At 61.2% G+C, this 57,671-nt stretch carries 55 protein-coding genes, 1 tRNA gene and 1 pseudogene (1 of these 57 running past the window's edge); 36 read left to right on the top strand and 21 right to left on the bottom strand.

Annotated features, from left to right (window positions below):
* The 5 genes from QZ408_RS12185 to QZ408_RS12165 all read left to right on the top strand — a co-directional run.
* Positions 1-122 carry the final stretch of a phosphoglycerol geranylgeranyltransferase gene (locus QZ408_RS12185; protein ID WP_292491876.1) on the top strand. It extends 571 nt beyond the left edge of the window, so the window shows 122 of its 693 coding nt (coding positions 572-693); the start codon falls outside the window, past its left edge; its stop codon occupies positions 120-122.
* A gap of 3 nt (positions 123-125) precedes the next feature.
* A complete protein-coding gene (locus tag QZ408_RS12180) occupies positions 126-824 on the top strand; it encodes an RNA methyltransferase (RefSeq protein WP_292491875.1) in 699 nt (232 codons plus the stop codon).
* Between the two features lie 22 nt (positions 825-846).
* Entirely contained in the window at positions 847-1,404 is a 558-nt protein-coding gene (gene dcd / locus QZ408_RS12175; RefSeq protein ID WP_292491874.1) for a dCTP deaminase, read from the top strand.
* A gap of 135 nt (positions 1,405-1,539) precedes the next feature.
* Complete coding sequence (locus QZ408_RS12170; protein WP_292491873.1) at positions 1,540-3,375, top strand: threonine--tRNA ligase; 1,836 nt, start codon at positions 1,540-1,542, stop codon at positions 3,373-3,375.
* Between the two features lie 189 nt (positions 3,376-3,564).
* Positions 3,565-4,020 (top strand): ferritin family protein, encoded by a 456-nt coding sequence (locus tag QZ408_RS12165; protein ID WP_292491872.1) that lies wholly within the window; start codon positions 3,565-3,567, stop codon positions 4,018-4,020.
* Between the two features lie 87 nt (positions 4,021-4,107).
* On the opposite strand, the gene QZ408_RS12160 is transcribed toward QZ408_RS12165, so the two are convergent.
* The 11 genes and pseudogenes from QZ408_RS12160 to xerA form a co-directional block, all read right to left on the bottom strand.
* The gene (locus QZ408_RS12160) at positions 4,108-5,289 is read right to left on the bottom strand and encodes a cation:proton antiporter (protein WP_292491870.1); all 1,182 of its coding nucleotides are present in this window, start codon (positions 5,287-5,289) and stop codon (positions 4,108-4,110) included.
* 236 nt (positions 5,290-5,525) lie between these two features.
* On the bottom strand, positions 5,526-7,865 hold the full coding sequence (locus tag QZ408_RS12155; RefSeq protein ID WP_292491868.1) for a transposase: 2,340 nt from the start codon (positions 7,863-7,865) through the stop codon (positions 5,526-5,528).
* Positions 7,866-8,204: 339 nt separating this feature from the next.
* Positions 8,205-8,477, bottom strand: coding sequence for a type II toxin-antitoxin system RelE/ParE family toxin (locus QZ408_RS12150; protein ID WP_292491867.1), 273 nt, complete (start codon positions 8,475-8,477; stop codon positions 8,205-8,207).
* Complete coding sequence (locus QZ408_RS12145; RefSeq protein WP_292491866.1) at positions 8,474-8,713, bottom strand: hypothetical protein; 240 nt, start codon at positions 8,711-8,713, stop codon at positions 8,474-8,476. The genes QZ408_RS12150 and QZ408_RS12145 overlap by 4 nt, the downstream gene beginning before the upstream one ends.
* Before the next feature lie 540 nt (positions 8,714-9,253).
* A complete protein-coding gene (locus QZ408_RS12140; RefSeq protein ID WP_292491865.1) occupies positions 9,254-10,342 on the bottom strand; it encodes a transposase in 1,089 nt (362 codons plus the stop codon).
* Between the two features lie 159 nt (positions 10,343-10,501).
* A tRNA-Gln gene (locus tag QZ408_RS12135) sits at positions 10,502-10,574 on the bottom strand.
* A 139-nt stretch (positions 10,575-10,713) separates the two neighbouring features.
* Positions 10,714-12,063 (bottom strand): mannose-1-phosphate guanylyltransferase/mannose-6-phosphate isomerase, encoded by a 1,350-nt coding sequence (locus QZ408_RS12130; RefSeq protein ID WP_292491864.1) that lies wholly within the window; start codon positions 12,061-12,063, stop codon positions 10,714-10,716.
* 235 nt (positions 12,064-12,298) lie between these two features.
* Positions 12,299-12,742 carry a tetratricopeptide repeat protein gene (locus tag QZ408_RS12125; protein WP_292491863.1) on the bottom strand — a complete coding sequence of 148 codons (444 nt, stop codon included), beginning with the start codon at positions 12,740-12,742 and terminating at the stop codon, positions 12,299-12,301.
* A gap of 133 nt (positions 12,743-12,875) precedes the next feature.
* Positions 12,876-13,621, bottom strand: a pseudogene (locus QZ408_RS12120) (NAD-dependent epimerase/dehydratase family protein).
* A 96-nt stretch (positions 13,622-13,717) separates the two neighbouring features.
* The gene (locus QZ408_RS12115; RefSeq protein WP_292491862.1) at positions 13,718-13,864 is read right to left on the bottom strand and encodes a hypothetical protein; all 147 of its coding nucleotides are present in this window, start codon (positions 13,862-13,864) and stop codon (positions 13,718-13,720) included.
* Between the two features lie 780 nt (positions 13,865-14,644).
* Positions 14,645-15,568 (bottom strand): site-specific tyrosine recombinase/integron integrase, encoded by a 924-nt coding sequence (xerA, locus tag QZ408_RS12110; RefSeq protein ID WP_292491861.1) that lies wholly within the window; start codon positions 15,566-15,568, stop codon positions 14,645-14,647.
* 1,340 nt (positions 15,569-16,908) lie between these two features.
* Between xerA and QZ408_RS12105 the strand changes: the two genes are divergently transcribed.
* The 5 genes from QZ408_RS12105 (at position 16,909) to QZ408_RS12085 (ending at position 23,641) form a co-directional block, all read left to right on the top strand.
* Positions 16,909-17,457 carry a DUF5806 family protein gene (locus QZ408_RS12105; protein WP_292491860.1) on the top strand — a complete coding sequence of 183 codons (549 nt, stop codon included), beginning with the start codon at positions 16,909-16,911 and terminating at the stop codon, positions 17,455-17,457.
* Complete coding sequence (gene mobB / locus QZ408_RS12100) at positions 17,454-18,209, top strand: molybdopterin-guanine dinucleotide biosynthesis protein B (protein WP_292491858.1); 756 nt, start codon at positions 17,454-17,456, stop codon at positions 18,207-18,209. Before QZ408_RS12105 ends, mobB begins: the two co-directional genes overlap by 4 nt.
* 4 nt (positions 18,210-18,213) lie before the next feature.
* On the top strand, positions 18,214-19,572 hold the full coding sequence (glmM, locus tag QZ408_RS12095) for a phosphoglucosamine mutase (protein ID WP_292491857.1): 1,359 nt from the start codon (positions 18,214-18,216) through the stop codon (positions 19,570-19,572).
* A 236-nt stretch (positions 19,573-19,808) separates the two neighbouring features.
* Positions 19,809-23,357, top strand: coding sequence for a hypothetical protein (locus QZ408_RS12090; protein ID WP_292491856.1), 3,549 nt, complete (start codon positions 19,809-19,811; stop codon positions 23,355-23,357).
* Positions 23,354-23,641, top strand: coding sequence for an acylphosphatase (locus tag QZ408_RS12085; RefSeq protein WP_292491854.1), 288 nt, complete (start codon positions 23,354-23,356; stop codon positions 23,639-23,641). Before QZ408_RS12090 ends, QZ408_RS12085 begins: the two co-directional genes overlap by 4 nt.
* Here QZ408_RS12085 and cas1 read toward each other — a convergent pair.
* Positions 23,623-24,558 carry a CRISPR-associated endonuclease Cas1 gene (gene cas1 / locus QZ408_RS12080; protein ID WP_292491853.1) on the bottom strand — a complete coding sequence of 312 codons (936 nt, stop codon included), beginning with the start codon at positions 24,556-24,558 and terminating at the stop codon, positions 23,623-23,625. The two genes, QZ408_RS12085 and cas1, sit on opposite strands and share 19 nt — an antisense overlap.
* 453 nt (positions 24,559-25,011) lie before the next feature.
* Between cas1 and QZ408_RS12075 the strand changes: the two genes are divergently transcribed.
* The 12 genes from QZ408_RS12075 (at position 25,012) to QZ408_RS12020 (ending at position 39,699) form a co-directional block, all read left to right on the top strand.
* Positions 25,012-25,773 carry a hypothetical protein gene (locus QZ408_RS12075; protein WP_292491852.1) on the top strand — a complete coding sequence of 254 codons (762 nt, stop codon included), beginning with the start codon at positions 25,012-25,014 and terminating at the stop codon, positions 25,771-25,773.
* Entirely contained in the window at positions 25,697-26,635 is a 939-nt protein-coding gene (locus QZ408_RS12070; RefSeq protein ID WP_292491851.1) for a molybdopterin-dependent oxidoreductase, read from the top strand. Before QZ408_RS12075 ends, QZ408_RS12070 begins: the two co-directional genes overlap by 77 nt.
* A complete protein-coding gene (locus QZ408_RS12065; RefSeq protein WP_365996140.1) occupies positions 26,632-28,530 on the top strand; it encodes a hypothetical protein in 1,899 nt (632 codons plus the stop codon). The genes QZ408_RS12070 and QZ408_RS12065 overlap by 4 nt, the downstream gene beginning before the upstream one ends.
* Positions 28,531-28,542: 12 nt before the next feature.
* Positions 28,543-30,315: a hypothetical protein gene (locus QZ408_RS12060; RefSeq protein ID WP_292491848.1), complete on the top strand. Its 1,773-nt coding sequence runs from the start codon at positions 28,543-28,545 to the stop codon at positions 30,313-30,315.
* 36 nt (positions 30,316-30,351) lie between these two features.
* Positions 30,352-32,916, top strand: coding sequence for a PEGA domain-containing protein (locus tag QZ408_RS12055; RefSeq protein WP_292491846.1), 2,565 nt, complete (start codon positions 30,352-30,354; stop codon positions 32,914-32,916).
* On the top strand, positions 32,913-34,100 hold the full coding sequence (locus QZ408_RS12050; RefSeq protein ID WP_292491844.1) for a metallophosphoesterase family protein: 1,188 nt from the start codon (positions 32,913-32,915) through the stop codon (positions 34,098-34,100). Before QZ408_RS12055 ends, QZ408_RS12050 begins: the two co-directional genes overlap by 4 nt.
* Positions 34,088-34,933 (top strand): argininosuccinate synthase, encoded by an 846-nt coding sequence (locus QZ408_RS12045; protein WP_292491843.1) that lies wholly within the window; start codon positions 34,088-34,090, stop codon positions 34,931-34,933. The genes QZ408_RS12050 and QZ408_RS12045 overlap by 13 nt, the downstream gene beginning before the upstream one ends.
* Positions 34,930-35,496 (top strand): molybdopterin-dependent oxidoreductase, encoded by a 567-nt coding sequence (locus QZ408_RS12040; RefSeq protein WP_292491842.1) that lies wholly within the window; start codon positions 34,930-34,932, stop codon positions 35,494-35,496. Before QZ408_RS12045 ends, QZ408_RS12040 begins: the two co-directional genes overlap by 4 nt.
* Positions 35,493-36,527 carry a tungstate ABC transporter substrate-binding protein WtpA gene (gene wtpA, locus QZ408_RS12035; protein WP_292491841.1) on the top strand — a complete coding sequence of 345 codons (1,035 nt, stop codon included), beginning with the start codon at positions 35,493-35,495 and terminating at the stop codon, positions 36,525-36,527. The genes QZ408_RS12040 and wtpA overlap by 4 nt, the downstream gene beginning before the upstream one ends.
* Positions 36,528-36,677: 150 nt before the next feature.
* Positions 36,678-37,967, top strand: coding sequence for a phenylacetate--CoA ligase (locus tag QZ408_RS12030; RefSeq protein ID WP_292491840.1), 1,290 nt, complete (start codon positions 36,678-36,680; stop codon positions 37,965-37,967).
* Complete coding sequence (locus tag QZ408_RS12025) at positions 37,967-39,268, top strand: phenylacetate--CoA ligase (protein WP_292491839.1); 1,302 nt, start codon at positions 37,967-37,969, stop codon at positions 39,266-39,268. Before QZ408_RS12030 ends, QZ408_RS12025 begins: the two co-directional genes overlap by 1 nt.
* Positions 39,268-39,699 (top strand): ACT domain-containing protein, encoded by a 432-nt coding sequence (locus tag QZ408_RS12020; protein ID WP_292491838.1) that lies wholly within the window; start codon positions 39,268-39,270, stop codon positions 39,697-39,699. Before QZ408_RS12025 ends, QZ408_RS12020 begins: the two co-directional genes overlap by 1 nt.
* Positions 39,700-39,705: 6 nt before the next feature.
* Here QZ408_RS12020 and QZ408_RS12015 read toward each other — a convergent pair whose 3' ends face one another.
* The 4 genes from QZ408_RS12015 to hxlA all read right to left on the bottom strand — a co-directional run bounded on the left by QZ408_RS12015 (position 39,706) and on the right by hxlA (position 42,854).
* Positions 39,706-40,068, bottom strand: a complete 363-nt coding sequence (locus QZ408_RS12015) for a P-II family nitrogen regulator (protein ID WP_292491836.1) — start codon at positions 40,066-40,068, stop codon at positions 39,706-39,708.
* Positions 40,065-40,790: a DUF1538 domain-containing protein gene (locus tag QZ408_RS12010; protein WP_292491834.1), complete on the bottom strand. Its 726-nt coding sequence runs from the start codon at positions 40,788-40,790 to the stop codon at positions 40,065-40,067. The genes QZ408_RS12015 and QZ408_RS12010 overlap by 4 nt, the downstream gene beginning before the upstream one ends.
* Before the next feature lie 2 nt (positions 40,791-40,792).
* On the bottom strand, positions 40,793-41,485 hold the full coding sequence (locus QZ408_RS12005) for a DUF1538 domain-containing protein (protein WP_292491832.1): 693 nt from the start codon (positions 41,483-41,485) through the stop codon (positions 40,793-40,795).
* A 79-nt stretch (positions 41,486-41,564) separates the two neighbouring features.
* Positions 41,565-42,854, bottom strand: a complete 1,290-nt coding sequence (gene hxlA, locus QZ408_RS12000; protein WP_292491831.1) for a 3-hexulose-6-phosphate synthase — start codon at positions 42,852-42,854, stop codon at positions 41,565-41,567.
* A gap of 135 nt (positions 42,855-42,989) precedes the next feature.
* Between hxlA and QZ408_RS11995 the strand changes: the two genes are divergently transcribed.
* Positions 42,990-43,949 (top strand): TIGR03557 family F420-dependent LLM class oxidoreductase, encoded by a 960-nt coding sequence (locus QZ408_RS11995; protein WP_292491830.1) that lies wholly within the window; start codon positions 42,990-42,992, stop codon positions 43,947-43,949.
* A 145-nt stretch (positions 43,950-44,094) separates the two neighbouring features.
* A complete protein-coding gene (locus QZ408_RS11990; RefSeq protein WP_292491828.1) occupies positions 44,095-44,631 on the top strand; it encodes a DUF2115 domain-containing protein in 537 nt (178 codons plus the stop codon).
* A 78-nt stretch (positions 44,632-44,709) separates the two neighbouring features.
* Here the strand turns inward: QZ408_RS11990 and QZ408_RS11985 are convergent, their stop codons facing one another.
* The 5 genes from QZ408_RS11985 to cobT all read right to left on the bottom strand — a co-directional run bounded on the left by QZ408_RS11985 (position 44,710) and on the right by cobT (position 48,630).
* A complete protein-coding gene (locus QZ408_RS11985) occupies positions 44,710-45,240 on the bottom strand; it encodes a nitroreductase family protein (protein ID WP_292491826.1) in 531 nt (176 codons plus the stop codon).
* Positions 45,241-45,302: 62 nt separating this feature from the next.
* On the bottom strand, positions 45,303-46,499 hold the full coding sequence (locus tag QZ408_RS11980; protein ID WP_292491825.1) for a TraB/GumN family protein: 1,197 nt from the start codon (positions 46,497-46,499) through the stop codon (positions 45,303-45,305).
* Positions 46,492-47,034 carry a YkgJ family cysteine cluster protein gene (locus tag QZ408_RS11975; protein WP_292491823.1) on the bottom strand — a complete coding sequence of 181 codons (543 nt, stop codon included), beginning with the start codon at positions 47,032-47,034 and terminating at the stop codon, positions 46,492-46,494. The genes QZ408_RS11980 and QZ408_RS11975 overlap by 8 nt, the downstream gene beginning before the upstream one ends.
* Complete coding sequence (locus QZ408_RS11970; protein WP_292491822.1) at positions 47,022-47,576, bottom strand: GMP synthase subunit A; 555 nt, start codon at positions 47,574-47,576, stop codon at positions 47,022-47,024. The genes QZ408_RS11975 and QZ408_RS11970 overlap by 13 nt, the downstream gene beginning before the upstream one ends.
* Positions 47,577-47,613: 37 nt before the next feature.
* Positions 47,614-48,630, bottom strand: a complete 1,017-nt coding sequence (gene cobT, locus QZ408_RS11965) for a nicotinate mononucleotide-dependent phosphoribosyltransferase CobT (protein WP_292491820.1) — start codon at positions 48,628-48,630, stop codon at positions 47,614-47,616.
* 118 nt (positions 48,631-48,748) lie between these two features.
* Here cobT and QZ408_RS11960 point away from each other — a divergent pair, with 118 nt between their 5' ends.
* The 12 genes from QZ408_RS11960 to QZ408_RS11905 all read left to right on the top strand — a co-directional run.
* Positions 48,749-49,183, top strand: a complete 435-nt coding sequence (locus QZ408_RS11960; RefSeq protein WP_292491818.1) for a phosphatidylglycerophosphatase A — start codon at positions 48,749-48,751, stop codon at positions 49,181-49,183.
* On the top strand, positions 49,180-49,890 hold the full coding sequence (gene cobS / locus QZ408_RS11955; protein ID WP_292491816.1) for an adenosylcobinamide-GDP ribazoletransferase: 711 nt from the start codon (positions 49,180-49,182) through the stop codon (positions 49,888-49,890). Before QZ408_RS11960 ends, cobS begins: the two co-directional genes overlap by 4 nt.
* Positions 49,891-49,927: 37 nt before the next feature.
* On the top strand, positions 49,928-50,809 hold the full coding sequence (locus QZ408_RS11950) for a 4Fe-4S binding protein (protein ID WP_292491814.1): 882 nt from the start codon (positions 49,928-49,930) through the stop codon (positions 50,807-50,809).
* Positions 50,810-51,161: 352 nt separating this feature from the next.
* The gene (locus tag QZ408_RS11945) at positions 51,162-52,247 is read left to right on the top strand and encodes a PDDEXK nuclease domain-containing protein (protein WP_365996138.1); all 1,086 of its coding nucleotides are present in this window, start codon (positions 51,162-51,164) and stop codon (positions 52,245-52,247) included.
* A 197-nt stretch (positions 52,248-52,444) separates the two neighbouring features.
* Positions 52,445-52,762: a hypothetical protein gene (locus QZ408_RS11940; RefSeq protein ID WP_292491811.1), complete on the top strand. Its 318-nt coding sequence runs from the start codon at positions 52,445-52,447 to the stop codon at positions 52,760-52,762.
* A gap of 292 nt (positions 52,763-53,054) precedes the next feature.
* Positions 53,055-53,396: a nucleotidyltransferase domain-containing protein gene (locus QZ408_RS11935; RefSeq protein WP_292491810.1), complete on the top strand. Its 342-nt coding sequence runs from the start codon at positions 53,055-53,057 to the stop codon at positions 53,394-53,396.
* A 12-nt stretch (positions 53,397-53,408) separates the two neighbouring features.
* A complete protein-coding gene (locus QZ408_RS11930) occupies positions 53,409-53,786 on the top strand; it encodes a HEPN domain-containing protein (protein ID WP_292491809.1) in 378 nt (125 codons plus the stop codon).
* A 248-nt stretch (positions 53,787-54,034) separates the two neighbouring features.
* A complete protein-coding gene (locus QZ408_RS11925; protein ID WP_292385498.1) occupies positions 54,035-54,262 on the top strand; it encodes a hypothetical protein in 228 nt (75 codons plus the stop codon).
* Complete coding sequence (locus tag QZ408_RS11920) at positions 54,259-54,531, top strand: type II toxin-antitoxin system RelE/ParE family toxin (RefSeq protein WP_292491807.1); 273 nt, start codon at positions 54,259-54,261, stop codon at positions 54,529-54,531. The genes QZ408_RS11925 and QZ408_RS11920 overlap by 4 nt, the downstream gene beginning before the upstream one ends.
* Positions 54,532-54,592: 61 nt before the next feature.
* Positions 54,593-54,871 (top strand): 4Fe-4S binding protein, encoded by a 279-nt coding sequence (locus QZ408_RS11915; protein ID WP_292491806.1) that lies wholly within the window; start codon positions 54,593-54,595, stop codon positions 54,869-54,871.
* 398 nt (positions 54,872-55,269) lie between these two features.
* Complete coding sequence (locus QZ408_RS11910; protein ID WP_292491805.1) at positions 55,270-56,175, top strand: hypothetical protein; 906 nt, start codon at positions 55,270-55,272, stop codon at positions 56,173-56,175.
* Positions 56,176-56,521: 346 nt separating this feature from the next.
* The coding region (locus QZ408_RS11905; RefSeq protein ID WP_292491803.1) for a PQQ-binding-like beta-propeller repeat protein at positions 56,522-57,671 on the top strand (1,150 nt) is incomplete at its 3' end.

Here is a 57,671-nt window from a genome sequence, read left to right as displayed (position 1 = left end):
GTATCCGCTCGGCGGAGCAGGCGGCAGAGATGGGCCGGATCGCGGACACGATCGTCGTAGGGAACGCCGTCTACGAGGAAGGGATCGATGTGCTCCGGGCGACGGTCCGGGCGGTACAGTGAGGCATGCCTGAGGTCTCGATCGTCCTGGTCGAACCCCTCTACGAGGGGAACGTCGGGTTTACCGCCCGGGTGATGAAGAACTTCGGGTTCACCCGCCTGGTGCTGGTCAACCCCTGCGCGCTTGCCGACGACGCCGTCATGCGCGCCGCCCATGCCCGTGACGTTCTTGACGGCGCCCGCCGGATGACGATCGAGGAGGTCTACCAGGAGTTTGACTTCGTCGTCGCGACGACCGGCGAGGTGAGCAAATCGGTCTGCACCCCGATGCGGATGCCCTACTACACGCCCGCGGAAGTCCGCCAGATCGTTGCCGATATCGACGGGACGGTCGCGGTCCTCTTCGGGCGGGAGAACTGGGGCCTTGCAAACACCGAACTCGTACGGGCGAACCTCATCTGCACCATCCCGACATCGGAGGCGTATCCCATCCTGAACCTCTCTCACGCGGTGGGCATCCTCTGCTACGAGCTGGCGAACCTGCCCCGCGGGACCTACCTTCTCGCGGGACCGGTCGAGATGGAGTCGCTCTACCGGCACATCGAGACGTTCCTCGACCGGATCGACCACCCGGACTTCAAACGGGAGAACACGATGGTCCTCCTCCGGCGTGTGCTCGGCCGGACGAAGCTGACCGTTCGCGAGGTGAGCACGCTGCACGGGCTGATGCGCCGGACGGAGTGGCATCTCGAAAACAAAGAATAGGTTCGAGGAGAGATATAAGGGAATGATTCTTGTCGACTGGCAGATAGAAGACCGCATCAGGCACGGGTATATCCAGGTGGATCCCTACGATCCCGGCCTGATCCAGCCCAACTCCCTGGATATCAGGCTCGGATCCCACTTCGTCTGGTACGTGCCGGGGGATACCGTGATCGACCCCTACGAGAAGGAGAGCGTCTGTTCGGACGTCGAGGAGATGGTGGCCGACTCGATCGTCCTCGCGCCGGGGCAGTTCCTCCTCGCCGAGACCCTGGAGACGATCGAACTCCCCGACGACGTCGTGGCGAGCATCGAGGGGAAGAGCAGCATCGCCCGTCTCGGGATCGAGCTCCACCAGACGGGGGGCTGGATCGACGCCGGGTTCCGGGGGACGATAACGCTTGAGATGTGCAACGTGAACTCCAGGCCGGTCCGGGTCTACGCCGGGATGCCGATCGGGCAGCTGGTCTTCTACCGGACGGATCGCGCCGCGCGCCCATACAACCTGAAGAAAGACGCGAAGTACATGGGCCAGCAGCAGGCGACCCTCTCCCGCTACCACGAGAATGCGCGCCGCGCGTGATGCATACCGCCGGCAGTCCGGAAAACCCCGCGCATTCCGCCCCCGTCGAGCGGGGTGCCGGGTGCTCCCGCCCGGAGAGCGTTATGCACTATATAGCAGGAAAACAGATATTTAACGGTTCAACTGGGGATACCAATGCGACTTCTTCTGATCCACTCTGACCATATCGAATACGAGGCCCGGAAGAAGACGAAGGTCGCCGAAGAGGATGCGGTCCCAAAGGACGCTCTCGATGAGGCGCTCGCCGTCTTCTGCGCGGTTGAGTCTGTCGACGAGGAGAATATCGGGGATGCCGTCAGGCAGGCGGCGGACGAGATCGTCGCCACCGCCCGGCAGCTCGGCACGACCAATATCATGATCTACCCCTACGCCCACCTCTCCTCCGACCTTGCATCGCCGGAATCGGCAGTGAGCGCTCTCCGGGGCATCGGGGAGGCTCTTTCCAGGGAAGACGGCTTTGTTGTGAAGCGGGCGCCGTTCGGCTGGTACAAGGCCTTCTCGCTCTCCTGCAAGGGCCACCCGCTCTCGGAGCTCTCCCGGACGATCGTGCCCGGGGAAGGAGCGGCCGCCCCGAAGAAAGAGATCGAGCACGAGTTCTTCGTCTTCACTCCCGAAGGGGAACGCAAAGATGCGGTCGCCTACCTGAATGAGAATACGCCCCTCGCCGCCCTGATCCGGAAGGAACTCGGGCACCCGGGGCCGGAAGGGGTCGAGCCGGTTCACGTCGACCTGATGCGGGCGAAGGAACTCGTGGAGTACGAGCCGCGCTCGGACGTCGGGCACCACCGCTGGATGCCCCGGGGCAAGCTGATCCGGGACCTTCTTGCCGACTACGTCCTTGCACGGGTGCTCGAGTACGGCGGCATGCCGGTGGAGACCCCGGTGATGTATGATCTCGGCGACCAGGCGATCGCGGAGCACGCCGCCAAGTTCGGGGAACGGCAGTACCGGTTCAAGAGCGGCAACCGCGATATGATGCTCCGGTTCGCGGCGTGTTTCGGCATGTTCTCGATCATGCACGACATGCACATCTCGCCGAACACCCTCCCGATGAAGCTCTACGAGCTCTCGACCTACTCGTTCCGGCACGAGCAGAAGGGCGAGGTGATCGGGTTAAAGCGCCTCCGCGCCTTCACGATGCCCGATATGCACACCCTCTGCCGTGATGTGGACGACGCACTCGCGAGCTTCGAGGAGCAGCTCATGATGGGCTGGAAGAGCGGCGAGGACCTCGAGACGCCGCTTGTGGGGGTCTTCCGGTGCACCCGGGACTTCTTCGACCAGTATGAACTCTGGGTGAAGGGGATCGTCGCGAAGTCGGGTGTGCCGATGCTGATCGAGATCCTCTCGGAGCGGACACACTACTGGATAGCAAAGGTCGACCTCGCGGCGATCGATGCGCAGGGAAGGCCCATCGAGAACCCGACGGTCCAGATCGACGTCGAGAGCGCAGACCGGTTCGACATCAAGTACTACACCCCGGAGGGGACGGAGGTCCACCCCCCGATCCTCCACTGCTCGCCGACGGGCTCGATCGAGCGGGTGATCTGCGCGCTGCTCGAGAATACCGCGAAGATGGAGGTCCCCTCGCTCCCGACCTGGCTCGCCCCGACCCAGGTCAGGCTGGTCCCGGTGGCGGAGCGGCACGTCTGCTTCGCAGAGGAGATCGGCGCCCGCCTGAACGCCGCGGGTATCCGGGCGGACGTCGACGACCGCGACGAGAGCGTGAACAAGAAGGTCCGCGAGGCCGGGATGGACTGGGCGCCCTACGTCGCGGTGATCGGCGACCAGGAGGCCGAGACCGGCCGGCTCACGGTCACCATCCGGAAGCTCTCGGAGAAGAAGAAGCCTTATAAGGAGATGATGAGCGAGGACGAGCTCATCGAGGCGGTGAAGATGGAGATCGCCGGAAAACCCTTCCGCCCGCTCTACACCCCTAGGCTCCTCTCGATGAAGCCCCGGTTCATTTAATCCCTTTTTCACGGGGCCGGGCCGATCAGTCGGTCCTGCTCATCTTTTCGTTCACCCCGAACACGCCGATTCGACCTTCATCAAGGCCACCAATCGGACTTTTGTCGCCACGGATCCCGCACGATACCATACCCCGGCCCAACAAGGTTTAAGAGTCTCCGGATGCTATTGCCCACCGGTGCATACCCCATGGATGCCGAAGAGTATCGTTCAATCATATCAAATGCGATCGAGAGAGAGATTGAGGCCTATACGTTTTACCGTATGATTCGGGAGAAGGTCACGGATGAGAATTTAAGAAACCTCTTCAACGAGCTTGCCGGTGAGGAGAGCAAACACCGAAAGACCCTCGAGGCCCTTCTCCTGAGAGAACCGGCAAAACTCGGGTTCGATACGAAGCGGGATTACAAAGTCGCCGAGACCCTGGAGACTCCGCCGCTCTCGGCCGACTTAAAACCGCTTGACGGCCTCGTGATCGCGATCCGGAAAGAACTGGATGCGATGCAGATGTACACCCAGCTCGCGGGGCTGAGCGTCGACCCGGAACAGATAGAGTTGTTCGAGAGTCTCGCCTCGATGGAGCGAGGCCACAAGGCCCGCCTTGAGGACATCTACACCAACATGGCGTTCCCGGAAGCCTGGTGAAGGCGGGGCTACGGCCCCGCCCCTCTTTTTACGTCCGGGCGCAGAGGCGGGCACGAGAATTTTTGGAAAAAATTAGCGCGGGCCCCCTCACTCTACGGCGCAGTAGGCCCCCTTGAAGAACCAGTTCCGGTAGACGATCGGGGTGATGAGGGTGGTCAGGAGGCTCATCAGGACGATCACCACAAAGATGCTCTGGCCGATGAGCCCCGAGTCGAGCCCGATCAACGCGACGATCATCGCCACCTCACCCCGCGGCGCCATCCCGAACCCGACGATGAGGGAGTCCTCCCGGCACATCCCCATCATCCGGGCAGGAAGGCCGCACCCAATGACCTTGGTGACGATGGCGACGATGGTCAGCACCGCGAGGAAGAGGACCATATCGGACGTGAGTGCATGGGCGTCCGCGAGGATCCCGAGCGATACGAAGAAGATCGAGGCGAAGACGATCTGGAAGTACTCGGCGCCCTCCTTGACGCCCTTGCTCTGCCGGAGCTCGACGCCGGCGAAGGCGACCCCGGCGAGGAACGCGCCGATGATCCCCGATAAGCCCACGAGGCTCGCGAGCATCGCGTAGAGGAACGCCATCATCATGGCGAAGATGAAGACGAACTCAGGGTACTTCCGCGCCAGAGGGGTTGCGTCCATCCGCTGGATGGACCTCCGGATACCGAAGTATCCGACGGCACCAGCGACGACGATGAATCCCACGGCTTTCGCGAGCATCAGGACGGCCGAGACCACTGAGACGCTGCCGCCCACCGCAAGGTCGGTGGCGACGGCGAGCACGATAAGGGAGAGGACGTCGTCGATGACCGCGGCGCCGATGATCGCCTTTGCGGCCCCGGTCTGGAGCACGCCGATCTCTTTTAAGACGTTTGCGGTGATGGCGATACTCGTCGCGGTCAGCGCCGTGCCGATGAAGACTGCGCTCGCGAAGTCGAACCCGAAGAGGACGGCGGTGCCGTAGCCGCCCAACCACGGGACGATCACGCCGACAAGGCCGATGATGCCGTACCGTGCGTCGAGGATATCCCTGATATTGAACTCGAAACCGATGACAAAGAGGAGGATGATCGCCCCGAGGTGTGCCAGGCTCTGGACAAAATCCGTGTAGGTGATCAGGCCGAGTACGCTCGGCCCGACCAGGACCCCCACGAGAATGGCCCCGATCGTCGCCGATTGGTTGATCCTTGATGCCACAAGGTAGCCGGCGAGAGCGAGGAAGAGGAGGAGGCTCATCTGGATCTCAATTGCGAGGGCGTCCATAATTACCGGGGAGTACTGGGAAGCGAGGCCTTAAGAATCATGTGGAACCCAAGAGGGTTGCAGGATAGGCTCTTGGCGATGGCGCCTCGGGGCGGGATATCCGGGAGGCCGCCCCGACATCCTCCCAATCCCATGTACACGACTGGCGCCTGCGGAGGGCATGGGAGGCAGAGTGAGTCGCCTCGCTAAGGTGGTCGGTTAATGTCGGCCAAGCTCGTCGATCAGCCTGCGGTGAACTACCCCCCGCTTGCGCAGGGGGCTTCCTGCGAGTGTCCGAGGTTCTCTGGGATCCTCGGGCCTGTTTGTCGCAGATTACCGGCGAACTGCCGGTAGCCCGTCCACAGGGCATTCTGTGATAGGAACCGTACCATGATGTTGACCGCACTGTTGTGGTCACGATCAATACAGTTCCCGCATGCACAGTCCATAACGCGTTTCCCGAGCGGCATCTCGTGAACCGCTCCGCAGACACAGCAGGTCTTCGTCGTGTACCGTTCATCGATCGTTATTACTCTCTTACCTGCAAGGGCTGCCTTGTAGGTCAACAATCCGATGAACCGTGAGAGGTGTCCCGCGTTCTGGGTGGCTCGGTTGAGCCCGGGCGTGGCCTGCTTCGACTTCGGCATCTGCTTGACGGAGAGGTCGCCAACCAGGATTGTGGCGGCCCGGGTGTTTTCGATGAGCTTCCTGCTCAGTTTGTGCTGGAAGTCTCTGAGCTGGTTGCTCCGCTTCCGCTCCATCGTCCGCTTGGCACGGTTGAGTCTCTTCCACTGCCGGCTCTTCCTTTTGCAGTGGTCCCTTCGGGCCTGCACGGCATCGATCTTCGGGTTCCAGTACTTATCCGGTCGGGCGTTGGTGACTTCAAGGAACTTCCCGTGGCTGTTGACTGCGACATGCTGCGTGACCCCGAGATCCCAGGCCTGGTAGAGGCCGTTGTCAACGTACTCCCGTTCCGGCTGAACCTCGTGGACGAGGGAGACGTAGTACGCTTCCTGCAGATCGTCGTAGAAGAGATCCACCTGCTTGACGTTGACGAACGCCTGCCCTTCGGGCAGATCGAACGCCAGCGGGACGTCGTTGTAGAAGTGCGAGAACCGGATACGCCCGTCGGTGATCGCAAACCCGCTCTGGTTGTAGCGCAGTGTGCAGAAGTGGTTTTTGCCCTTGAACCCCGGGGGGTTAGCATCTTCATCGCCGTTCTGTCGCAGGGCAAAGAACGACTTGAAGTTGTCGTCCAGCGATTTGAGGGTGGTCTGCAGAACTTTGGAGTAGACCCACCGGTACTCAGGAAACCGCTTCTTCAGGTCGGGAAGGGCATTGGCTTGCTGCACATACCCGATGTACTGCTTATCGGGCCGATCCTTGTTCTCCTGATAGTTCTGGTTTCGCTCGGCAAGAGCGAAGTTGTAGAGTAACCGGCACTTCTCGGAGAGGTGCCAGAGCACGTCGGCCTGAACGGGTGTCACCTGAATCTTGATCTTCGTGGTGATGTGCATCAGAACCTCTCCTGTCGGTTGCCACATGAGTAATCTCTTGTTCTTTGTCATAAAGAAGAGCCATGCGGGGTGAAAGTGTGCGAAACAAAACGAAGGGGCTCCGCTCCCATCCCCCAGCTTGCGCAGGGGGTCTTCCCGCTCTGCCCCTTCAACCCCGCAGAGATAAACCTCGAACGCGGGTTTCGGGGAGTAGTCATCGCGTAAGATGCCGAACTGGCAGAAAAGGTCCGGGCTGGAACTGTCTGCATCCCGCATATTAAACATCTCGTAGCGAGTGACGTTGTAGTTACCCCGATACTCGTAAACCGTGCGTATGATCGTTTCCAGAGCCTCAGCCTGCTGCTCATACGAGCGTTTCGGGCCGGTCGGCCATCCGTTCTCCGCCACGTGGATCGGGACCGTTGCAGGTATGCCTGCCGAAGGCAGAGATGTCTCGCGGAACGATCGCAGAGCGAATTCGACGAAGTGGCGTATATCACCTGGCAGTCCCGATGGAGCCAGCGAGAAAAAGACATCCGGATAGATGTCGAGACCGACATAGTCCAGAGACTTCACGAACGTATCCCCACCGAGCGCACCGATATCCGTCCAGAAGTCGTGCGCATCCGTCTCGAAGAAGGGCACGGCACTGAAACCGATCTGCAGCGTGTCGTATCCGCATCTTCGGGCCTCTTCTTTCGCCGCAACGACACCCTGTACGAGCGCTTCCCGAACGTTCGGGGAACTGCCGTCGATGATAGGCACATGAGTGAGGTTCGGTTCTTCGGTCACCTGGAGTGTCGCGATCCCGGACCCATAACGCTGAACTACAGTCCTGACAAACTCAACCCACCCGGCGACGTTTCCACGCTCCGACATATACGAGAGCACCAGATCCAGTTCCCTGTCGTCGCCGCCGTACTGTACAAAGTCCCGGGGTTGGCTGCTGTCCGACTTCGGCTCGGGAGACGAATCCGTGTAATGGAGATAGCACCGTACGGCGAACGGTTTTGTATCGCCCTGCAGTTTGCCGATCGTCTCCTTGATGCGCCCAGGCTCATCGAGTTTGCCGGCTACCATACCGACATCGGCCCCCAGCATGCCACCCGGATAAATCCCAAACACCAATTTAGGTGCCCCTGCAGAGCGTGCAGAAGGCATCCAACCCTCTACCGTAGCAGGTTGTTCGGTACTCATATGAGTACTGAGGCGCCGGTGATAATTATTGAGGTGGTCCCAAAACACCCATGCCGACAGGGGACCACCCCTTCGCAGCACCGATGCTGCGGTTCGTGCCTGCCCGTCAGCCGGTGCGGCTACGCCAACTCCGGACGGCTCGAAACACCGCGGCTCATACCCCCGGGCAATATCAGAACTTTAAGTTCAGTACCCCAGGCATACCGCGCAGATCATCTCAGTTTATGACCTTAATAGGGAGATTCAATATTTCCGATAGACTGTTCTTCGGTTTCCGACCTCGATCACGGTAATAATCATCAGATTGTCTTCGATTGTGAGGATCACTCGGTACTCACCCACCCGAAGAGAGTACACGGGGTTGCTCTGGTGGCCCTTCAGTTTCTTGACGTGGTGTAAGGGGTAAGGCTCGTTTGCAAGGGACGTCACTTCATCCGTGATCCGTTGCGCCTCGGCCTTCGGTAGACGCCTTAAATCATGTTTCGCCTTCGAAGTGAAGGCAACGTCCCAGATCATTCTAAACCCAAATCCCGGCATACCTCTTCGAGTGAATGGACCTGTCCGGCTCGTATTTCTGCGAACCCTTCTTCGATCCTTTTCTCTGTCTCTTCGCTCAGCGGTTCAGGATCATAAGCCATATCTGCCAAGTCCAGCACCCGGTTCAGCGTTTCGTCATCGGACTCTTGCGGATTGAGTTTCACGGCATCCAGACGAGATTTGGTCGCGGGTTGAAGTCGGATTGTTGCATCCATGATCCAGTATAGCCACCAAAGGAATATAAAAGTCTCGAAGGTGGCGAACTATTTGGAATTCCCGAAGAGTTACATACAGAGCGCCCCGACGATTGCAGAAGCCATCATCCTGAAAATATACTACTCTCTGCAGGCATCCCCTGCCGCTCTACCATCTTCACCGTCTTCGCCATCTTCGTCTCCGAGTACGTCTCCGAGTACGTCATTCCTCTACCAGATCTTGTTCCTTAACGCACAGGACATTTTTTCGTATACGCATTCGATGATGCAGGTATGCTTCCGAAACAATGGCTTGGTTAGTTTTTTTCACGGGATCAGAGCCCTTCAAATCAGAGAGTACCCTCATTTGATGGCATGCTTTTCGGCGCAATTGTCCCCGTTAGTCTATTCAGTTACCCATTTTGGTTTTTTCCTTGATTCCTGCTTTTCCTTTCTCATTCCAAAAATATCCTCCGTTCACTTAACCGAACTGAACCTCTCCCAAGAACCGGTTGCTCCGCTCTTTTTGCCAGACCGGTCTTTTCTTTCGAGCATTTTCGCTCAGATCAACGCACTCAGCACACTTGGGTTCTCGATCTCTGCCGTACACCCGACCAGGAGGAGAAGTTGATATACGATGAAGTTGAGGAGGATGTAGAGTTCTCGACTCTCATGTCGGATTCCTTTGAGGCGGAACCCGACAGTTGTCTTGATGTGGTTATGCACGCGCTCGCAATCACCGCGGCCGTGTAGGAGCGTTGAGAATTCTGGATTGAGGGTGTTCTTATTCCGAAAGAACATCCCAACCTGCTCTCCTCTTCCCTGCTCGAAGAGGAATCTTAGCGGTTCTTCCAGGGGGGCATGTACGTCTCCCCCTTCTTTCCAGAGTTTATTCACCCAGTGATGGATCCGTTTCTCGGTACCCTCCTCCTGTACGACCGCCCCCTCGCGGAGAGCGATACACGGCCATGCATCCAGGTAATACCAGATCTGTGCATGTGCCTCATAGGAATCGTATGCGCTGTCAAGTTGTACGCCGACCACGTTTGGTTGCATTGGTGCAACGGTTGCGATGAGTCGTGGGAGGTGCGTGATATCGGCATCTGTTCCTCCCGAATACACCATCGCCAGTGGATAACGACCCAGATGCATGATATGTGCTTTATCCATCTTTATCTGATAGTGGGGATTGTACGGGGCATCCTGGTTATACCGCGATGCTTCCAGGGGAGTGGAATCGATGATGCCAATCGACTCACCGTCGAGTTTGCGCTTAAGTGCGCTACCGGTCAGCATCATGACTCGCTGCATACCATCCACGCCAAGACGGTATTTCACAAAGTGCTGGAGCGTTGCAGGGTGGGGTAGCCGATCTTCCGGGGATACGCCGAGATTGTGCCAATCTTCCTGAGTAAGGGAGGAGATGGTACGGGCGTAAGATTGTTGGTGAAAGCACTTGATGACCAGGAGTTTGAGCAAGAGAACAACAGGGTAGTGCCATCGCGGGGTTTCCTGGTCATAGTACTCGCGTTCGATGGTTTCAGCGAGGCTCTCCAGAGCGGGTGAGTTCAGGTAAGATGTGAGGGGGGTTCCTGGCCCAATCTCCCCGGATAGACCACTTTCATGCGGAAACTCGATAAGGGAATCCATGACCAGATGCAGGACCGGTGATAAAGGTCACGGATACCCGCCCCCTATGAGGGGAATGATCAGAGGCATGAAGCGCCCTGCTCAGAAAATTACCGAATGACCGAAAAAGAGGAAACCATTATGCTTTAAATGCCTGATTTGATGGCCTCGAAGTTTTCATACCCCCGGGCGGATTCGAACCGCCGTCGCCGGATCCAAAGTCCTGCATGATTGACCACTACACTACGGGGGTGCGTTAAGAAGTGAACTCGAACGACCGGCACCACAGGTACCAGCTCTCAAGTACTATGTGCCGGAAGATTATATCGATTTTGTAGCGGGCATGGGAGGCGGGCGGAGCGATGCCGGTAGACCGGCACCGCCAGGCCTGCTCACGCCCGCTCGAAGTCGTCCTCGAACCGGACGATGTCGTCCTCGCCGGTATACTCCCCGATCTGCACCTCGATCAGTTCGAGCGGCAGGAGGCCGGGGTTCGCGAGCCGGTGGACCGTCCCCGCCGGAACGAAGGTGGACTCACCGTTCCGGAGCAGGTACGTCTTCTCACCGATCGTCACCTCGGCGCACCCGGTGACGACCACCCAGTGCTCGGAGCGGTGGTGATGCATCTGCAGGGAGAGGCGGCGCTTCGGGGGGACGGTGACCCGCTTGATCTTGTAGGACCGCCCTTCTTCGAGGTTTGTGTAGGAGCCCCAGGGCCGGTGGACCCGCGTGTGGAAGAGCGCACGGGAGTCGCCCTTCTCGCGGAGGGCTTTTGCAATCTCGCCCACCCGCTGGGCCTCGTCCCGGGCGGCAACAAGGATCGCGTCCTTCGTCTCGACGATGGCAAGGTCGTGGACACCGACGGTGGCGACCAGGCGGTCTGCAATGATCAGGTTCGCGGAGGAGTCGATCCCGATATGCTCGCCCCTGACGGCGTTCGCGTCCCCGTTCTTTTGCAGGGCAGCATAGAGCGCGTCGAAGTTCCCCACATCGTTCCAGTCGGCCTCAAGTGGCACGACCGCGGCCCGCCGGGTCTTCTCCATGATCCCGTAGTCGATGGAGAGGGAGGGGACGGCACGGTATGCCTCCTCGACGGGCTGTTCGAATGCCCGGACCACATCCAGCGCGCACACCTCGCACTCGGAGAGAAAGAGGTCGGCATCGAAACAGAACATGCCGGAGTTCCAGAGGTAGCCGTCGGCGACGTACCTCCCGGCGGTCGCAAGGTCGGGCTTCTCCACGAAGGCGTCCACGAGCGAGCCGTCCTGGAGAGGCTCGCCCGGGCGGATGTAGCCGTAACCGGTGTGGGGCGAGGTCGGCCGCACCCCGAAGACCACCAGGTAGTCTTTTGTGAGCCGCTCCGCCCGGCGGAAGGCCGAAAGAAACGGCCCGGTCGCGGTGATCAGGTGGTCTGAGGGCAGTACCGCAACCGTCTCCGGCCCGTCCCGGGTGACTTCCCGGACGCCGTAGTAGATCGCCGGCAGGGTGTTTCTGCCCACCGGCTCCACGATGACCCGCGAGTCGCACCCGATCGCGGCAAGCTGGTCCCGGACCAGGAACCTGTGCTCCGTGTTGGTGACGACGGCGATATCCTGCGGGGAGGAGAAGAGGAGTGCCCTCTTTATCGTCTTCTGGAAGAGCGATTCGTCGTCGACCAGCGGGATGAACTGTTTCGGGTAGTGTTCCCTTGAGAGCGGGAAGAGGCGGGTGCCGCTCCCGCCTGCAAGAATGAGCGTCTTCATGAGGTGACTCCGTGCCAGAGAGCACTCGATTGTAGTATTACTCTATTGCGGTATGATGGATAAAAGCGTAGGGTCTCCAGGGGGTCCGGGCGATGCCGCACGGGCCGCCGGGTACCGGCGGCGACCATCGGCCTGCCGGACCCGGGGAGAACGGTCCATATCGCACCGGGCGGTGTATCAACCCTCGCCACGGTAACTGGAGACGAAGCGTTCTTTGCAGGGTGAAGGCCGCCGCTCAAGCCCGGGTCATCGTCGAGTTCCCGGGGTAGAGCGCTCTCGCCTGCGGGTCAAGATCTTCTGCCACCGCAAACGCCGATTCTGCCTCCCGGTATTTTCCGATCCTGCTGAGCACCATGCCGTAGGTGACCCAGGCGAAGATGCACAACCGGTCGACCGCGAGCGCCTGTCTGCACGCGAGCACCGCTTCCTGGGGGCGGCCGAGCCGGACGAGGATCACTGCCCGGTTGTTCCAGGCATAGACGTCATCGTTGTCGCAGAGGAGGGCCGCACTGAACGCGGCCAGTGCCTCCTCATAGCGGCCCTGCCGTTCGAGCGCCACACCCTTGTTGTTCAGGGCTGCGGGGTCATGCAGGCCTTCCGCTGTCACGTCGTTGTACGCCCATGAAGCGTCTCTATCGTCACCCTTGCGGGGGACCTCCGGTGTAATTAATTGGGGCATACATTGGCACCTCGCACCCATACTGTGGAGCGACGATATATAGGTTCCTGCACCCGTCACGCCCGGAGCGGGGCGGACCGGGATTCGGCCGGCGGGGTGCCCGGGCGCCCGGCCGTCGATCGCGGGAGAACGGTTATAGGGAGCCTCTGTCCCGGAACCACGCCACGGTCTCGCGGAGCCCTTCATCGACCGTGTTGCGGGGAGAAAAGCCGAAGGCGTCCCTGGCCCGCGATATATCGGCAAGCGAATCACGCACATCCCCCGCTCTCGGAGGTCCGTAGAGCGGCCGGGCATGCATGCCGGTGATCCCACAGAGACAGGCGGCAAGCTCGTTGAGGCTGATCCGGCGGCCGCCGGCGATATTAAAGACCCCCCGGGCATCGCCCTCCATCGCCTGGATGTTCGCCCGCACCACGTCGGCGACGAAGATGAAGTCGCGGGTCTGCTCCCCGTCGCCGTAGATGATCGGCGGTTTCCCGGCGAGCAGGCGGTGACGAACTTCGGATCACCGCCGCATACTCGGAGTTCGGTCCTGCCGAGACCGAAGACGTTGAAGTAGCGCAGGAAGGCCGTCCTGATGCCGTAGAGGTCGGAAAAGACCTTCCCGTAGCTTCGCCCGCGAGCTTTGAGACCGCGTGCGGGAGAGCGGCGTCGGCGCCATCGTCTCGTGTTTGGGAAGACCGGGTCGTCGCCGTAGATCGCCGAGGTGGAAGCCGCCACAACCGTCGGGACGCCGCATCCTTTGCGGCCCAGAGGACGTTCACGGTTCCGCCCACGTTCACCGCGTTCGTCTCCAGGGTTTTCCACGGAACGGGGAACCGAGGCGATGGCCGCCTGGTGGAAGATGCCGTCAGCCCCGGCGCAGGCGTCGGTGAGCAGGTCAAGGTCGGTGACGCTCCCTCGATGAACGTCACCCGGGATGACCGATGAGGTGCTCGATATTCTCACGCCGCCCGGTGGTGAGGTTGTCGATGATCACGACGTCGTGGTCGCGTGCCAGCCGCTCTGCGAGATTGACCCGATGAATCCCGCTCCGCCTGTGACGATGTAGCGCATACCGATACGGTAGGTGCTCCTGCGATTTGAGCGTTGCCGGAGGAGGACGAAGAGCAGGAGAACCATGGAAGAGGCGGCCACGTCCCACCGGACTTCGGGTCCTGCGCATCAGCGCGAGAACTAACCTGGTGCAACGATTCTCAATTATCGGCACTCAACTTATTGATCTTGTTTCGCACTGTCCGGGAGTTTGCACCCCGGGCACGGCTTTTCCCGGGTATCCCCACCGTCCCCTCCAGGAGGGTTATCGGCAGATGGCAATCTGTAGGAATTGAGTCTGGACGCTGAAGACACGAGGCAGAGATCGGGGAGGGGCGGGGGTGCCGGAGAGGAACTTTCGGGTGTCATTTTGTCCGGGAGGGTTTCTCCCCGGTCCCTCCCTCATTGGCGATAGCCACCACGGTCCACTGTCCGGGGATAGGCCCCCGGGAAGAACCGGATCCAGGCCAGCCCTCTCCGCCCTTCTCGGAAACCGGCGTGAGGGCCGCCCCGGGCACGGCTCATCCCCGGCTATACGCCCGGGCACTGTCCCCGCCCCTACCAGGGTGGGGGGATGGAGAGAGCGCTCTGGGGGATGGGACGAAGGCCAGATATTATCTGTTCGTTTGGAATCGATACACCAGCGAGTGGCGGTGCCGTCTCAAGCAGAGCGCAAAGGCCCATCGGGGCCGAACGTGACCCGGCCGGGGTGCATGCACCTACCGGCCAGGCCCGGATGCCAGCCCCCATACCAGAGGCTGTATGGTGCCAGGGGAGAGCCCCTGAGGAGCTCCCCTGGAACCGGGTCGAACGGATCTCGCGCCGGTTTCCAACCAGTATAGCATCATATGGTTTATCGGCTGCCGGTCACTCGCCCGTTTTCTTCCCGTTCGAGAGCGGGAAATACTGCCGGTAGACGTTTCTCCGCTCCTCGATGTCGGTATGCAGGTAAATCTCGGTCGTCTTGATGGAAGAGTGGCCCAGGTTCTCCTGCACGACGCGGAGGTTCTTTGAGCGCCGGTAGAGTTCGCTCGCGTATGAATGGCGGATCTTATGCGGCGTAATCCCGGGCGGGGCATACTGCCGGAAGAGGTGCTGGACGGTCCGCGGGGCGATGTGGTTGCCCTGCTGGCCCAAAAAGAGCGGGCCCTCGATCGTGTTGCCGACGAACCGCTCAATCTCATCGAGCGTCTCTTCGTCGACGAAGACCGTCCGGATCTTATCGCCCTTCCCCTTCACCCGGATCGTCTGCTCCTCGAAATCGATGTCCTCGACGTTTATTGCGCAGAGTTCGGAAACACGGACGCCGGTGGCGTATATGAGGCGGACGATCAACCGGTCCCGCTCGCTTGCGATGGTGTTAAGCAGGCGGATCACCTGGCTGTGCTTGAGGTATTTCAACTCCTGGTTCTTGATCCGTGGCCGCTCCACCCCGAGCATGGGGTTCGCGACCACGACTCCCTGCGTGTAGAGGTAGCGGTAGAACGAGGAGAGCGTCGATATCATCCGATGGAGGGTCTTGGGCTTATAGTCCCGCCCCTCCGAGAGGGTGGAGAAGAAATCGGTGACGAGGGCCGCAGAGACGTTGACGTCCGCGTCGAGGGGAGCGTCCTCGAACGCCGCCTCGTCGAACGAAATCCCGTCAGAGACCGAGTTCTGCCGGAACCAGGCGTACCGGGCGAAACGCTGGATGGTCTGTTCGTATTTTCTGATGGTCCGGGGCGAGTAGTTCCGCATCCGGAGGTAGTTGCTGAAGCGATCCAGCCATTCCGAGAAGGGGGTGTTTTCCATCGAATAATGAGTTGAATGACGAAGGATATCAAGATTGCGGTAAATCACTATTCCCCGCAATACGGATTCCGCCCGGGGAGCCCCTGTCCGACCCCGTCAGGAACGACCGGCCACGATCGCGGGAGATCTGCGAGGGAGGGGGTGCACCTCCCCCGGAGAGCACGGCGCCTGCCAAGAGCGTCCGGGAGAGGAGGCCATGTAACCCATAGGACTACAATACCGCAACGGAGCCTGAAACCAGGCGACAGCCGGCGTTCCTGCACCGGCAGGGGATCGCCCTACCGGGAACATGCTGGCACGGATTTCGGGCACCGGACAACCCTGGGCCCCGGGTGAAGAGTCACCCTGATCCACCTTCCGGCAAACCCCCGGGGAGGAGCTGGAGACCGACTCGTGTCAATCGGGTCTTTAAAAAAAGTATTTCAGGTGATGCAGGAGGTATCGGAGTTAGGAGGTATGGGGCTGCCCTTCCGGGTGGCCGGGAGGCAGACCCTGATGAATACGTCCCCCTCCAGGTATATGAACCCCATACCGTGCGGGGTGAAAGTGAACGATCAGGAGGACGCCACCGGTGCCGCGGAACCGGCAGGCCCCGCCCACATATAAATGACCTTCACAGACGACCTTAAACGCCCGAACGTCCATGAGAACGACCATTCCCCTGACGAGGCTCACGATCCTGCCCCACAGCCGCGATACGAAGGTCCCCGGAACCCCGATGAGGTACCGCTCCGTGCTGCCTGAAATCCTACAGGCCCTGCATCGCCCCTTCGCATGCGGCCCGATCCCGGCCTCTTGCCGCGGGTTGACGCTCGCGGTAACGCGGGAGACCATGAAGTTCATAGAACACCGGCAATCCCCCTCGCAACCCCGGGGCAGGATAGCCCGGTCCGATACCTGCATACCGTGTCCCTCACACCGGTTCGCCGGGAATACAGCCTCCCCCCGGGAATCCCGTTATGCAGAACAAAGGCCCGTTCACTGCCGGAACTCCTCCGCCCGCCAGACGGAACAGAGCAGGCCCTAATGCAGGTAGACAGGACCGTCGATAACTCCCCGGCGCCACCGGGCGAGGGGCAGGCCACAGGAACGCGCCCCGATCGAAAGAGATCCCCTCCCGAAAAGCCGGATGCCCGCCCGCATCCCGGGAGCAAAGAGGCAGATATAAACCGCATAATGCTATACATTGAAGAGGCAGGGCGGCCGCGGGGCCAGCGGAGCATACCACCCAACCGGACCGCCGCAACAACCCCGTTCTCCCGAAACCGCTCATCCCGGCGAGGGCGTACCGGCGTTCAACCAGCCCTATTGAAATAGCAAAACCGACAAGAGGATATGAAATGGAAGAGCCTGACAACCGCAAAGACCCAAACAAATACCGAAAGTTCAAGAAAGTGGACGGCGCCACCTACCAGCGGGTCAACCAGTTCCTGCGCAAGCACACCCACATCACCGCCAGGGAATGGGCGATCGCACGCCTCTGCGCGGATTTCAAGACTACCAGCGGCTCGGAGATGACGTTCATCGGCGAGAACCTCCCCGACCTCTGCCCGTTCATGGTCGACTCCTACACCCCGCAGGCAGTCAACCAGGCACGGAGTTCGTTCAAGAAGAAGGTGAAGAAAGCGGGGGCCACGTTCTTCTACGGGGCCATGTGCGGGTTCTTCACCGCAGAGGAACTGGACGAGATCCTCTTTGAGGCAAGCGAGGTCGCCCGGTTCCTGCTCGAGGTGGAGGGGACGAGCCTGAACATCGATGACGAGATCGACGTCGAGGATCGGATCACCGAGGTGATGCGGGGCGTGGCCGAGGCGGCGTCGGTCATCTTAAAGTCCCGTCCCGGCCAGGAAGATGGAGGAGAGGGCCCGACAGGGGAGGAGGAACCATGAAGATCATCCAGATCGTCGGCCGGTCGAATGCCGGAAAGACCACGTTCATCAGGAGCCTGATCCCGGCGCTCTCCGCACGCGGGACCGTCGGGGCCATCAAGCACCTGGGACACCACGGTTTTCTACTCGAGTCCGGAAAGGATACCACCCTGTACCATGAATCGCATGCTGCTCTATCCGGCGGCGTCGACGAAACGAAATCGGTCGTCATCAGGCGCGAGAACGACCTCGACTCCACCCTGGATCTCCTCTGCAACGCCGGGGTCGAATACGCCATACTCGAGGGGTTCAAGTCCCGGCCGTTCCCGAGGATCGTGATAGGCGACCTCCCAAGCGAGAACGTCGTGCTCCGGGACCCCACCATCGATGAGGTGATCACCGCCCTCCCAAAGTTCGAGGACTACCATACCATCGAAGGGCTGGTCAGGGAACTGAGGCGGGAGTGCGGCGTCTCGCGCGCCGGGGCCGTCCTCACGTTCAACGGGATCGTCAGGGAGTGGACCGGCACCGAACGCACCGATTACCTGGAGTTCGACGATACCGTCGACGCCCTGGTCGAGAGCATCAGGAGGGATATGGAAGCGGTCCCGGGGATCATCGGCGCACGGTTCCACCACCGGAAAGGGCGACTCTATGCAGGAGAAGATATAACCTACATTGCTATACTGGCAGAACACCGCGAGGAGGCGTTTGCCGCCGCGAGCAGTGCAATCGATCGGCTGAAACGGGAATTACACGACGTGGAGAAGTGACGGAATGCAGAACGGAAAACAGATGTTTGGTACAAACGGCGTGCGGGGCGTTGTCGGGGAGACCATGACGCCGGCCCTCGTCCTCAAGATAGGCGCCGCGCTCGGATCGATGAGGAAAGGCACGATAGCCGTCGGAAGAGATACACGGACATCCGGCGAGGCCCTGACCCACGCCCTGAAGGCCGGGCTCCTCATGACCGGGTGTGACGTGGTGGACATGGGTATCCTCCCCACGCCGGCCCTGCAGTACATCATCAAGACCGGCCGGTTCGACGGTGGCGCGATGATCACCGCATCCCACAACCCGCCCGAGTACAACGGCGTGAAGATCATCGAGGCCGACGGCACCGAGATGTCCGACGACGAGATCATCCGGCTCGAAGGCCGGTTCTTTGCCGGCGAGTTCGACACGGCCTCCTGGGAGGGCGTCGGCACGGAGACCGCCGCGCCCGACCGGCTCGAGGAGTATATCGAGGCCGTAGTACGGCACTTCCCGGCGGGCATCGGGGAGGGCATGACCGTCGTCGTCGACCCCGGCTCCGGCCCTGCGGCGCTCACCACCCCGGTCATCCTCTCGAGGATGGGCTGCCGGGTCCATACCATCAACGCCCGGCTCGACGGCACCTTCCCGGGCCGGATGCCCGAGCCGACTCCTGAAGGGCTGCGGCCACTCTCGGAGATGGTCGTCGCGACGGGTGCCGATTTCGGGGTGGCGCACGACGGCGATGCCGACCGGGCGGTCTTCGTTGATAACAAAGGATGCTATATAGAAGAGAACTACGAGTTCGGGCTGATCGAAGACTATGTCTGCGGCAGGAACAGCGGCGGGCTCGTCGTCACCCCGGTCGCCACATCCCGGCTGATCCTTGATGTCGCGGAGAAACACGGGTGCACCGTCGACTACACCCCCGTCGGGAGCATCTACGTCGCAAGGAGGATGATCGAACTCATCAGCGAGGGAAAGAAGGTCTCCTTCGGGGGGGAAGGAAACGGCGGCCTGATCTATCCCGACCACCAGTTCTGCCGGGACGGGGGCATGACCGCCGCTATGATGGTGGCGGTTCTCGCAAGCCATAACGGCAGAGAACTCTCGGAGATCCAGGGCGACCTCCCTCTATACCACCTGGTCAAGGAGAAACACCACACCCGTGACCCGGCCACTCTGGTCCGCGCCGTCGAGGAGGCGTTCCCGGGGGAGACCATCGAGAAGATCGACGGCATCAAGATCATCAGGGACGACGCCTGGGCGCTGATTCGGGCATCGGGCACGGAACCGATGATCAGGATTATGGTCGAGTCACAGGACCCGGACGTCGCGGATGCCATGTACCGGGAGATCCTGCAGGCTGTCGGGCGGGTGTGACATCCTCGCCCGCATGACCCCGGGGATAGGTGAACTCAACCCCACATTAAGTGTTCCATTCACGGTGGTGCGGGAGACCTGTACCCTCCGCCATATCCCTGGTATTTCTGAGGATCTCTCTGATTCCCATTGAAAAACATTCTTGTGAGAGGGGGGCAATCTATATATCTGATAATGGACATGCATGATGCAGAACCCACTGGAGAGCGCTGATCAAAATGGATGGAAAACCCCAGATGAAACAGAAGATCACCTCCGCAATCTCTTCCGGGGATCTGCGTGAGCTTGAAAAGGTAGTTCTGGACATATCGGAGACCCAGACAAGGAAGGAGAAGAAATCGCTCTACGAGCAGATGAATGCCGCCCTGGTAACAGCAGCGTTCGAAGAGGGGCAGCCCGAGCTCTTAAGCCAGCTCGTCGAGCCGACGAAGGATGAGATATTCGACCTCGCAAGGCGTGCCGCAGGGCTCTACACCCAGAATAAGGATGATGCCTGGTTTGGTGCAATCTTTTCCCTGGTCAATAAGCTCGACCGTAAGAGCCACCAGTCCGATATCCTCGCCGGGATCGCCCGCGACCTCGTCCAGGCCGGGGTCGATACCGGGGATATCCACTATATTGAGAAGGGGGGAGAAGCTTTCGATAAGATCAGCATCCGCAAATACCGTTCAGCAATCCTCTCCGAGATTATCCCGCTCTTCATCCAGTACGGACAGAAATACCAGAATATCGATATCATGCGGCATGCCCTCCTCGTACTTCCCGAGATCGGAGACATATCAAGGCAATCGCAACTCCATGCCGATGTGGCCCGGGCGATTGCCGGTTCCGGTATCGAGTCCGGTAACATCGACCTCGTGATCAGCGGACTTCTGAGCGCCACCGAGATCAACCAGAAGATCCGGCGCACCAACTCCATCGCCGACATCGTGGACGCCACATGGAAATCGTCGTTGAAGAAGGAGATCGCCGATGTCGAGCGGATCATAGATGCCCTTCCGGGGGTCCCGGAGGAGCGGCTCACCGAGGTCCTCGCGATCCTGACCGAGCAACTCCTCGACCGCCAGCGGGACAAGAAACAGGTCTACGCCAGACTGATCAGGCTCGACGACGAGAAACCGTGGGCGGGCCAGACCCTCGTCCTCGAACTCCTGAAGAAGGCGGAACGGAGCGGAGAACGCTGGTATCTTGAGAAAGCGTTCGAGTTCAATACCCGGAGCGCGGTGGAGGCCAAACTTCCCATCGAGGAGATCGTCCTCTCTGGGATTGCAGTCGTCGAAAAGAGCGGCAACCCGACCATCCTCCTCGACATCACGCCGCTGATCGACGAGTCCTGTGACGCAGCGAAGGCGGCTCAGCTCTACCGGCAGATCACCGACGCTCTCTCCCGGATGGGCGACTTCTACCACGCGATCGAGGTCATGAAGAAGGCCAGCACCAGCGCCCAGAGGATCAACGCCCAATTTTTCGATACCAGTGTCCGCCTGATCAAGGAGGGTATCCGGCGTGACGAGATCGACCTCGTCCGCGAGAATATCCTCGCCGCACTGGATACCGATATTACCGAATCGCTGGTACACCAGGCGGTGACTGACTTCTGCAAGGAGTATGACTTCGATGAGGTCGTCAGGCACATACCGGCCGTAAAGGAACTTGTGAGATCGCATCGGGCACAGGATCCCCTGCTCCTCGAGTGCAACACCATCCTGATCGAGCGGGGGTTCGTCAGAGAGAGAGATCCGTCGGCCCTCGTGGACCTGGTGAGCCAGATCGGAGACCCGGCTCTCCGCGAGCAGGCGATATCGACCATTGCCGTCGAGATGGCACGGATCGGCGTCGCCCGGAAAGACCGGGACCTTCTCCGGCACGCGACCGGGCTCACCTGCGAGATCGTGGATCAGCAGACACGGGCAGAGGCGCTGGGCGGCATCGTGGACCAGGCGGCGGTGCTCGCCGTGGAGGACGGCGACCTCGAACTGCTCCACGGGATGCGGGTCCTCTCCACAGCCCTGCTGGAGCGGGAATACTGCCTCTTTGCGATGGGCAAGGTCATCCACGGCCTGATCATGTACGGGATCGAACAGCTCTCGCTCCGGGCGCTGGATGAAGCTGCCCAGATCCTCTCCCAGATCACCGATCCTTCCCTCCAGCAGCATCTGGTCGATCCCCTCATCGAGGGCTACGTCCGGGTCGGGAGCCTGCAGGCGGCAGACCAGCTCTCCCGGGGAAAGACCCGGATCTTCGACGGCATGATGGAACCGTTCACGACCGCCCTGCACCTTCTCCAGACCAGCACCCCGCGTGAGGATATCTCGATCAGGATAGCAAGCTACGTCGACATCATGCTCGAGTACACGCAGGTCTATAGAAGTCCGATCTTTGCTGTCCCCATGGCTCTCTTCTCCCTGGAGATCGAGGGAGAGTACGAACGGACCGCCATGATCCAGCGGATCCTCACGTCCTTCACCAGTTACACAAAGGAGTTCGATTCGGCCGACCCCTACGAGGTTATGGCTTACCTGCTCGAGGGCATCGAGGGAGCGACGGCAGCGCCGCCGTCGCTTGAGTTGATGTATCGCCTCTTTGAGCATACCGGCGACGTCTATGCCCGGTACTCGGGAATGTACCGGATCGTGAGTGCCTACTCAGGCCTCGGCGACGAGGAGCGGGCCAAAGAGATCATCCGGCAGCTCCACGAGACCATCGGCACGATCAGTGAGCCGTCCATCCGTGCGATCATGCTCTCCGACCTTGCCGGCCTCATGGTAGGGATCGATCACAGCGCAGCCAGGGGCTACCTTGGCGAGGCTCAGGGAATGCTTGAGCTCGTCGGGCCGGAACGCGAGGCGTTCGTCAGGAAGAACCTCATCTACGCTGCACGGAGTCTCAACGCCGTCAACCACCAGGAGGAGGATGTCAACTGGGCGATAGAGCAGGTCGGCAGGATCGAAGACCCGGTCGAATACGTCGACGCTCTCGCAGCCGTCTTTGACATGGTCAGCGAACCGGCACAGAGGAAAGAGATCCTCTCGGCCATGTGCCACACCGTGGTGAGCATCCCCTCCTCCTACATCAGGCTCTCGATGCTCTTTGATGTGGCGAAGTTCGCAGAGACCTACGGCGACGAGGAGGAGATCGACGAACTCCTGGATGGCATGGAGAGAACGGCCGGATACATCCAGATCCCGTTCATCACCGCCATGACCCGGCAGCGGATGGCCCAGATGCTCTTCTCATTCTATCGGAAGAGCGGAAAACCGGCCATCCGGCAGCGGGCCGTCGATGTCGTCTCTGCCATCGATGACGACCGGATCCGGTACAGCCTGATGGTCCAGCTTGAGCAGGCGATGCCCCAGTCCTGGAAGAATACGGTCTACAGCAAGATCCTCGACTGCCGCGACAAGATCCGGAGCGGCGACTACACCACAAAGGATATGGTCACCCTCGACCGGGCGATACGGGCGGCACCCGACCGGGCAAAGCGGGCGACCTACTACACCGAGGTCTACCTCATCGCGAGGAAGGCGGGGCAGCATGAGGTTGCAGACAGGATGCTCCTCTGCGCGCTTGAAGAGGCGCGGATCATCAGGCCGCTCTCGCGGCGGGCCTTTGTGCTCGGCGATATGGCGTGCCGGATCTACGCAGAGCGCTATGAAGACCGGTCGAGAGAGCTCCTCGACATGGCCGTGAGCGAGGCCCTCAACATCCGCGACTCGACGATCCGGGATGAAGTATACGACGAACTCGATCTGTCCATGCGGATCGTCCAGGAGCACTGGCTGTGAAGACGATCGAGATCAGGATAGCGGGAAGGGTGCAGGGCGTCGGGTTTCGCGCATGCATAAAAAGGATCGCCACCAACCTCGGCGTCCGCGGCGAGGCGATGAACCTCCCCGACGGGAGAGTGTTCATCACCGCAACCGGCGAACCGGTCATCCTCGATAAGTTTGTCTCCATGCTGTACGGGTGTCCCCGGGTGGTCATCAGGGATCTCTCCCAGCGGGAGATCCCCGCCGCCGTTTACCCAGAGTTCACGATCCAGCGGGGCGCCTACCAGTACAATACGTGAAATTCGGCGTTCGTAAGAAGCGCATCCCGCAGGATGCAGACCTGCGTGTCGATGCGGGACTGGTCGATGGAGTCGCGGAACGCCGCGACAAGTCGGGTTGAGAGGTTTGCCTCAAGGTAACACCTTTTTTCGCTGCATTCGTAGTCTCCTTCCGCGATCACCTCCCGGGCAAACCTGATAACAGTGCGGTCCACCATCACCGCTTTCTGCGGTTCGATGAGGTCGTGGACGAGGCCGCCAGGCCCCTCGTGGAGCATGCCAAGGTCAGGATCGAGGTGGGCGCCGACCAGGGAGACGCAACAGTTGCCGTAGAGCATCGCGTACCCGAGTGAGAACATGGCGTTGACGGGGTCGAGGTGCGGGCGGCCCGCCCTGCGCCGAAACCCGAGCTCGGGCGGGAGCGCGCGGGAGAGGATCTCGTAGTACATATCGCCGGTCAGGCGGGAGAGCCTCCGCAGTTCCTCCATGGTGACCGAGGCCGCGAGTTCCTCTCTCGCCTGGTGGAGGAAGTCGAGTTCTCCGGCGTAGAAGATGTCGTGCCCGGCGCGGCCGTAGAGTTCCTCGATGAGGAGGAGCCTCGACTGGAGGCCCGCCGTTGCGAGCGGTTGTGCGAACCGGTGGGGGGCGGCGCGTTCCTGGGCAAGGCGCACCGCCTCGTCCGGGCGGTAACCGTAAGGATAGAGGTATCCGACGGGGATGCCGTCGATATCAAAGAACGTGATGGCAGCGCCGGCTTTGAGGAGGTTTGTCACCGCCGAGGTGTGCAGGGTATGGCCGCCGACGACAAGGAGGTGTCTCACCGCCTGGAGCGGGTAACGCCGGATGGCGCTCCCGTCTGCGATGATCAGCTCCTGTGTCGTCGCCTTGATGTGTCCCCCGTAGCCGAAGACGGGGAGCCAGGGTTCCGTCGCTGTCATTCGATCACTCTGGAAATGAATATTGGGCTGTTTTTGGTGATGAATGCATCGATTGGGCGGGATACGGCCGGATCAACCGGGATGAGGAACGGGTCGGGCCTCAGTACTTCGCTGAAGTTTTTAAGGAAGCATCCCGGGGGTCAAACCCGACTTCCCTTCGGTGCCCCTATGCTGCCAGCTCCTCGTTGCAGCGTCGCGCAGGACCGCATCGTTCGATGTCGGACGACAATGAGTGAAATGCCGGGCCTGGAGGAAGGCCGGTTGAGGTGTTAACTGCGCCAGGTTAACTCAACCAGATTAACTAAATGCAAACTTTATTCATAGCCACAACGTAGTTTAAAACGTTATCCAGGTCAACGGACTGACAGGAACGAGTTTAAAGAGAAAAAAGGTGATTTTATGGGTTATTTGGAAAAAAGAATCCAGTATGTTCTGCTCATACTGGTGGTATGCATGCTCGCGGTATCATCGGCAGCGGCAGAGACGCTCGATGATACAGGTGCAAGCCTGACGGAGAGCATCACGAGCGATATGGTCATCGTTGCAGCGACACCGCTGGAAGAGATGACCGCGGTATCTACGGAGGCTCCGGATGAACCACCAGTGCAAACTTCGGCGCTGACCGCAGAACCGGTGATACTCTTTAACGGTACGGTTGCGCTGGCAGACGGCACGTTTGAGTGTACGGCTTACAACTCCGGCACTGCTTACACCGTTCAGAACAAGACCCCGCTCGGGGCCCTCCAGGCGGTAGCGGAACGCAAGGGCCTCACGTATGATGTCACCGACAAGAAGTGGGATGCAAGCAAAATCCTCCTGCTTGACAACATCGGTGAGTACAAGTTCGTAAAGAGCGGCCCTGAGTGGACCTGCTACGTCAATGGCGCCTTGAAGGATGGCTACAGCGACTCCAACAACGCCGTCAATGTCGTGGCGCTTGCCAATGGTGACAAGGTCGTCTTCTGTTACGGCAACAGCCCGACGCCGGAGGATGCATCGGTGCTGATCAAGATCACCGTGGGTGTGGAGGACTCAGAAGAGCCGCCAGTGCAGCCCATCGACTGGACCATCACGCTCAAGGGCGCGTTGACCGAGACCATCGACCAGAAATACTTCGAGGACGGGATCGCCTGCGGGCATGCCGCCACCTACACCGATGAGAACGGCGGCGTGTGGAAGGGTATGCCCCTCTGGTACTCTCGTCGGTTTCGTTGACGATGACAAGAAATACGGATCCGGGGCGTTCAACGAAGCCCTTGCCGCAAAGGGCTACTCGGTCAAGGTCACGTCGGGCGACGGCTACTCCATCAACTTTGACGGTGCAAGCGTCGCAAAGAACGACGGGATCATCGTCGCAAACACCCTCAACGGCAGCCCGGTCCCACAGACCATCGGTGAGAAGAATAAACCCTGCTGGCCGCTCCAGATGGTCGGCCCGGCCGTGAGCGCCGGCCAGAAGGTCGGCGGCGTCGCCACGATCGAGCTCGTCGGCCTCTCCGAGCCCTCCGAAGAGTGGGAGATCACGCTCGCGGGCGCGTTCAACCGGACGGTCTCACAGGCGGAGTTCGAGGACTGGGTCAAATGCCACGGTAAGAGTTACACCGACTCCAAAGACCGGGTCTGGACCGGGATGCCGCTCTGGTACCTGGCCGGTGCCGTTGACGACATCGAGACCGGCAGCCACTGGACGTTCAACAGCACGCAGACAACCGCCGGGTACACCGTGCGGGTGACCGCGAGCGACGGGCTCACCGCCGCCTTCGGGATCGCCGATCTCGCCCGGAACGACTCGTTCATCGTTGCAAATAAACTGAACGCAACAGCGCTTACCGCAGATAACGGCGGGCCGCTGAAGTTTGTCGGCCCGGCCTCTCCGAAACAGCAGGTCGGCGGCATCGTATCGATCGCCCTTGAGGGGCTGCCGGGCGAGAGCGCCGAACCTGAGTGGACGCTCTCCCTTGAGGGCCGAAGGTTACGGATCTCCTCACGAAGGAAGAATTCAAGGCGTGCGAAGCGTGCCCTCACCACACAAAGACCTACAACGACGGGGTCAGCACCTGGACCGGCGTCACCCTGAAGACCCTCTGCGGCTGGGTTGACGACGACGTCATGCACGGCTCGGGGGCGTTCAACATTGCCCTCGCCCAAGCCGGCTACACAGTGATCGTCTCCTCGGGCGGAGAGAGCCCCTATAGCAAGGAGTTCTCCAGCCAGGATATTCTGGCAGACCCGGAGAACTACATCGTCGCAAGCAAGATCAACGGCACGGCGATCACCGGGTCCGCCTACCCGCTCCGCCTTGTCGGTGAGGGTGCGGCCGGGAGCCTGAGCGTCGGGAACGTCCAGAGGATCCAGCTCGTCGACTTCCAGAAACCGACGGAGTCACCCTCCATCCGGATCGTCAGGTACGCCTCCGACGGCAAGACGGTCGTCGAAGAGACGACGAAGACCTGTGAGTGGATGGAGAAGAACCTGAAGGTCTACGGAGATCCAAGCGGGGTCCGGCTCAGGTTCCAGGGGCCCACGTTCGTCCCTGACGACCTCTGGAACCCGGCGGAAGACATAAACCCCGGCAAAGTCGACGAAGTCGTGAAGGGGACCGCGATCAGGGACCTCTGCGACCTCGTGGGCGGAGTCCCCGAGGGAGGCGAGATCGAACTCATCGCGTCCGACGGCAACAAAGTCGCATTCAACTACACCAACGTCTACACCCCGCTCGAGCGGCAGGGGGAGGCGATCGTCGCCTGGTGGACAGAGCGGCAGGGCTACGTGCCGGACTACCGTGACGGCCCGCGCCTCTTCTACAACACCCCCGACGGCATCTTCGGTGCCGACGATATGCGGGCATGCCTCGCCGAAGGCTACCGGCACTATTATCACGACTCCGGCATCCAGTATCCCTCGGCAGCCGGCGTGTCCAACAAGAACATCGCGACCATCGCGATCAAACCGGGCCCGCGGGAAGACTGGAGCCTCACCCTGACCGGCGCCATCGCCGACACCATGAGCCGGTCCTACTTCGAGTCGGGCAAAGCCTGCGCCATGGCCGGGCACGGCGCAACCTGGACCGACGGCGACGGTAAGGTCTGGTCGGGCATGCCGCTCTGGGTCCTCTGCGGCTGGGTCGACGACGCCAACAAACACGATTACGGGACGGACCCCTTCCGTGACGACCTCGCGGATGCGGGCTACAACGTGACCGTCATCGACTACGGCCCCGACGGTGTGAAAGGCACCGATGACGACTTCTCCTACACGTTCAACAGTTCGTTCGTGAAAAGGAACAAAAACATCATCGTCGCCGACGAGATCGACGGCGCACCGCTGCCAAACGACGGCAAAACCTGGCCGCTGAAACTTGTCGGCTCCGCCCTGACCTCGAACAAGCAGAAGGTCGGGAGCATCGATGAGATCGTGCTGACCGGTGTGCCGATCGTTGTGGTGCCGCCCACGGCCGATGCTACGATCTCCCTTAAGGCCGGCTGGAACTTCATATCAGTGCCGAAATTGCTCTCAGCCGGAAACAACACCGCTGCGATATTCGCCGATGTCGACCGTGAGCAGCACAGTATCTGGCAGTATAACGCCGCGATAAAGGACTGGAAGAGAGTGGCGGAGACCGATCCGGTCCTCCCGCTCGACGGCTACTGGATCTATTCGGCTCGCGATATGAAGGTCCCGCTACACTTCAACGGCGACGCGATCAGAACTCCGCCCGCAAAAATGCTTGCCAGAGGCTGGAACGCCGTCGGGTTCACCGACACCGAGCCCGCCACGGCGCGTGATACCCTCCTCTCGCTCGGTGATATGTGGACGCAGGTGATCGGGTATAACGCCGGTATGCAGCAGTACGAGACATCCATCATACGGGGCGGGTCGGGCAATCACGCCGATACGCAGGAAATGCTGCCGACGAAGGGCTACTGGGTCTACCTGCGCGGTGAGAGCGAACTTGCCGCGATCGGGGCGTAACGGAGTGAATTCATGGATATCAGGCATATCCTATCTCTCCTCATCCTCTTTTCCCTGGTCGGCACGGCAGCCGCCCTGCCGGTTCTGCCCGATGAATTTGCCGGCAGCGTCATGCTTGATGGAAAAGCCGCACCTGCAGGAGCCACCATCACCGCCAGGATAGACTGGAACGAACGGGGGTCCACGGTCACCACAACAGCAGGAGAGTACGGACCCCTGGATTCCCCGGGCGTCCTCGCGGTCAGGGCGACGGAAGACGACCTCCGGCATTCGGCTTCCCCGATCATAACCTTCTGGGTGAACGGCCATAAGGCCGATCAGGAGGTCGCGTTTACCGGGGGAACAGCCCGGCGGCTCGACCTCTCGGCCGTCACCGGAGGGGGGGACGACCAGGCGCCGGTAGCGTCCGACAGGAGCTCGTTTGAGATCGGGGGTGTCGAGATCACGGATACCGGCGGGGGGCAGCAGATTGTCATCGATAACAGGACCGTCCTGGGCAGCATCGCCACCAACGAGACTGCCATCACCCTGAGCAACGTGGACGGGTGGGAGGAAGTGGTCATCTTCACCAGGGAGAGACCCGCCGGGGATGTGCAGATCACCGGCACCGTCGAGAGCGTCCATGCCCGGAGCAGCCCGATCAACACCGGATCGGCCTGGGCACAGGTCGACCTTGAGATGAGCAGACACCCGGGCTCAACCGCTCAACTCGACACGACGGTCTTTCAGAACCCCGATGCTGACGAGCAGGAGGCATTCGGAACCGTCGTTTACCAGATGACTGGCAAAAGTATCAACAGCTTTGCGTATGTCCTGAACGTACAGAAGACGAACGTCGCGAACGAAGGGGACGGCGGCGTCATCAGGGCCGCAACGATCAGGATGGCGGCCAGCCCCGAATGGGTTGCCAGCATGGGCGGCGTGGATGACGTCGTCATCCTGCGGCGGGCCGATGGCGGCACAACGACCAGGCTGGATACACGCTACACCGGTCGCGATGCTGCCGGGAACTATATCTTTGAGGCCGTATCTCCGGGCGGCCTCTCGGCATTCGCGCTGGTTGCTACAAAAGTTCCGGGCAGCAATACAGGAGACAACAGTGGCGGGCCCAGTGGCGGTAGCAGCAGTTCCTCCAGAGACCCCGGATCGGAGGTGAAGTATGACCCGGGAACCCCGGCTACGCCGGAGGTGTTCTCCGGGCATGCACCCCTCACCACATCAACGGCCGGGGTGGTTCTCGAGTCCGTGATGGTCAGGAGTGATGAAAAGAAAGGGGCCGTGACGATTTTTGAGGGCACCGTCGCCCTCGATAGCGCCGGCAACCCCCTCGGCGAGGTGACCTGTAGAGAGGTCGCCCCGGCCGACGTTCCGGCAGCTCCGCCGGGAACGACGGTTGCTATCGCCCTCAACTGCGGTCCTGCGGGCGCTACGTTCAACCCGCCGGCCGTCCTCACCTACACCCTCTCCGCGGAAGAGTGGGCGAAGATCGGTGAGGGTACCATACCAAAGGTGATGTGGTACAACCCGGAGGCAGGGGAGTGGAAGGACATCCCCGCCACGGTGGACCCCGCCACGCGGACGGTCACCGCAGAGGTCTCGCACTTCAGCATCTATGCCCTGGTATGGACCGCCCCGGAGACGGTGGTGGCAGGAGCAGAGGGGACCGTGACTCCAGGCGGAGAGGCAGCCGGGGAGCGCGGTCCTGCACTCCCGGTCTGGGCGCTGGCCCTCGTTGTCGTGCTGATCGCCGCACTTGCAGCATTCCTCGTCATGAGGAAGAAGTAACTACCACCCCTTTTTCGGGCATTCAAGAGTAAAACCATGGTATCAGCGCACATACACGGCACCTCCCGGCGCCTGATCATCCTCTCGCTCTGCCTGCTCCTGGCACTGGCAGCCCCGGTTGCCGCGGCCCCAACGACCGAACTCCGCATCGCAAAGATCGCAGCCGATGGGGTCACCGTCATAAACGAGAAGACGGTCGACTACCGCTGGCTCGAGCGGAACCTCCCGGTCCAGGGTGACGGCGTGACCCACTACTATCATCAGGGGCCGGTCTTTGAAAAAGTCTGGGAAGAAAAGCATCCCGACAAACCCTATGACCCCTGGAACCCGGGTGAGGACATCAACGTCGAAGAGAAGGATATGGGCTCGGTGAAGGGGACAGACCTGAAAGATATCTGCGAGCTTGTCGGCGGGATGAAAGACGGCGAGATAGTCAGGGTCCGAGCGATTGATGGAATGTCGAAGACGTTCCCCTACAAGAATGTCTACGAACCGGAACCCCGGCAGGGGCCGATGGTCATCACCTGGTATAAGGCCGCTGAGGGGTATGTTCCCGATTACTCCTCAGGGATGCGCCTGATCTTCTTCGCGGATACGTCGACCAACCCGAACAGCACCCATGTATTCGGCGTCTGGGATATGCACGAGTGCTTCGACCCCGAATACTGGTACTTCTTCCAGCCCAATCTCCCTACCACCACGGGCCCTTCCGTGCAGTGGATCAGTGATCTCATCATCTACAGCGACGAAGAGCCTACCGGGAGCATCCTCGTAAACTCGACTCCCGCCGGGGCCGCCGTCTATATCGATGATGAGAAGGCCGACGGTGTGACCCCCTGCACCCTCTCCGGCATCGAGGTTGGTAGCCATTCCGTCCGGGTCGAGATGGAGGGGTTCATCCGGCCGGATGAAAAGCGGATCACCGTCAACGCGAGCGCTATCACGGAGGTCGAATTCAACCTCACCGCCGAGACCGGGAGCATAGCCGTATCCTCCGTCCCGACGAATGCGAGCATCTACCTCGACGGAAACGCGACAGGGGCACGGACCAACGCGACCCTAGAGGCGGTTCCGATTGGCAGGCATACGGTCGAACTCGTTATGCCGGGCTACCGGAACGTGACCCGGACAGTCGACGTTGAGGAGAACTGGTGTAGTATCCTCAATCTGATCCTCATCCCTGAAAACGGCACTGCAGGCAAAGCCGCCGCCGGGACCGGGCGGATCACCGTCTCTTCGGTCCCGACGAACGCGAGCATCTACCTTGACGGAAACGCGACGGGGGCCCGGACCAACGCAACCCTGGAAGCGGTCCCGGCCGGCGGGCATACGATTGAGCTTGTGATGCCCGGCTACCGGAACGCCACCCGGACCGTCATCGTCGAGGAAGGTGGGCATACCGCCCTTGATCTGCTCCTCTCCCCGGCAGGCGGTGAGGCCGGAGCGAACACCACGGGCCGCGGTGAGCCCATAACCGGGCACCCGGCACCGAACAACCCCATAGAGGCTTTCATCGAAGCCGTCCTCGCTTTCGTGAGCGGATTGTTCTCGTTCCTCGGAATGGGAGAGGGTACGATAACCCCGGCGGAGCCGGAGAGCACCCCCGTCCCCGGCGAGGGTGCGATGACCTCCGTGCCGACCGGCACCCCGGTGCTCCCCGCACAGGCGCCGGGTGAGACGCGGAGCATGAAGAATCACTCCGGCGGGCTCTCCATCGACTCCTACCCTCCGGGCATGACGATCATCATCGACAACAAAAAGCTGGTCTGGAAGACGCCCCAGGTCGTCTACGGCCTTCGTGAAGGCCTGCACACCATCAGTGTCGAGGAGAGCGACCCTGATAGGAACAGGGAAGATTCCGGCTACCGGTTTGAGGCGCTCCAGGCCTGGGTTTACCCCGATGCGGTCGCACCGGTCTTCCTCGACGGCCTGACAAACCAGATCAAGAAGACCGTCCGGATAGGTTCGGAGACCTATCAGGGCGAGAAGTTCACGGTGAACGGGTTCTTCCCGGCCGGCACCATCCCGGGCGATGCCGGGGTCGAAGGCGCAAAGTCCTGGATCACCGTCTTCTGGAACGGAACCTACCGCTCACACGCGATCCCCCCGGGCATCGCGACCGGTGAGACGTACACGGCAGAACCGCAGAGCGAAGATGTCGTCTCGATCAGCATCCGGTCAAGTCCCGAAGGTGCCGCGGTCTTCATCGACGGGTTCCCCACCGGGAAGGTCACGCCATGCCGGGTGGATGGTCTCTCCCCCGGCCAGCACCGGATCCTGGTTTCAAAGCCCGGCTACCTCCCCGCCGAAGAGGTCATCGGGATACCGGAGAAAGCCAGAACCGGAGGCTCTATCACCTGTACGCTCCGGGAGTACACCCACGGAGATCTCCTCGTCGAGAGCACGATACCGGATGCGAAGATCTATCTCTACGGCCGGTATACGGGCGAGAAGACACCGCACACCTTTCCCGGGATGAGCATCGGCACCTATGAGGTCAGGGTCGTCTCTGAGGATGACTCCAGGACGATCGATGATGTGCTGGTGACGCCGGGAGAGACGACGCGGCGTATGGTGGCTCTGAAGGAGGAACACCGGTGAGCAGATACCAAAGCCTCCTCCTGGTGGCCGTGCTCCTCGCGCTCCTCGTCCCGGCGGCATCGGCGGCCATCGCCTGGGGCCCGTATGTCACGAACACCACCACCGGTTCGGCGACAGTCACCTGGAAGGCGACCGGCGAGGGAGCAGGGTGGGTCGAGTACTCCCCCGGGGGCGACGAGGTCTACCGCGTGGCCTCCTCCGGGGAGGGGGGCATGCATCGCGTGCTGCTCACGAACCTTACACCGGCGACCACCTACCGCTACCGGGTCGGCACCGGGAATGAGACGACGGGGGACTGCAGGTTCCGGACATTCGGGGACCGGGTGTTCACCTGCATCATATACGGCGACACCCGGGGGCAGAAACCCTCCTTCACCCAGGCCGGGCGGCACGGCCTGGTGGCGGAGAGGATAGCCGGGGAGGAGGAGATCCTCTTTGTCATCCATACCGGCGATTTCGTCTGCGACGAGTCGGAGTGGGACGAGTTCTTCGCCGTAGCAGGGCCGGTGCTCAGGAACACGACCCTGGTGCCGGTGGCGGGCAACCACGACGGGTCGGCGGAGGCCTTCTCCGCCATCTTCGGCCTACCACCCTGCTACTCCTTCGACGCCGGCAGCCTCCACGTGACTGTCCTCGACAGCAACGACCGGGCATGGGCAGACATGGAGAGGCAGACCGCATGGTTGGAGGAAGACCTCGCATCTCCCCTGCCCCGGAAGATCGTGGCGTTCCACCACCCACCGTTCAGTTCCGACCGGAAACATCCCGGCGGCGATCTGGCGATCAGGGCCGAGTGGAGCGACATCCTCTCGCAAAACGGTGTCGATGCGGTCTTTAGCGCGCACACCCATGCCTATGAGCGCTACCGGGCGGGCGGAACGGAGTACTTCGTCGTCGGGTGCGGCGGTGCCCCGCTCTACCCGCTCTCCGGGGAGAAGCCTGAGGGGTACCAGGCAGGCCGCGAAGGGACGCTTGGCTACGTCCGGGCCACCGTCAGCCCGGAATCGATCGGCATAGAGATGGTGCCGGTCGCAGAGGTCAGGGAGGACGATGGGGTGACGATGCACCCGGGAGGGGCCGTCATCGATACCGTCCGCCTCCCGGCGGGCACGGCCGGCGGGTGGTGGAGCGCGCTCGCATCCATCCCCGGCGTACCGGAACTATTCGGATTATGGAGACGATGATCATGCAGAAGAAACTGATATGGACGCTGCTCGCGCTCCTCTGCGTGAGCATGCTGGCGGGCGCCGCCGATGCGGCGCCGACAACCGAACTGCACGTTGCAAAGATCGCATCCGATGGGGTTACCGTCATAAACGAGACAACGGTCGACTACCGCTGGATGGAGAAGAACCTCCCGGTCCTCGGTGACGGCGCAACCCACTATTACCACCAGGGGCCGGTCTTTGAGGGGGACAAGTGGGATCCCCTGGAGACGACGAACTTCAAGGACAGGGGGGCCGTGAAGGGAACGAACATACGCGACCTCGCCGAACTGGCCGGCGGCGCCGGGCCCGGAGACGAGATCATGGTCCGGGCGGCGGACGGCTACCACATTGAGTTCGCCTACCGAAACGTCTACGAACCCGACCCGCGCCAGGGGCCCATAGGGATCTGCTGGTACAACGGCGCCGAAGCAGGAGCAGGTGAGCGGCAGGGGTGCGGCTACGTCCCTGACTACTACACCGGGATGCGTCTCGTCTTCTTCGCGGACAACTCGACCAACAGCGAGGGGCTCAACGTCTACGGAAACTGGGACATGCACGAGACCCTCCCCGAATCGGCGCAGCACTTTTACGACCTCTACCCCTCCACCGGCGGCCTCACGGTGAAATGGGTGGACGAGGTCCGGGTCTACACCGGGGGTTTCCCGGGCGAACGGGGGGCCCTTGCGGGATCCCTCAACACCCCGGAGGCGAAGGCGACGACGGAACCGGCGAAAGCCCCGCTCTCCCTCGTGGTGACGCTCACAGCGGCACTCGGGGCGGCGGTGCTCCATGCCCGGAGAGGGGCGTGAGTCTGGTGCGCCGGGCCTGTCTCCCTCTCATTCTGGTGCTGATCGGTGTTCTGGCCCTCGTGGCCGGGTGCACCGGTACCGGATCTGCTGACGACTACCCGGCCTGGAACCTGACGCTTGCCGGGGACCAGGAGCGGGTGCTCACCCATCCCGAACTCAGGGCGCTCCCGGCCGCCGAAGGCTACGGCTACTCGGTCTCGACGGTGGGCATCAAATACGGCCCGAACCGCTACCGCGGCGTGCTCCTTGCCGATCTCATCGAGATGGCGGGCGGCGCCGGCACGGACGACCTGATCTACGTCTCCGCAGAGGACGGCTATCTCTGGGTCTTCGATAGGGACCAGGTGAACGGAAAGGAGTTCTTCACCTTCGATGAGAACCTCCGGGAAGTCACCCCGCCGCCGCTCCGCGTGATCCTGGCCTACGAGCAGGATGGAAAACCGCTGGCCTACGAAGACGGCGGACCGCTCCGCCTCGTCGTCATCAGCGAGAACTCCGACGTCATCACCGAAGGGAGCTCGTGGGTGAAATGGGTCGACCGGATCGAGGTCCACAGAAAATGAACCGTTCTCCGGCCCTCGCCGTGCTCGTCCTCGCCGTGTTCGCGGCATCTGCAGGCTGCACCGACACAGGCTCGGAGCGCACCACGCTAATGGTGATACCGGCAGGCAGCCTCCTTGCCCCGCTCGAGGATATAGAGGCCGCCTTCGAGAGCCAACACCCGGAGATCGATGTCAGGATCGAGGGGCACGGGAGCATCCAGGCTATCCGACAGGTGACGGATCTCGGGAGGGAGGTCGACGTCGTTTTGGTCGCTGACGCCTCGCTGATCCCGGATATGATGTACCTGCCGATGAGCGAGGGAGAGGGGAATTACACCGACTGGTACGTTCCCTTTGCGGGGAATGAGGTGGTGGTCGCGTACACCGGCCGGAGCGCCGGGGCGGACGAGATCACGGCGGAGAACTGGTACCGGGTCCTCTCCCGCCCGGGCGTGCGGGTAGGGTTCTCAAACCCCATGCTTGATGCCTGCGGCTACCGGGCGATCATGGTGACGGCGCTTGCAGAGGAGCATTACGGTGAACCCGGGCTCTTTGAGGCCGTCATCGGCGGCTCCTTCAACCCGCCCATCACGGCAGTCCGGACAGATGGTATAACGACGATCGCCCTGCCGGAACGGATGAGGCCGGCGGACGAGAAGGTCGCCGTCCGGGATGGGAGCATCTACCTCCTCTCGCTCCTTGATGCCGGCGGGATCGATTACGCCTTTGAGTACCGGAGCGTCGCGGAGGAGCACGGGCTCCGGTGGATCGACCTTCCCCCCCCGATCAACCTCGGTTCTGCGGAGCACGCCGACGACTACCGGAGGGTGCACGTGAACCTCGGGTTCCAGCGGTTCCGGTCCATCGGGAGCGAGCGGATCGGGCAACCGATCGTCTACGCGATGACCGTCCCGAGAAATGCGCCGCATCCCGACGAAGCGCGAATGTTTGTGGACTTTGTCCTCGACGCGTTCCGTGAAGGAAAGGCCGGATGGCCCGACCCGGTGCGGCCGGATCCGGAGGCTGCCACGGTGTACCATGCTACGGATTGACAAACCTTTTCCGCACCGGCCGCCCATGTAGAGGTAGCGTATGCCCGGCGGCGCGGCTCGAGCAGGTCACACCGTATCACCGCCGGGAGGACCGCAACCGTATAACGGATGCCAGGCAGCATGCGGCCGGCACAATACCGATGGGATATTATGTTCTGGAACAGAGCAATGGAGACAATCCGGCCTGAAGAACTCGCGGCTCTTCAACTGAAGCGGCTGAAATGGACGCTTCGTCAGGCACAGGAAGTAGGGCTATACCAGAAAAAGTTCAAGGAAGCGGGCATCTCGCCGGACGATATCAGGACGCTTGACGATGTGGAAAAACTCCCGTTTACCTACAAAAAGGAACTTCAGGCCGGATACCCGTTCGGCCTCTTTGCGGTCCCCCTAAAAGAGATCATCCGGATCCATACCACGTCCGGCACGACGGGGAAACCGACCGTCGTCGGCTACACCCGGCAGGACCTGGAAAACTGGTCCGAACTGATCGCGCGGAACATGACGATGATCGGTCTTGGGGAGGACGACATCTTCCAGAACGCGGTCAATTACGGCCTCTTCACCGGCGGCCTCGGGTTCCACTACGGCGCCGAGAAGATCGGGATGACGGTGATCCCGAGTGCAACGGGAAACACCCGCCGCCAGATCGAGATGATCGAGGACTTCGGGGTGACCGCCATCCACTGCACGCCAAGTTACGCCCTCCACCTTGCCGAGGTGGCCGAGTCGATGGGAAAGACGCTCGACACCCTCAGGATCGGGATCTTCGGGGCGGAACCCTGGTCGGAGAACACGCGGGTGGAACTGGAGCGGCGCCTCGGGGTGAGGGCTTACGACAGTTACGGCCTCTCCGAGATGTACGGTCCGGGGGTGGCGTTCGAATGCCCGGAGCACAACGGGCTCCATCTCTGGCACGACTGCTACCTTGCAGAGATCATCGATCCTGAGACCGGCGAACGACTCGCTCCCGGTGAGCGGGGAGAACTCGTCATCACGCCGCTCGTCAAAGAGGCCCTGCCGCTCGTCCGCTACCGCACCGGCGACGTCACCCGGCTGATCGAGGGCGCGTGCGCCTGCGGGCGCGGGCAGAGGATCGAGCGGATCACGGGCCGGAGCGACGACATGCTGGTTATCCGGGGGATCAACGTCTTCCCGTCGCAGATCGAGCATGTGCTCCGGTCTCTCCCGGAGGTCGGGGAGCAGTTCATGGTCTACGTCGACCGCGCAAAGCACCTCGATGAGATGACGATCGAGGTGGAGATGACCCGGGCCGGGTTCTCCGGCGAACTCCAGGACCTCGCCCGTGTCCAGAAGAAGATCGCCGGCGAACTCCACAACACCCTCGGACTCCGGACCGCGGTGAAACTGGTGGAGCCCGGGTCGCTGCCCCGTTTCGAGGGGAAGGCAAAGCGGGTCGTCGACCGCCGGGGGACCGTCTGATGGCACCCTGGAACCGGCAGGTGGAAGAGATGCCGCCCGACGACCTGCGGCGGCTCCAGTACAAACTCGCAAAAGCGCTGGTCCGGCGCATCTATGAGACGAGCGAGTTCTACCGGCGACGGATGAAGGAATACGGGGTCAGGCCCGACGATATCGGGTCACTTGCAGATATCGGGAAACTCCCGTTCATGTACAAACGGGACCTCCGCGACAACTACCCGGACGGGCTCTTCTGCGCGCCGAAAGATGAACTGGTCCGGTATCACGTCTCCTCGGGGACGACCGGAAAGCCGACCGTCGTCGGCTACACCCGGCACGACATCGAGAACTGGAGCGAATCGCTGGCACGGGGGTTCTCCTCCTGCGGCCTCGGGCGCGGGGACGTGCTCCAGGTGAGTTACGGCTACGGTCTCTTCACCGGCGGCCTCGGCGTCCACTACGGCGCCGAACGCGTCGGCGCAACGGTCCTCCCGACAAGCGTCGGGAACACCGAGCGGCAGATCGAACTGATGCAGGACCTCCACACCACCGCCATCGCCTGCACCCCCTCCTACCTCCTCCACATGGGAGAGGTGGCTGAGAAGATGGGCGTCTCCATCAGGGACGACACCGATCTGCGTATCGGGATCCTCGGCGCGGAGCCCTGGTCAGAGCAGATGCGAAGCCGGATCGAGGAGTGGCTCGGCATCCGCGCCTACGACATCTACGGCACGAGCGAACTCTCCGGCCCGATGTTCACCGAGTGCTCCGAGCAGCGGGGCATTCACATCTGGGGCGACCTCGCCCTTGTTGAGGTCGTCGATCCCGCGACCGGCGAGGTGCTCCCGCCCGGCGAACGGGGTGAGCTGGTCGTCACCATCCTGCAGAAAGAGGCGTTCCCCATGATCCGATACCGGGTCGGGGACATCACCGTCATGGACGAGGAGCCCTGCGCCTGCGGGCGGACCCATCCACGGATCCGCCGGATCCAGGGGCGCGTGGACGACATGCTGATCGTCCGGGGCATCAACGTCTTCCCGTCGCAGGTGGAGCACGCGCTGCTCGAGATCCCGGAGGTCGGCAGGCACTTCCAGATCGTCGTCGACCGGAAGGGCGCGCTCGATACCATGCTCGTGCGGGTGGAGGTGAGCGAGGAGGCGTTCTCCGACAAGATCACCGATCTCATGGTGATCAAAAAGACTGTGGAGCACCGTCTCAAAACGTCCTTAAACGTAGGCGTGGATGTTGAACTGGTCGAACCGGGAACCCTTCCGCGCTTCGAAGGCAAGTCGAAGAAGGTCGTTGACAGGAGGTCATTGTAATGGAGAAATCGTATATAGTCAAACAGATCTCAATCTTTTCGGAGAACCGCCCGGGGCGCCTCGCGGCTATCGCCAGCGCGCTGCGTGATGCGAAGATCAACATCTTTGCGTTCAGTATCGCCGAGGCGAACGGGTTTGGGGTCGTCCGTGCGCTCGTCGACCGGCCGGAGGATGCCCATCGGACGCTGACCGATCTCGGGTTCCGGGTCTCGTTCACCGACGTCATCGGAGTTAAGATGCGCGACGAGCCCGGTGGCCTCTCGGAGGTCGCATCGGTCCTCGGGGATGCGGGGATCAACATCGAGTATGCCTACGCCTACTCAGGCAGGGACGGGGCGGTCCTGATCCTGCGCGTGGACCAGGTCGAGGACGCCGTCCGGCAGATCCTCGATCACGGCGGGGAACTCCTCAAAGCGTCTCTCTTCCGGTGACCGGGGTCAGATGGGAGCCCGGGGCACCTCCGGGCCCTCGTCTTTCCGGAACATGTGAACCCTTCCCACAACACGCCGGACCGGGACGACGAACGCAAGGCCCATCCCCGGCCGGTCCAGCTCGGCGGCGGCGACGATCGCCTCGAGCACCGCATCGGTCCCGGCGGCGGCGACGACCGTCAGGACGATCTCTTTCTCAGGCTCGATGGCGATCCCAAGAAGCGTCTTTACCTCGTGGATCCCGGTCCCGCGGCCGAGGAGGATGGTCCCTCCCTCGGCCCCGGCACGGCGGGCCGCCGTGATCACCGGCTCAGACCAGCCTCTCCTTACAATCGTGACGATCAGTTCGTTATCGTACTCGCTACTCATGTCTCTTCACCTCGTGTTCTCCGGTAGATGATGCCGAGCGCCAGCACCGAGATGATAGGTGCCAGCGCTATCAGCGCGATCAGCCCGAAACCGTCGGTGACGGGATTGCGGCCCTCGATCCCCGCCGCGACCCCGACGGCAAGGGAGAGGAGGAAGGTGACCGCCATCGGGCCGGTGGCGACACCCCCGGAATCGAACGCTATCCCGACAAACTCTCCATCGGAGAAGAGGAGAAGGATGATGGCGAGGAGATAGCCGGGGATGAGGAAGGAGAGGAGCGGGATGCCGTAGACGAGACGGGCCATCCCGAGCGATACGGAGACGGCGACACCGAAAGAGAGCGTGTAGAGGATGAGGGACCTCCCGATGGAGCCGCCCGACGATTCTTCGACCTGGTAGCAGAGGACCCGGACCGCCGGCTCCGCGTAGGTGGTAAGGAACCCGAGGAGGAACCCGAACGGGATCAGCAGCCACCGCTGGTCAAGCGCGGCGACGGCCTCCCCTATCTCGCGGCCCGCCGGGAGGAACGCGACGTTGACGCCCTGGAGGAAGAGGACCATGCCGAGGAACGCAAGCAGGATCCCTTTCGCGAGATTTGCGACGTAGACCCGCGGAAGTTTCAGGTAGAGCGCCTGGAAGATCCAGAAGAAGAGGAGCAGGGGGATGAGCGCCCGGGCCACCTCGATGGTGATCCGGTCCACGCCGTCAAGGAGCGCCGCCACGGTCAGGAGAAGATCACCCCCATAACCATGACGCCGAGGATGGGGCCGAGCGAGGCGAGCCCGATCAGCCCGAAACCGTCCGCAAGGGCTGACCGCCCGGCAAGGACCGCACTGACGCCGATCCCGAGGGCCAGGATGACCGGGACCGTCAGGGGCCCGGTCGTCACGCCGCCCGCATCAAACGCGATGGCAAGGAAGTCCGGCGGCGCAAAGGGTGCAAGGATGAGGACGGTTCCGTATCCCGCGGCGAAGAGATAGGCGAGCGGGACCGCGAAGATGATCCGGAGGACCGCCACGGCGACAAAGAACCCGACGCCGACCGCGATGACGACGATGAGGGGCTCCTCGGGTATGCCGCCCCGGGAGACGGTATCGACCATGCCCGCAAGGACACGGACGTCGGGCTCTGCCACGGTGGCAAGAAACCCGAAGAGGAACGCCCCGAGGACGACCAGGGCGAGCGAACCCCGGGCGGGGAGTTCGGACCCGATCGCCTCGCCGACCGGGAGGAGGCCCGCCTTTACGCCGGAGAGAAAGAGCGCGATCCCGAGGACGACCATGCCGCTCCCGAGCAGGAAGTGAAGGAGGGCAGACGGCGGAACCCCGAGCACGCCGAGATCGAGGATGACGATGACGAGGATGATAGGGAGGACTGCCCGGAGAACTTCGGAGATCGACTCCCTGATATCCCACATCGTGCCGCCGCTCCTGCCCGGGTGTGCCGGGTGGATCGGCTACTGGGTCATGGGGAGAGATAAAGGCAGTGCCCACCGGTCAGTGCCGCTTCTCCCACTTCAGGAGTTCCGTTACCTCCGAGAGCGTTCGCCCGCGCCGGATCTCTTCGCGGATGCGCTCCTCGGTCTTCTTCACTTCCATTGCCCGGCGTGCGACCTCGTAGGCGCGTTCCCGGGGGACCACCACGACCCCGCTCTCGTCGGCGACGATCCAGTCTCCGGGCCGGACCTCCTGCCCAGAGCAGGTGATCTCGGTGTTGATCTCCCCAAGACCCTTCGGTTCGCCGGCGTTCGGGGCGGTCGCCCGGGCAAATACCGGGAACCCCATCTCCCTGATGTCGTCGACATCCCTCACCGCCCCGTCGATCACGACACCCGCAATCCCCCGGTTCCTTGCGGAGTGGGTGGCAAGTTCCCCCCAGGGGGCGACGTGCGTTCCCCCGTCGTTGCTGATGACGAGGACGTCGCCGGGTCCGGCGACGTCGATCGCCTCGACGGGTTTTGCCCAGTCCCCGGCGATGGTCCGGACCGTCACCGCCGGGCCGACTGCTTTCACCCTGCCGCAGATGGAGGCGATGCCGGTCATGGCTCCCTTCCGGTGCATGGCATCGGTGACGTTCGGCGCAGAGACCGCTTCCAGCAGGCGGCGGACGGCGGCGGACGGGCTCTCCTCTTCCCGCGGCCGGACATCGGGCCGGCCGATGGCATCCCGAACCCGCTGCGCCGCTCCGGTCACGTCGGCGGCCTTGATGATATTTCCCCCGACGATGACGATCGAAGCGCCGGCAACGACCGCCTCGGACGCCGTCCCGGCATCGAGCCCTCCCGCGACGGCGATGGGCACATCAATCTCCCCGGTAAGGCGGCGGAGGAGGTCGAGCGACGACCTTCCGATCATCTGCTGGTCGATGCCTACGTGGGCGTTGATGTAGTCGACACCGAGTGCCGCAAGTTCGCGAGACCGGGAGACAGGGTCGCTGACGTTGATGAGGTCGGCCATGATCCGGACGCCGTACTTCCGGCCCGAACGAACCGCCTCGGCGATGACGGTGTCGTCCGCGTCGGCAAGGATGCAGACGACGCCGGCACCGGACTTCGCCGCCATCTCCACCTCGACGGCCCCGGTGTCGGCGACCTTCATGTCCGCGACGATCTCGTGGTCGGGGAAGCGTTCCCGGAGCGTCCGCACGGCCCGCATGCCCTCGCTCTTGATCAGGGGGGTCCCGGCCTCTATCCAGTCCGCGCCACCACGGACCGCCTCACCCGCGATCTCTACCGCACGATCGAGCTCGAGGAGATCGAGCGCCACCTGGAGAACCGGCGTTGCCATACTGTACTGTATGGCAGAGATTGTATTTATCTGGTGCCGGGCGCGGGAAACTTATATGCTGTGCGGTGATCGAGGTAGCCGGCGCCCACGCCCCAGGGACGGGCGGCCGCAGCAACGGCACGGATGTGATGACGAATGGTCGAAATAGGGTATAAACTGGCAAGCGAGGAGCACGGGCCCCTCGACCTGGTCTGCAACGCCCGCCAGGCTGAAGATGCCGGGTTCGCGTTTGCCATGATATCGGATCACTACCACCCCTGGACCACCCGGCAGGGGGAGAGCCCGTTTGTCTGGGCGGTCATCGGCGGGATCTCCCAGGTGACGGCGGACCTCCGGCTGGTGACGGGCGTCACCTGCCCGACGATACGGATACACCCCGGCATCATCGCCCAGGCCGCCGCAACCGCCGCCGCGATGATGCCCGGGCGGTTCATGCTGGGCCTTGGTTCGGGCGAGAATCTCAACGAGCACATCTTCGGCGACCGCTGGCCCCGGGCACCGGTCCGGATAGAGATGCTCGAGGAGGCGGTGGAGGTGATCAGGATGCTCTGGACGGGGGGCATGCAGAGTTACTACGGCTCTTTCTACACCCTGGAGAACGCACAGGTCTTCTCGCTCCCGGAGAGGCTCCCCCCGATCTACATCGCATCCGAAGGCCCGATCAGCGCTTCCCTGGCCGCGCGGGCCGGGGACGGGTTCATCAACCCGGGCACCAACGCCGAGGAGAGCCTCGTCGTCTTCCGGAACTCCGGGGGCGGCGACAAACCCGCATACGTCGAGATCTCGGTCTGCTGGGCGGAGAGCGCGGAGGAAGGACAGAGGACCGCCTACGAGCAGTGGCCCATCGCCGCAAACAAAGGAGAACTCAACCGACTCCTCCCCACACCGGCCCATTACGAGCAACTGGCGGAGATGGCAACCCCGGAAGAGGTGGCGGAGAGCGTGCCGTGCGGCCCGGACCCGGAGCCCTACATCAGAAAGATCGAGGAGAGCGCCCGGATGGGGTTCGATCACGTCTGTATCCACCAGATCGGGCAGCAGCAGCGGGAATTTATGGAGTTCGCGACGACCCGGATTCTGCCGCACTTCCGGTAGCGCACCGGCCGGCATGACCGCCGGGCGCTCTTCGGGCGGGTCAAACCCGCACCGACAGTCGCACGGTCGTGATAGGGGCTCGGGGGGAGATTCATGCATCCTGCCGATCAAGATTACTGGAGTGATGAGCACGGGAGGAGATGGGATGAATGTCCGCCGGGTCTGCGCCCTTCTCGGGTCGGCAAAGACCCGGACAGAGCTCGCAGCGGTCCTCTACCGTGAGGTCTCGGGCTACTCGCTCTTCGACCTCCAGGCGTTGCGGGGGAGGGTGGAGCGGGATCTCCAGTCCGTCCCGGCAGGGTACCGGCAGCGCCTCTACCCCCGGGTGATGGAGATGCTCTTTGCGACGCACCACACCCTCATCTCCACCATGCGCCGGTCCGACCCGGACCTCCCGGACGAACCGCTCGCCCAGGAATTCCAGGATTTCTGCGGGATGGTCGAGAGGACGTGCCTTTCCGGGGATGAGGGGGAGCAGCACCTCGAACTCCTCTACTTCCTCCTCGCCGCCTTCAATATGTTCGTCCTGGACCGTCCCGCTCACCCGGTGGGCACGCCGTTTCCGGGCGGATTCAAGGTCGAGATCAGGAACGGGGAGTACCTCTGCCCGGTCCGGGAGAGGGCCGACGATGTCGAGAACGCCCTCTGCCCCTACTGCCCGGCAAAACAGAGCGACGTGTGAGAGTGTGCCGTCCCGGATGATACCAATGAATGCCGGGCATCCAGAGCGCAGTAAAAAAAAGCTAATTCGTGTAGTAACCTACTCTTCTTCCTCGTAACGCTCGAAGAACGTGACTTCGTCGAGGATCTTCTTCTTCGCGATATTGATCTCCTCGGGGTACCCCGCGGGCACGAGGGAGACGAGCGTGTACTCATCCGGGACGTTGAGAAGTCTCCGGACATCCTCGGCGTAATCCTTCTTCTCCCCCGCAACCCAGCAGGACCCGACCCCCCACGCCTGGAGCGCGAGGATCAACTGGGTCGTCGCCGCACAGCAGTCTTCGAGGTAGTACTTCGCATCCCTCTTCCCGAAGACGGCGAAACAGATGGGCGCACCGGCGATGAATCGGGCGTTCTCGGCCAGGTTTGCAATATCGCGCAGCACGTCGCGGTTCCGGATAGTCCCAAAGAGCCAGGGCTGCTCGTTTCTCGCAGTCGGGGCAAGGCGCGCACAGTCAAGAGCGTCTTTGACGATCTTATCCTCGATCGGGCTGTCCTTGTACTTCCGCACACTGTGCCTGCTCCGTATCACGGTGACACCGAGGTTGACCGTTCCACCAATCGGACTCATGCAACGATGGTGGGCACTCCAGGCCTAAATACCTTGGGGAAACGGAGAACCGGGGGAGGGGCTCAGAAGAGACCCTGTATCATCTGCAGCATGTTCGCAAAGCCGTCGACGACGATCACGGCCGGGTCGATCCCGAGGACCGGGAAGATGAAGACGAAATAGGCGATGGTCCCGAGCGTGCTCCCGACGTTCGCAAGAGCGGCGACCAGCACCACCCGGAAGAGCGGGATCCGTCGCATCTCCGAGAAGGTCTCTGCCGCGATGATCTGCCGGAGATCTCCAACGCCGGGTTTGCGGATCTTCGCCTCGACGATAGCCGCAAACCATCCCGCCGCAAGCATGGGGTTGAGCGACGTCAACCAGGAGACGGCAAACGCCGTGGCCGCAGAGAAGGGGTGCCCGCCGGCGAGCAGGGTGAATGCCGCGCTCAAGATGCCGTTGATCAGGATCCAGTAAACAAGGGCGGCGAGCAGGACGTCGAGCCCCACGCCCGAGAAGGCAATTGCCGCGATCAGGAGGAGGAAGAGGATGGTGACGGCCGCCCCGAGGATCTTTCCCCAGGGGAGACCCTTCACCTCGGCGGTCAGGGTCGGGAGCGGCGGCAGTGTCTCCGGTGCGTCGAGGTAGCGTTGCACCCCCCGGATGTGCCCGGCGCCGACGACCGCGAGCACCCGCTCATACCGGCTCCCGAGCATCAGGATCTGGTGCGCAAGGTAGGCATCCCGTTCATCGATCAGGGCCTGGGCGCCGCGCGGAGAAAACTTCCGGAACTCTTCCATCGCGGCGCTCACCACGTCCTGGTTCGTGAACTCGTCCACGTCGATCTCCTGGTCCTCGACGCTCACCAGTGAGTAGATGAGCGCCCCGACGAGCTTGATCTTCTCCCAGATCCCCATCCTTCCCCAGAACCGCCCAAGCGTGATCTGGATGTCCCGGTCGATGAGGGCAACGGGTTTCTGGTGCTTCTCCGCCTCTTCGATGGCGGCCAGCATCTCGGCGCCGGGTTTCACACCCGTCTCGGCGCCGATCCGCTGCTGGATGTAGGTGAGCACCCACTGGACGAGGAGCCGGCCGAAGTTCCCGCCTTTCAGAATATCCGTGACCGAGGGTTCGGGCGTCTCCTGCGTGAGCGATACGTACCGGCCCCGGTCGAGTTCGACGCCGACGATGTCGGGCTGGAACCCCTCGATGGCAGACCGGACATCCTCGATACTCTTCTGCGAGACATGGGCCGTCCCGACAAGATGGATCTCAGCCATGGAGCTCCTTCACACCTTCGCTGTCGATCACGGCGCGTCCCCTCGGTGGCACCGTCGCCCCCCGGTAGACAGCCTGGACGCCAGCCTCCTCCGCCACCTCAGCGGCCTGCCGCCTGCAGAGGTCGGCGCCGAGCGTGTACGCTTCACGGGGAGAGATGGGCATGCCGAGCCCGGGGCATTCCGAGACCCGCAGGTCTTCATCCACCAGCATAAACGGGTAGGTGCGGCAGATCCAGGGGCGGTGGGCGTATACGGAGCATCGCCCGTTCCGGAGAAAGATACAGGCTTCTTTTGTGCGCCTGATGCACCAGGCGAGGGTGTACTCTCCACCGTTCCCGGCGTCAATGAACTCAGGGTAAGGCTCGGCGACCTCGTCCCAGGCCATCCCGGTCGCCGCCATGATCGCCCGCACCTCGGCCGGGCTCACGATCACGAGGTTTGAGTCTTCCGCGACCCGGCGGCAGCAGGCGCCGCATCCCCGGCACCGGAACCCGACGGACCCGATCCGGTCCAGAACATCGTCTATTCCGAGCATATCCGGTCAAAATTCTCAAAGAGAAGTCGTCCGTTGACGGTATGGCTGACCTCCGGGTGCCACTGGACGCCGTAGAGGCGCTCACCAGGGGACGCCATCGCCTCCACGCCGCAGACGTCCGACTCTGCGAGCCGGACAAACTCTTCCGGAATCGCCGAGACCTCGTCCGCGTGCGACGCCCAGACACGGATCCGGTCCGGGTAGCCCTGTAGGATGTCGTTATGTTCGAGGATCTCGACCTCGACCGCACCGAACCCGCCGCTCGCGCCCCGGCGGACGGCGCCTCCCCGGGCTGTCGCCATGATGTGCAGCCCGAGGCAGATGCCGAGGATGGGAAGACCGAGGTCGAGGTAGCCGGCGGCAACCCCGGCGCGGTCGAGAGCCGGGCCGCCGCCGAGGATGATGCCCCGGCAGCCCCGGGCAACGTCGGAGGGCGGCGTGACGTTTGGGATCATTGTGGTCGGGATATCTATATCACGGAGCGTCCGGAGGATCAGGTGGTTGAACTGCCCGTGATTGTCGACCACATATAAAGGAAGCATTGCTTATAGGTGGATGTAAAAAGGTATAGTCCTTCCCTCAGGCATACTTCCGGACGAAATCAAAGACTTTCCGGGTGATCTCTTCCGGCTCGCGGCCCATGAGGTAAGCGAGCGCGAGCGCCCCGCCGGCCCCCATCCCCTCCTTGACCTCGCCGATGCAGTAGCGGGCGAGCCCGACGTGCCCGATGCCGGCGAAGTTCGGGTCGACATAGTACGCGGTGGTGCCGACGTCGGCGACCGACCGGGCGAACCCGGCTGAGGGGTCATCCCTGACATAGACCGTGGTCGCAAGATGCGGCACCCGTCTCCCGAGTGCCTTCAGGGTAGCCGCCACGGCAAGCATCTGGGTCCCGCCGGCGAAGATGATATCCCCGGTATAGGCGCTCGCGATCCCTGCCGCCACCGGCATCATGGGGTCGCCCGCGGCACGGAGGATATCCAGGGGCTCTCTTTCGCCCGCTTCAAGGATCCGGGCGAGAACTTCCCTGCAGACGGCGTCTTTGAGGCCGAGTGGATTCTCTGCAAAGGCACTGCTGACCGAGGCGTCGTAGCCGAGCGCCCGGAGGACACAGAGGGCGGTCGTCGTCCCGCCGGGGACGCACTCGCCGAGCATCAGGAAGTCGCTGTACTGCGAGAGGAACCGGCCGACCATCTCCCCCCGCTCGAAGAGGAGCGTTGCCTGCGGCACTGCGTCTTCCTTCCGGGGGTCGGCGCCGGGGCTCCCGTAGACGTCCAGGCAGGGGACGGTGGGGGTGTGGACGAGCCCGGCGTTAATAAGGACGGGGGATAGACCGGTCAGCTCCACCATGGACCGGGTGATCGTCGCCGGTGTCGGGCACCCGGTGGGGGTGTTCGGCCGGACCGGCATGCTCGTGATCGCGCCGGTCGTAACCAGTTCCGCATCCAGGACCGGCGTGAGGAGGGTCTTTTCCGGAGTCGGCCCGGCGCCCGATATGCCGGGGACGGTGGAGAGCATGGTGTTCGCGAGGACCAGCGCCATCACCGGGCGGCGCGGCCTGATCCCCGGGTCTTTCGAGAGAAAGGGGTGAGACATCAGGTATAGGGTAGGCGCCGCGGATAGAAGAGGTTGCGGTTGGTGGCGCGATTCCGGTGGATCCCGGTACGCACAGAATCCAAACGCGGAAATACCCGCCGGGCTCAACCTCTCTATAATGTTCGAGATCGAGCGCAGGCTGGAAGAGAAAGGTATCGCGAGGAGGGATATCGTCGCCTCCGCGATGGAACTCTACGTCTCTCACGGGATCGGGGCGGAGGAGGCCGCGGGCAGGCTGGATGCGAAGATCGGGAAGGCCTTCGAGGACCCCAACGTATCGTCGCTGCTCCTTGGCGCCGTCCTGCTCGAAGACGAACTCTACTGGAAGAGGAAGAACTCCGAGATCGCCGACGACCCGGTCTTCCTCCTCTCGGATGAGATCATCGGGATGGCCATCGCCGAGGTGATCGGGGGGACCTACGCGCGGTTTGAGTTCACCCGCTACGACCAGAAGAAACCGGGAATTCTTGGTAAACTCGGGCCGTTCCTCGACGACGCCGTCGCCGGGCTGATCGCGGGTTGCACGTCACGTCTCTACAGTGAATCGATGTGAAGTCCGTCCTTGCCCTCCTGCAGTTCTGCACGTCGCTCCCTCTCGGAAGACCTGTCGAGTTTGAGTACTTCGCCCGCCGCTCCTACCTTTACCCGCTTGCGGGGTACGTGATCGGGGGGATAGCGGCCGGCATCACGTACTGGATAGCACCCCCGGCGGTGGGGGCGGCCGTTGCCCTCGCCATTGTGCTCGTCCTCTCCGGGTGCAACCACTTCGACGGCCTGCTGGACTTCGGTGACGGGCTCATGGCCCACGGGAGCCGGGAGAAGAGGATCGCTGCTATGACCGACAGGACCACCGGGGCCGGTGCCGTCGCGGCGGGCATCGTCGTCACGCTCATTGCGTTTGCCGGGCTCCAGAGCGCAGCACCGATCTGGGCGGCCATCCTCACGGCCGAGGTCTCTGCGAAGGTCGCGATGTCCTACCTCACCACGCTCGGGGTGCCGTTCCGGGAGGGGATCCACTCCTACCTCCACGGGTTTGCGAGACCCTGGTTCCTTGTCCCGGCAACCCTCCTCACGCTTCCTCTCTTTCTGCTGCCGCTCCCCCCGGCGAGCGTTGCGCTCGCGCTCGCGGCCGCGGCCGGTATCGCGGCAGTGATCCTCGCGCTCTCCCGGTACCTCTTCGGCGGGGTCAACGGCGACGTTGTCGGGGCCGCAAACGAGATCACCCGGGCGGGGGTCATCCTCCTCCTCGCCCTCCTGTGACCACCTTTTTTATCCCGGCGACCGCCACTACTGTAGGATGATGAAAGACTACGCCCTCTACTCCCGGGGAGGGATCATCACCGAGCGGAACGCTGACTATGCAACGGTACGGCTGCGGGTTCCGGCAGGTATCCTCTCCGCGGACCAGATCCGCCAGATCGCAAGGATCAGCGTGAAATACGGAGACGGCTCCCTCCACCTTACCATGCGCCAGACAGTGGAGATTCCGCACGTGAACCCTGAAAACCTCGCGAAGGTTGCAAAAGCCCTCGAGAAGAACGGAACGCCCATCGGGGCGGAGCAGAACGAGGTGGTGAACATCATGGCCTGCCCGGGCACGGAGCGGTGCAAATACGCCAACTGCGAGACGATCGACCTTGCCCGGAAGGTTGATGCGCGGGTCTTCGGGAAGGAGCTCCCAATCAGGCTCCGTATCGCGATATCGGGCTGCACCTACATGTGCAACAGCCCGCTCTTAAACGACATCGGGATCATCGGCCGGATCCGGCCGTTGCGTATACCCGGGCTCTGCACGGGGTGCGGCACCTGCGTGGAGTACTGCAAACAACGCGCCATAGCGCTGAGGAATGGCGTCTCCGTCCTTGACGAGAGTAAGTGCGTCCAGTGCGGCATCTGCGTCCACTCCTGCCCCTACCACCTCCTGAAGACGGAGTACGATCACTACCAGATCACGGTCGGCGGACGGCGGGGGACTTCACCCCGGGTAGGGCGTGAACTCGTCACCGTCGAGACCGAGGAGGAGGCCGTCGAGGTCGTCGACCGTATCGTCTACTGGGTCTACCGGACTGCCTGGAGCGACCGGCTCCTTGCCGACCAGATGGACGAGATCGGGTTTGATGCGTTCGCAGAGGGGATCCGGAAGGAGTTCGGGCAAAAGGAAGAGGCGGCGGAGGGGTAGTGTGATAAGTGGTCACTGATATCACCTGTATCGAATTATTTCACATTTATTATTCACATATTTTTATTACTCGCCCAGTATACTCCTTATCATGAAAGAACAATGGCTTCTCGCAGAATAAAAGAAGTACCGGATCACATCGCATTACGGCCCGGAGATCAAATTGACAACCCTTTTGTATGCACCCTCAAATGGTACTATTCGTAACTGCGGAGACTCGATGGCTATAACCGGCGCCGACCAATGGGTAAAGCTTTCGGATTGCCCGGACATTCCGCATCAGGCTGTTGTATCGGTGCGGATATTGTCGATCAGGAAGAGAATAAGCCGTTTGAGGAGACCTATGGGGGATATGCGCCACAAAAGAGATCCGTCCGGAAAAAGCGAGATTACCCGATCCGGGCTTGAACCTGCTCCAGATGAACTGATCACCGATATTAGGTACCTCGTCACCGAAGCCCGGTCCGCAGTTGCCGCAACCATCAATGCAGGACTGACACTGCTATACTGGCGTGTCGGAAGACGGATCCGCAGGGAGGTGCTCGGTAATGAGAGGGCAGAATACGGCGAGAAGATTGTGCACGCACTGAGTGCACAATTGAAGAGTGAGTTCGGGGAGGGGTTCGGCAGACGCAACCTCTTTAATATGATTCGATTTGCCGAAGTGTTCCCCGATGAACAGATCGTGAGATCCTTCGCACCCTACCTGAGCTGGACGCACATGCGGCAGATTATCTACATCGACGATCCCCTGAAACGTGATTTCTACGCGGAAATGTGCCGGGTCGAGCGATGGAGCACCCGGACTCTGCAGAAGAAGATCGACTCGATGCTCTTTGAGCGGACTGCCCTGTCCCGGAAGCCCGATGTCCTTGCACAACAGGAACTCTCGGCTCTACGTGAGGAAGACCGGATGACACCAGATCTGGTCTTCCGCGACCCTTACATCCTCGATTTCCTGCAGCTCAAGGATACGTACAGCGAGAACGATCTCGAAGCGGCTATTCTCCAGGAGATTGAGCAGTTCCTGCTCGAACTTGGCGCCGGATTTACCTTCGTTGCACGACAGAAGCGGATGGTGATCGGAAATGAGGACTTCTATCTCGATCTGCTCTTCTTCCACCGGAAACTTCGCCGCCTCATCGCCGTAGAACTCAAGATAGGGCATTTCAAGGCCGAGTATAAAGGACAGATGGAACTGTACCTGCGATGGCTTGAGAAATATGAGAGAGAAAACGGAGAAGAACGACCGCTCGGGCTGATCCTCTGTGCCGGTGCGAATCAGGAGCAGGTGAGCCTCCTCGAACTCGACCGGTCGGGCATCCACGTCGCCGAATATCTTACCGAGCTTCCGCCCCGCGAGCTGCTGGAGCAGAAACTGAAGGCTGCGGTGCATCTGTCACGGGAACAGTTTTCCGTGAGGAAGGATAAGAGATAGTCCCGAAGCGATCCCCGATGTTTTGCTCGCCCAATCCGTATCTCCCTTCGGAGAGGTCTTTTTTGCCAAAGGGATTATATATGACCGCGCATATCATGCAGTACCCGGGATCTGTGACGACCATCTTCGGGTCATTACCGTCAACATACCGGACGATGAACACTGGAGCGATACGCAGAACTTGGAAGGAAGAAAGAGTGACTCCGGAAAAGTGCGTCCAGCGCGGCATCTGCATCCACTCCTGCCCCTATAGCCTCCTGAAGTCCGGGTACGCCCACTACCAGATCACGGTCGGGGGCCGGCGCGGCGCCGCACCCCGCGTGGGAAGGGAACTCGTCACCGTCGAGACCGATGAGGAGGTCGTCGAGGTGGTCGACCGTATCGTCTACTGGGTCTACCGCAACGCCTGGAGCGACCGGCTCCTCGCCGACCAGATGGACGAGATCGGGTACGAGAAGTTCGCGGAGGGGATCCGGAAGGAGTTCGGGCAGAAGGTTGAGGCGGCAGAGGCGTGAGGGGCAGGGCCGGGACCTGATTGCCATACCGGTCTCTCACTCTTCGCGCTCTTCGCATGAGCCTTCAGCAGAAGGTAATGATCCGGCCTCACGCGGAAGAGCGCGAAGCCTTGACGGGGCCGAGACGATCGAAGAATATTTGATACGCTACCCTGCATATACAATCATGCCGGCTCCGGCATGAAAACGGGTCGTGTGCGAAGGGGCGCCGCGGCATGAGCGGGATATGTGGGCCGTAGCGCGGAGGTAAGGTAACCTGAATACAAATCCAGTCTTCGCTGGTGAAGAAACAATGAATGAAGGGACAGTAGACCCGGAAGTGCTGGAAGAGATTATCCGCCGGATTGTTGCCTGTTCAAACCCGGAAAAGATAGTTCTTTTTGGATCCGGTGCGCGGGGTGAGATGGGACCGGCAAGCGATATCGATCTGCTCGTGATAAAGAGCGGTGAGTTCGATGCCGGGAGTCTCACGGAAGAGATCTATATGAGCCTGATCGGTATCGGCCAGGCCGTCGATATTATAGTTATTTCTTCCCGGGATGTGGAGCGGTTCCGGAACTCCCCTTATTTTATAGTATACCCTGCACTCCAGCAGGGCCGCGAGGTTTACCATGCCGGAGAGGTTTTCACCTGATGATCCACGGGAATGGCTGAACCGAGCACATTCAAATCTTTCAATTGCCAGGAGCCGTGCCGATACGTCCGTGTACCTGGAGGATCTCTGCTTGCCCAGCAGGCAGCAGAGAAAGCGCTCAAGGCGGTCTGTATCCTTCATCATATCGAGTATCCGTATGTCCACGATCTTGCCGCACTTGTCACCATCATCACGAAGAACGGGATTTGCGTGCCGGACCACGTGAAAGAAGCTGCAAAACTCACACGGTTTGCCATTACGACCCGATATCCGCATTTTCTTTCGCCAGTCAAAGAGGAGGAATATCGGCGGGCGGTTGCTATTGCCGGGAGCGTTGTAGCGTGGTGCGAAAGCGAGATCGGTAACCCGGGGAATTTCAGAAGCAGGTGAACTACCCCCCGCTTACGCAGGGGCTTCCCGGCTATCATCCCCCTCCCCGGCGGGAGCGAGTCCACAGGCTCGACGGCGCGTCCTGCGCCTGCAAGTTTTACATCGGTGCCTACTGCATACTCATCCGGAAGGGGAAGCGGGGATCCTTGCCGGGATGGTAAGCCTCTGCGTCGAGGTAGTATCATCCGGAGGGGAGGAAGGTACGGAGGAAGGTAACCATTATGTTCCATACCACACTATAGTGAACTATGGTAACGACGATTCAACTTCAACCAGAGACCAAGGCCCGCCTGGATGATGTGAAGGTGCACCCGCGGGAGACCTACGACGAGACGCTGAACCGTCTCCTGGACATGGCGTATGATCCGGAACCGCTTTCCGAAGAGTCCATGAAGAAAATTGAAGAAGCCTTCGAAGACATACGAGCCGGCAGAGTTCGTCCCTTCGAGGAGTATGTTCAGGAACGGGGCCTATGATATGGCGACTGCTCATCACGGCGGGTGCCGAGCGGGACCTCAGTAGAATCCCGGAACCCGATAGCAAACGAATTAAGGATGAACTCCGTGCTCTGGCAGATGAACCGCACCCTAAATCTTACGTTAAAAAGATGAAGAGGCATTCACGCAGTCCCCTGTACTCTTTTCGTATTGGGCAGTATCGAACGATCCTCACCATCGAGGGCAATACGATGATAATCACCCTGGTCGAGGTCGGAAACCGGAGTAACGTCTATCGGAACTATTGATGTACCTGGCACCTCGGCGCCGGTTCTCTCTTGCTTAAACGACATCGGGGTCCTCGGGCAGATGCGGCCGCTGCGCATCCCGGGGCTCTGCACGGGGTGCGGCACCTGCATGGAGTACTGCAAGCAGCACGCCATCGCCTTGAAGAACGGCATCTCCGTCCTCGACGAAAACAAGTGCGTCCAGTGCGGCATCTGCATCCACTCCTGCCCCTATAGCCTCCTGAAGTCCGGGTACGCCCACTACCTGATCACTGTCGGGGGCCGGGCCGGGTCTCCGCAGACGAGACTATGCGGCATGGCTTGCAGGGCCGTCCGCTCGCCATCGGGAAGAACAGGCTGAACGCAAACACTCGTGAAACGACCGTTTCCACGATCAAACGGAGCTTGAGGCAGGACAGATCCTCATAACGGCCGGCACGGAGGTCATGGCCAAAAACCTCTTCTCCCGGCTGCCATGAAAGACTATTCGACCCGATACGCCGCCGGACCCTCGCTTCGAAGACCGGTGAGGGATGGCATGATAGGTGCGGAAGAGGGTTATTCCGAAATACGTTGCAGAGGCCCCTGAGCCGGGAAGGCGGCCCGTAATTTTTATAAAGTTAATTTAGTTGATTTCCATAGATTTTACCAACCGGAAGGTATATGGTATCGAAAGGTGATTGTGGAATCGTTGGCGTTTTAGATGAGTTAATCTAAAATCGTTGACATCGGCGCAGGGCGGTGCCTTGCGCGGAGAGCATGAAAATGAGAGAAAAACAAGCACACATGAACAGACTGTGGCGGATCGCCCCGGTGGCGGTTCTCCTCCTCGTCGCGCTGTCTGTTATGCCGGCAGCGGCAGTTGAGTGGCCGACGTCGAATGGCACGTTCATTCCGACAGCAAACACTCCCCGTGTTAATATCTACAACAACGGGACGTACCATTTCACCATGTACAATGGTACCGGCGGTATGAATGCGCTCCATGTCACGGACAGTATCACGAATTATTATGGCGACGTCTATACTGCCAAACCTACAACCGGTACCATGTACGTCTCGGATACCGGAGGCCGGGGAGGTCAGGATGAAGTCCTTCTCCTGATCGCGGTCAACAGTACGAATTCCACTGATATCAGTAACTTTGCCGTTAATGTGAACGTCAGTGGGTACCAGTGGACGGACTTATCAGGGTACCCCCCATCGTTAGATGGTCTTATGTATTTAAGCTCCTACAATACTGCATATTACAAGGGTTCAGCCCTTAACGGGACATATACTGCCGCAAACTACCTGAATTACTCAAGCAGCGACGTATTCCAGAGGTGGAAATTTGCACCGTTGCCAAACTACCCCCTCTTCGGCGGTCAGGATACGACGGTCGATCAACCGTTCAAGCTCATCCTGATTGACAGCCAGGTCGGCACGATCGGAAATCGTTTCACAAATTACGGTTTATTAAATGATAACGGAATGGCAAGAATCGATTACGCCATCACGAGCAATCCGTCGTCTTCTGCCAACATCACGATGAACGCGTATGCGTACAGTAACGTTTCCGTGGGCGGGGGGACGGAAGTCAACTGGCTCAACCGGGTGAACACATCTACGGACGGCCCGAGCAGCGGCTCCGTCTACTACAGTTCGTGGAAGATCACACCATAACTGCAGCAGAAAAACGGAAACCTGCAAAGGGGTGCCACCGGCATCCCTCTTTTTACTTGGAAGCATCCTGACAGATGAACGTCATCTGGTATTTCGGTATCCCAGTTTTGATATTCTAGAGCAATTTATCAATATAATTTATTTAACTTTTTACAAAAATCAAATGGTAATCGTTTTAATATCCTTGGATAAACTCATATACAATGTACTTCAGGAACCGTCTGTCGACTCGATTACTTACTCTGCCCGTTCTGGGCCTGATCCTTCTTGCAGAAACCCCGACTGCAACAGGAAACGTACCGTATAATGAGAGAACTTCGAAAAATCCGACACCCGTGGTGATCGCTTGAACCCGACGGTATTTCGGGGTGGGGCTCTGGCGCTCCTGCTCTGCCTAGGATTCATGGTTCTCCCAGTGATGGCCGCGACCGGCCTCGCCGATTCTGCCTGGCCGAAATATGCCTGCGATTCCAACAACACCGGTCAGTCTCCCTTTGTCGGGGCACAGACAAATGCCACGAAATGGGTGTACACCGCAGGAGGGAAATTCCAGTCAGCCGCTCCGGTTATTGGATCCGATGGCACCGTTTATATCGGGAATTCCGATAAGAACGTATACGCATTTGATCCTGACGGAACGGTGAAATGGACATATACTACAGGAGGCGCGATATATGGAGCGGCTGCGATAGGTGCGGATGGCACCGTTTATCTCGGGAACTCCGATAAAAGTGTCTATGCCCTGAACCGCGACGGTACATTGAAATGGACATATGCCACTGGTGAGTACTTTTACGGGGGACCCACTATCGGCCCCGATGAAACGATTTATATCGGGAGTATGGGTTCGATTAAATCATTCTATGCATTGAACCCCGACGGAACAAAAAAATGGTCATATCCCTGCGGAGGAAATGTTTATGGCACACCAGCAATCGGACCGGATGGCACGATTTATCTTGGAGCCGAAAATAACGTACTGGCGTTGAATCCCGACGGGACACTGAAGTGGTCGTACGCCACAGGAGGTGCTATCCCAGCTTCACCGGCGATTGGTCCGGACGGTTCGATTTATGTGGGAACTTTCGATAATAAGCTCTATGCACTTAATCCCGATGGAACCCTCGACTGGACCTATACCTCAGGAGGCTGGATCTATAGTTCGCCTGCGATAGGTACGGATGGTACAATTTACTTTGGAAATTATAACGACAAGAAGATTTATGCGCTGAATCCCAACGGGACCGTGAAATGGACGTATCTTACCGGGGGAGGTATCAATTCTGCTTCACCTGCCCTCGGTGCGGACGGGACCATCTATATCGGGAATTATGGCGACTCTAAAGTCTATGCCCTGAACCCGGATGGGACCCTGAAATGGCTTTACAAAACAGGCAATCAGGTGTTCGCATCTCCGGCAATTGCGCCCGATGGAACCGTCTACATCGGGAGCGATGACGGCAACCTCTACGCCTTCGCCGGCGTGGTCAATGCCA

Source organism: Methanoculleus sp. 10, from assembly GCF_913757945.1.
Lineage (GTDB): Archaea > Halobacteriota > Methanomicrobia > Methanomicrobiales > Methanoculleaceae > Methanoculleus.
This window is presented reverse-complemented; position numbering and strand designations above follow the sequence as displayed.

Coding starts and splice junctions, on each gene's coding strand:
- QZ408_RS12170 (WP_292491873.1), top strand. CDS start 1,540: ATGCGACTTCTTCTGATCCACTCTGACCATATCGAATACGAGGCCCGG.
- cas1 (WP_292491853.1), bottom strand. CDS start 24,558: ATGACAGCGACGGAACCCTGGCTCCCCGTCTTCGGCTACGGGGGACAC.
- QZ408_RS12015 (WP_292491836.1), bottom strand. CDS start 40,068: ATGAGTAGCGAGTACGATAACGAACTGATCGTCACGATTGTAAGGAGA.
- QZ408_RS11950 (WP_292491814.1), top strand. CDS start 49,928: ATGATGAAAGACTACGCCCTCTACTCCCGGGGAGGGATCATCACCGAG.
- QZ408_RS11990 (WP_292491828.1), top strand. CDS start 44,095: ATGAATGTCCGCCGGGTCTGCGCCCTTCTCGGGTCGGCAAAGACCCGG.
- QZ408_RS12105 (WP_292491860.1), top strand. CDS start 16,909: ATGGAAGAGCCTGACAACCGCAAAGACCCAAACAAATACCGAAAGTTC.
- QZ408_RS12090 (WP_292491856.1), top strand. CDS start 19,809: ATGAAACAGAAGATCACCTCCGCAATCTCTTCCGGGGATCTGCGTGAG.
- QZ408_RS11920 (WP_292491807.1), top strand. CDS start 54,259: ATGATATGGCGACTGCTCATCACGGCGGGTGCCGAGCGGGACCTCAGT.
- QZ408_RS12025 (WP_292491839.1), top strand. CDS start 37,967: ATGGCACCCTGGAACCGGCAGGTGGAAGAGATGCCGCCCGACGACCTG.
- QZ408_RS11910 (WP_292491805.1), top strand. CDS start 55,270: ATGAAAATGAGAGAAAAACAAGCACACATGAACAGACTGTGGCGGATC.
- cobT (WP_292491820.1), bottom strand. CDS start 48,630: ATGTCTCACCCCTTTCTCTCGAAAGACCCGGGGATCAGGCCGCGCCGC.
- QZ408_RS11960 (WP_292491818.1), top strand. CDS start 48,749: ATGTTCGAGATCGAGCGCAGGCTGGAAGAGAAAGGTATCGCGAGGAGG.
- QZ408_RS12155 (WP_292491868.1), bottom strand. CDS start 7,865: ATGCTGGGGGCCGATGTCGGTATGGTAGCCGGCAAACTCGATGAGCCT.
- glmM (WP_292491857.1), top strand. CDS start 18,214: ATGCAGAACGGAAAACAGATGTTTGGTACAAACGGCGTGCGGGGCGTT.
- QZ408_RS11975 (WP_292491823.1), bottom strand. CDS start 47,034: ATGCTCGGAATAGACGATGTTCTGGACCGGATCGGGTCCGTCGGGTTC.
- QZ408_RS11915 (WP_292491806.1), top strand. CDS start 54,593: ATGCGGCCGCTGCGCATCCCGGGGCTCTGCACGGGGTGCGGCACCTGC.
- mobB (WP_292491858.1), top strand. CDS start 17,454: ATGAAGATCATCCAGATCGTCGGCCGGTCGAATGCCGGAAAGACCACG.
- QZ408_RS11995 (WP_292491830.1), top strand. CDS start 42,990: ATGGTCGAAATAGGGTATAAACTGGCAAGCGAGGAGCACGGGCCCCTC.
- QZ408_RS11945 (WP_365996138.1), top strand. CDS start 51,162: ATGCGCCACAAAAGAGATCCGTCCGGAAAAAGCGAGATTACCCGATCC.
- QZ408_RS12070 (WP_292491851.1), top strand. CDS start 25,697: ATGCCGCCACCTACACCGATGAGAACGGCGGCGTGTGGAAGGGTATGC.
- dcd (WP_292491874.1), top strand. CDS start 847: ATGATTCTTGTCGACTGGCAGATAGAAGACCGCATCAGGCACGGGTAT.
- QZ408_RS12075 (WP_292491852.1), top strand. CDS start 25,012: ATGCTCGCGGTATCATCGGCAGCGGCAGAGACGCTCGATGATACAGGT.
- QZ408_RS11980 (WP_292491825.1), bottom strand. CDS start 46,499: ATGGCTGAGATCCATCTTGTCGGGACGGCCCATGTCTCGCAGAAGAGT.
- QZ408_RS12130 (WP_292491864.1), bottom strand. CDS start 12,063: ATGAAGACGCTCATTCTTGCAGGCGGGAGCGGCACCCGCCTCTTCCCG.
- wtpA (WP_292491841.1), top strand. CDS start 35,493: ATGAACCGTTCTCCGGCCCTCGCCGTGCTCGTCCTCGCCGTGTTCGCG.
- QZ408_RS11930 (WP_292491809.1), top strand. CDS start 53,409: ATGGCTGAACCGAGCACATTCAAATCTTTCAATTGCCAGGAGCCGTGC.
- QZ408_RS12060 (WP_292491848.1), top strand. CDS start 28,543: ATGGATATCAGGCATATCCTATCTCTCCTCATCCTCTTTTCCCTGGTC.
- QZ408_RS12045 (WP_292491843.1), top strand. CDS start 34,088: ATGGAGACGATGATCATGCAGAAGAAACTGATATGGACGCTGCTCGCG.
- QZ408_RS11935 (WP_292491810.1), top strand. CDS start 53,055: ATGAATGAAGGGACAGTAGACCCGGAAGTGCTGGAAGAGATTATCCGC.
- xerA (WP_292491861.1), bottom strand. CDS start 15,568: ATGGAAAACACCCCCTTCTCGGAATGGCTGGATCGCTTCAGCAACTAC.
- QZ408_RS12140 (WP_292491865.1), bottom strand. CDS start 10,342: ATGGATTCCCTTATCGAGTTTCCGCATGAAAGTGGTCTATCCGGGGAG.
- QZ408_RS11925 (WP_292385498.1), top strand. CDS start 54,035: ATGGTAACGACGATTCAACTTCAACCAGAGACCAAGGCCCGCCTGGAT.
- QZ408_RS12180 (WP_292491875.1), top strand. CDS start 126: ATGCCTGAGGTCTCGATCGTCCTGGTCGAACCCCTCTACGAGGGGAAC.
- QZ408_RS12165 (WP_292491872.1), top strand. CDS start 3,565: ATGGATGCCGAAGAGTATCGTTCAATCATATCAAATGCGATCGAGAGA.
- QZ408_RS11985 (WP_292491826.1), bottom strand. CDS start 45,240: ATGAGTCCGATTGGTGGAACGGTCAACCTCGGTGTCACCGTGATACGG.
- QZ408_RS12055 (WP_292491846.1), top strand. CDS start 30,352: ATGGTATCAGCGCACATACACGGCACCTCCCGGCGCCTGATCATCCTC.
- QZ408_RS12160 (WP_292491870.1), bottom strand. CDS start 5,289: ATGGACGCCCTCGCAATTGAGATCCAGATGAGCCTCCTCCTCTTCCTC.
- QZ408_RS11970 (WP_292491822.1), bottom strand. CDS start 47,576: ATGCTTCCTTTATATGTGGTCGACAATCACGGGCAGTTCAACCACCTG.
- QZ408_RS12005 (WP_292491832.1), bottom strand. CDS start 41,485: ATGTGGGATATCAGGGAGTCGATCTCCGAAGTTCTCCGGGCAGTCCTC.
- QZ408_RS12145 (WP_292491866.1), bottom strand. CDS start 8,713: ATGGATGCAACAATCCGACTTCAACCCGCGACCAAATCTCGTCTGGAT.
- hxlA (WP_292491831.1), bottom strand. CDS start 42,854: ATGGCAACGCCGGTTCTCCAGGTGGCGCTCGATCTCCTCGAGCTCGAT.
- QZ408_RS12150 (WP_292491867.1), bottom strand. CDS start 8,477: ATGATCTGGGACGTTGCCTTCACTTCGAAGGCGAAACATGATTTAAGG.
- QZ408_RS12115 (WP_292491862.1), bottom strand. CDS start 13,864: ATGGTTCTCCTGCTCTTCGTCCTCCTCCGGCAACGCTCAAATCGCAGG.
- QZ408_RS12030 (WP_292491840.1), top strand. CDS start 36,678: ATGTTCTGGAACAGAGCAATGGAGACAATCCGGCCTGAAGAACTCGCG.
- QZ408_RS12020 (WP_292491838.1), top strand. CDS start 39,268: ATGGAGAAATCGTATATAGTCAAACAGATCTCAATCTTTTCGGAGAAC.
- QZ408_RS12125 (WP_292491863.1), bottom strand. CDS start 12,742: ATGCCCCAATTAATTACACCGGAGGTCCCCCGCAAGGGTGACGATAGA.